This is a genomic window from Pseudomonas mucidolens (genome assembly GCF_900106045.1).
GTDB classification, from domain to species: Bacteria; Pseudomonadota; Gammaproteobacteria; order Pseudomonadales; family Pseudomonadaceae; genus Aquipseudomonas; species Aquipseudomonas mucidolens.
The window spans coordinates 3,664,945-3,720,347 of record NZ_LT629802.1 but is presented as its reverse complement, the minus strand read 5'-3'; the positions used below and the strand labels follow the sequence as shown (position 1 = coordinate 3,720,347).

Genomic DNA, 55,403 nt, shown 5'->3' with positions numbered 1-55,403 from the left:
GGTGTTCAACGTGCCCCTGGAGTTTTTTCGCCAGGATCCCCGTGAGCACACACATCGCATCGATTACCAGGGGCGCAGTTGGTACGTGCCCAGTTATCGATTTGGTGAATACAAGATCTGGGGCCTGACGGCGATCATGATCGTCGAGCTGATCAACCTGCTGTATGACGATGCCGACATCAGCCTGCACCGTCCGCCGAAAAGCTTCATCAATACCTGAGCCATCGCTTCGTATGGCGCGCCGTGAGGAACAAACCATGAAATACCGCCTGGGCGACGCCCGAGTCGAAACCCATCCCCACAGTTGGGTGGCCCCGAATGCCACGCTCGTGGGCCGGGTCAAATTGGAAGAGGGGGCCAACGTCTGGTTCAACGCGGTATTGCGCGGCGACAACGAGTTGATCCTGATCGGCAAGAACAGCAATGTTCAAGATGGCACGGTGATGCATACCGACATGGGCTACCCGCTGACCTTAGGCACGGGTGTGACCGTCGGCCATAACGCCATGCTCCACGGTTGCACCGTTGGCGACTACAGCTTGATCGGTATTAACGCGGTCATTCTCAACGGCGCGAAAATCGGCAAAAACTGCATCATCGGCGCCAACTCGCTGATCGGTGAAGGCAAGGAAATTCCCGATGGGTCTCTGGTGATGGGCTCGCCGGGCAAAGTGGTGCGCGAACTGACTGAGCAGCAGAAAAAAATGCTGGAAGCCAGTGCCGCGCACTATGTGCATAACTCCCAGCGCTATGCGCGAGATCTGCTTGAGCAGGAAGAATGAGTGTCGCGGAACGTCCGGTCGCCTCGCCCTGTGTGAGCATTTGTGCGCTGGATGAGGATGACGTGTGTACCGGCTGCCAGCGCACCGCTGCGGAAATTACCCGTTGGGGGCTGATGGACAATGCTGAGCGCCGCGTGGTGCTGGGCTTGTGCCATGAGCGGGCGGTGGCGAGTGGGATGGTGTGGATGTTACCCGCGAAATAATCGTTACCCCTGTAGAAGCGAGCTTGCTCACGAAAAACGCAAGGACACCGCGTATAGTCAGGTGTCCCGTGTAATCGTTGATGTTTTTCGCGAGCAAAGCTCGCTCCTACAGGTATAGGTTTCTTCGTTTTTATGCTTTTCCTGATTGCCTACATCAGCAGCGTCGTGCTGATCAACTTCGCCTTTTCCACCGCCCCTCACCTGGATGTCATCTGGTCCGCCTGGGGTGGCCTGGTGTTTATCCTGCGGGACATGGTGCAAACCCGCTTCGGCCATGGCGCGATTATCGCCATGTTGGCGGCGTTGGTACTGTCCTACATCACCTCCGATCCCTCCATCGCATTCGCCAGCGCCACGGCGTTCGCGGTGTCCGAGTGCATTGACTGGCTGGTGTTCAGCATCACCAAGCGCCCGTTGCACGACCGGTTGTGGCTCAGTTCGGCGCTGAGCATTCCCCTCGATACCTTCATTTTCTTCGGCATGATCGGCGTGCTTACACCCGTGGCGGTCGGTACCGCCCTGGCCTCGAAATTTGCCGGGGTGAGCGTGGTGTGGCTGGCGATGGCCTGGCGTTTGCGGCGCCAGCGTGTGGTCAACTGAGGCCAATTGCCGCGGTTCATGTAAAATGCCCGCCTTTCTCCCCTGATCCGCTGCCCTGAGGACCTGTGATGACCCGAATCGGAACTCCATTGTCGCCCACCGCGACCCGTGTATTGATGTGTGGCTGCGGTGAGCTGGGCAAGGAAGTGGTAATTGAACTGCAGCGCCTGGGCGTTGAAGTAATCGCCGTGGATCGTTACGCCAACGCGCCGGCGATGCAGGTTGCCCATCGCAGCCATGTGATCAACATGCTCGACGGCGCCGCCCTGCGTGCAGTGATCGAAGCTGAAAAACCAGACTTCATCGTTCCGGAAATCGAAGCCATCGCCACCGCCACCCTGGTGGAGCTGGAGTCCGAAGGTTTCACCGTGATTCCCACCGCCCGTGCGGCGCAGTTGACCATGAACCGCGAAGGCATCCGTCGCCTGGCCGCTGAAGAGCTGGACCTGCCGACCTCGCCGTATCACTTTGCAGACACCGTGGAAGACTACCGCAAGGCCGTCGAAGACCTGGGCTTTCCGTGTGTGGTCAAGCCGGTGATGAGTTCGTCGGGCAAGGGCCAGAGCCTGTTGCGCAGTGCCGATGACGTGCAGAAAGCCTGGGAATATGCCCAGGAAGGTGGCCGCGCCGGCAAGGGGCGGGTGATCATCGAAGGTTTTATCGACTTCGACTACGAAATCACCTTGCTGACTGTGCGTCACATCGGTGGCACCACATTCTGCGCGCCGGTGGGGCATCGCCAGGAGAAGGGCGACTATCAGGAATCCTGGCAGCCGCAGGCCATGAGTCCGGTTGCGCTGGCCGAATCCGAGCGTGTCGCCAAAGCTGTGACCGAAGCGCTGGGCGGCCGTGGTCTGTTTGGTGTCGAGCTGTTCATCAAAGGCGACCAGGTGTGGTTCAGCGAAGTTTCGCCGCGTCCGCACGACACGGGTCTGGTGACGTTGATTTCCCAGGACTTGTCGCAATTTGCCCTGCATGCGCGGGCTATTCTGGGCTTGCCGATCCCGTTGATCCGTCAGTTCGGGCCCTCGGCGTCGTCGGTGATCCTGGTGGAAGGGCAGTCGACCCAGACCGCGTTCGCCAATCTCGGTGCCGCGTTGAGCGAGCCGGATACCGCGTTGCGCCTGTTTGGCAAACCCGAAGTCAATGGCGAGCGCCGCATGGGCGTGGCGTTGGCGCGCGATGAATCGATTGACGCGGCGCGGGCCAAGGCGACTCGTGCCTCGCAGGCTGTCAGCGTAGAGTTGTAGCGCAACCTCCCCTTGTAGGAGCGAGCTTGCTCGCGAAAGTATTTCAGGCGCATGGCGGCGTCGGATGTACCTTTTTCGCGAGCAAGCTCGCTCCTACAGAGGATTCGACCTGTCACTCGACCTTGTTCAAGTCGTTATACCGCGTCTCTTTCAGGCACAGCACTGCAATCAAGCTCAACAGCGCTGCCGCCGATACATACCCGCCGACATAACTCAGGCCACCCATCGCCACCAGCTTGGTCGCGAAGAACGGTGCCGCCGATGCACCGACAATCCCGCCCAGGTTATACGCCGCTGACGCGCCGGTATATCGCACGCGGGTCGGGAACAACTCCGGCAGCAGCGCGCCCATTGGCGCGAAGGTCACGCCCATCAGGAACAGCTCTAGGCACAGGAACAGCGCTACCGCCCAGGTCGAGCCGTGGGTCAGCAACGGCTCCATGGTGAAGCCCGAGAGAATGGCCAATACCGCGCCAGTGATCAGCACCGGTTTGCGTCCATAACGGTCACTGGCCCAGGCCGCCAGCGGCGTTGCCGCTCCCATGAACAGCACCGCAAAGCACAGCAGGGCGAGGAAGGTTTCGCGGCTGTAGCCCAGTGTTGTCACGCCGTAGCTCAGGGAAAATGCGGTGGTGATATAGAACAGTGCATAACACACCACCATTGCCGCCGCGCCCAGCAATACTGGCATCCAGTATTGGCTGAACAGCTCCACCAACGGCACTTTTACCGGCTTCTCCTTGGCGACGGCGTTGGCGAATACTGGGGTCTCGTGCAGTTTCAGTCGTGCGTACAGGCCGACCATAACCAACGCGGCACTGAGCAGGAACGGAATGCGCCAGCCCCAGCTACGGAATTGCTCGTCGCTCAGGTTCATGGCCAGAATCAAGAACAGGCCGTTGGCGGCGAGAAAACCAATGGATGGTCCCAACTGCGGAAACATACCGAACCAGGCACGTTTGCCTTTCGGTGCGTTTTCGGTCGCCAGCAACGCCGCGCCGCCCCATTCCCCGCCCAACCCGAGACCTTGGCCAAAGCGCAGCACGCAAAGCAGGATCGGCGCCCAGGCGCCGATGGTGTCGTAACCGGGCAGCAAGCCGATCAGCGTGGTACAGACGCCCATCAGCAGCAAGGACGCCACGAGTGTCGATTTGCGCCCAATCCGGTCACCGAAGTGGCCGAACAGTGCCGAGCCCAATGGCCGGGCGATAAAGGCGATACCAAAGGTCAGGAAAGCCGCGAGCATCTGCGCGGTGCCGGAGGTTTGCGGAAAAAACACCGGGCCGATCACCAGTGCGGCGGCCGTGGCGTAGATATAGAAGTCGTAGAACTCGATGGCGGTACCGACAATGCTCGCGGTTGCAACACGGCGGGTCGAGTTGATCGGCGCGGCGGGCGCGGCCTCGTTATAGGTGGTGCTCATTGACGTACCCCTGATGGTCGTTGCGCGCTTGGCGCGAATTATTATTGGTCGAACACCCATGGATCAGGGCAGTGCGCGGGGCGGCTCGGGATCGGAGCGTACCGGTCAGACACGATAAAGCGCTGCCTGGACGCGCTCAGTGCGGGTAGCACGCGGTCGGGCGGGGCTTGGGTAAGCCTGCGGGATTATAGGAAGGGCGCCGAAGATCAAACAAGTGCCTCGAGCACGGATCTTTGGTCTAAACCACCATCGGCAGCGTGCCGGTATGCCAGATCAGCACCTTGCTCACCCGGTTGTCCTCGGTTTCAAGGATTTCCAGGCGGTAGCGACCAATTTTCACGCATACCGCGCAGTCCGGAATGGTCTCCAGTGCTTCGGTCGCCAGCCCATTCAGGGTCTTGGGGCCGTCGCTGGGCAGGTGCCAGCCCAGGCATTTGTTCAGTTCACGAATCGATACGGCGCCATCAATCACGTAGCGGCCATCCGGCTGCGCTTGGATGAGCGGATTGTCCAGGCTCTGCTCGTTTTCAAATTCGCCGACGATCTCTTCGAGAATGTCTTCCAGGGTGACGATGCCCAGCACTTCGCCGTACTCGTCCACCACCATGCCCAGGCGGCGTTGCTGTTTGTGGAAGTTCAGCAGTTGCAGTTGCAGCGGTGTGCTTTCCGGGACGAAGTACGGTTCATGGCAGGCCTCGAGCAGGGCTTCCTTGGTCAGGCTGGCATCCGGCAGCAGATGTTGGACCTGTCGGGTGTTAAGCACCGCCTCGACCTGATTGATGTCGCTGTGGAACACCGGCAGGCGCGTGCGCTGGTTGCTGCGCAGTTGTTCGAGGATGTTCTCGAGCGTGTCGTCAAGGTTGATGCCGTCCACTTCGCTGCGCGGCACCAGAATGTCGTTGACCGTGATGTTGTCCAGGGCATGGATGCCCGGCAAGCCTTGCATGTGGTTTTCGGCCGCGTCCAATGCCTGTTCGTCAGCGTGATCGGGCTGCGGCTCGTCACTCTGTTTGACGATCCCGGATCTGCGCGCAAACGGACGCAACAGCAACAGGCTGACGCTGTTGAGCAGCCAGGCCAGCGGGTAGAGGATCTTCAAGGGCACCGCCAGCAACGTATTGCCAAAGCCCAGCACCGCTTGTGGATATCGGGTGGCGAGGGTGCGAGGCAAATAGTCGGCCAGTATCAGCAAAGTGGCACTGGAAATCAGCCAGCCAAGCCATGGACCGTTTTCGGCCCAGGCATAGATCGCCAGCAAGGTGCAGAGAATCACCACCACCGCGCGGCACAGCGTGTTGCACAGAATCAGGCTGTTGCGGGGGAAGTTCAGCCGGGCTGCGGCTTTGTCGCCCTGGCGTGTTCCGGGGCGCAGGGCCAGCAGATGGTGTTGGGCGGCTTCGATGGCGGTAAACAGCGCCGACCATAAAACCAGCAGGGCCACTACCGCGAACATCGGCTCCAGGGGCAAATTGTGCATGATCGCAGCCCGTCAGATATGCAGGATGAATTCGCGGACCAGCTTGCTGCCGAAATACGCCAGCATCAGCAAGCAGAAACCGGCCAGGGTCCAGCGGATTGCTTTGTGTCCGCGCCAGCCCAGGCGGTTGCGGCCCCACAGCAGCACGCTGAACACTATCCAGGCCAGGCATGCCAGCAGCGTCTTGTGGACCAGGTGCTGGGCGAACAGGTTCTCGACGAACAACCAGCCGGAAATCAGCGACAGCGAGAGCAGGCTCCAACCGGCCCAGAGGAAGCCAAACAGCAGGCTTTCCATGGTTTGCAGCGGCGGGAAGTTCTTGATCAGCCCCGACGACGGGTGCTTGTGCTTGAGCTGGTGATCCTGCAGTAGCAACAGCAAAGCCTGGAACACCGCGATGGTGAACATGCCGTAGGCCAGGATCGACAACAGGATATGCGCCAGGATGCCTGGCTCTTCATCGATCACCTGTACCGTGCCGGTGGGGGCGAATTGCGCCAGCAGCACCGTCAGCATGCCTAGGGGAAAGAGCAGCAAAAGCAGGTTTTCCACCGGGATGCGCGTGCAGGCCAGCAGTGTCAGGGCAATCACCGCGGCGGCAATCAGGCTGGCGGCGCTGAAAAAGTCCAGGCCCAGGCCGACCGGCGTCATCAGATGGGTAACCAAGCTGACGGTGTGTGCGATCAGGGCGAAGACGCCAAGACCTGCCAGCAGGCGTTTGTCCGCTCTGGTGCGTTGGGCAAGGCGGATACCCTGATAGAGGGTCGCAGCGGCGTACAAGAGTGCGGCGGCGAGACTGGGTAGCAAACTGGGTGGCAAAGAGAGCATAAGTCCTGTTAGGCAAGCCCGAAAGCCGCTGAGTTTGGCATACACCTGCGTTCCACGAAAGACCACCGGGCCAGACAGCGGGTGTGCATGACGGCAGTCTTCGCTATAATCCGCGACCTGCCCACGCCGCAGGCTCGCCAAGCGCTGTTTTTAATAGCGATTTATCACAGCCTGGGCCGCCATTACCTCGGTCTACCATTGCATTTCGATGAATAGGGCCTGAAAGGATCGCGCATGTTTGAAAATCTGACTGACCGTCTCTCGCAGACGCTGCGCCATGTCACCGGCAAGGCCAAGCTGACCGAGGACAATATTAAAGACACCCTGCGCGAAGTGCGCATGGCGTTGCTGGAAGCCGACGTGGCCTTGCCTGTGGTCAAGGACTTCGTCAACTCGGTCAAGGAGCGTGCGGTCGGCACCGAAGTGTCCCGCAGCCTGACGCCGGGCCAGGCCTTTGTGAAGGTCGTCCAGGCCGAACTCGAAAGCTTGATGGGCGTGGCCAACGAAGATTTGAACCTCAGCGCCGTGCCGCCGGCGGTTGTGCTGATGGCCGGTTTGCAGGGCGCGGGTAAAACCACTACCGCCGGCAAACTCGCGCGCTTCCTTAAAGAGCGCAAGAAAAAATCGGTGATGGTGGTCTCGGCTGACGTTTACCGTCCGGCAGCCATCAAACAGTTGGAAATGCTTGCCGGCGAAATCGGCGTGACCTTCTTTCCGTCCGATCTGAGCCAGAAACCGGTCGACATCGCCAACGCTGCTATTAAAGAAGCGAAGCTGAAGTTCATCGACGTGGTCATCGTCGATACCGCCGGTCGCCTGCATATCGATGACGAGATGATGGGCGAGATCAAGGCGCTGCATGCCGCGATCAATCCGGTCGAGACGCTGTTCGTGGTCGACGCCATGACCGGCCAGGATGCGGCCAACACCGCCAAGGCGTTCGGTGATGCGCTGCCATTGACGGGTGTGATCCTGACCAAGGTCGACGGTGATGCCCGGGGTGGTGCCGCATTGTCGGTACGTGCGATCACTGGCAAGCCGATCAAGTTCATCGGCATGGGGGAGAAGAGCGAAGCGCTCGAGCCGTTCCATCCCGAGCGGATCGCCTCGCGTATCCTCGGCATGGGCGACGTGCTCAGCCTGATCGAGCAGGCCGAACAGACGCTCGACAAGGACAAGGCCGACAAACTGGCCAAGAAACTGAAGAAGGGCAAGGGCTTCGACCTCGAAGACTTCCGTGACCAGTTGCAACAAATGAAGAGCATGGGTGGTCTTGGTGGCTTGATGGACAAGCTGCCGAACATCGGTGGCGTGAACCTGGCGCAAATGGGCAATGCCCAGGGCGCGGCAGAGAAGCAGTTCAAGCAGATGGAAGCCATCATCAATTCCATGACTCCGGCCGAGCGCCGCGACCCTGAGCTGATCAGTGGTTCGCGCAAACGTCGGATCGCCATGGGTTCCGGCACCCAGGTGCAGGATATCGGTCGCTTGATCAAGCAGCACAAGCAGATGCAGAAGATGATGAAGAAGTTCTCCGCCAAGGGCGGTATGGCCAAAATGATGCGCGGCATGGGCGGAATGATGCCTGGTCGCGGCATGCCGAAGATGTAAAAAATTCGCGCCGGCAGTCATGCCGGCGCTGTCCACGGCAACGTGGACTCTCCAGCAAACCCGCCCACAGCGGGAGCTGACTCGCCGTTTTAACCGACGGCTCTATAGCAGATCTGAATGGCACACTGATAGGTGCCAGAAAAAGACATTTGCAAAAGTCCGGATATTCCTTAGAATATGCGGCCTTTCGGGCACCTACGCCCGCTGTGCATTTAGATTTGCAGCACCGACTACAGGAACGATGTTCACATGCTAACAATCCGTCTTGCCCTTGGCGGCTCCAAAAAGCGCCCGTTTTACCACTTGACCGTAACCGACAGCCGCAACCCGCGTGACGGTTCGCACAAGGAACAGGTTGGTTTCTTCAACCCTGTTGCCCGTGGTCAGGAAATCCGTCTGTCCGTGAACCAAGAGCGCGTAGCCTACTGGCTGAGCGTTGGTGCACAACCTTCTGAGCGCGTTGCTCAGTTGCTGAAGGACGCTGCTAAGGCTGCGGCCTGAGCAATATGAACGCGACGCCTGCTATTGCCGATGATTTGATCGTTATTGGCAAGATTTACTCTGTTCACGGCGTTCGCGGCGAAGTGAAGGTGTATTCCTTTACTGATCCAACTGAAAACCTGTTGCAGTACAAGACCTGGACGCTCAAGCGCGAAGGTAGTGTGAAACAGGTCGAGCTGGTCAGCGGACGCGGGAACGACAAGTTCCTGGTCGCAAAGCTCAAGGGTCTTGATGATCGTGAAGAAGCGCGTCTTCTGGCCGGTTATGAGATCTGCGTGCCGCGCAGCCTGTTCCCTGAATTGACCGACGGCGAGTACTACTGGTACCAGCTGGAAGGTCTGAAGGTTATTGATCAACTCGGGCAATTGCTCGGGAAAATCGATCATCTTCTGGAAACCGGCGCCAATGATGTAATGGTGGTCAAGCCTTGCGCTGGCAGCCTGGATGATCGCGAACGCTTGTTGCCCTATACCGAGCAATGTGTGTTGGCCGTCGACCTGGTCGCGGGCGAGATGAAGGTGGAATGGGACGCGGACTTCTAAGCGTGGCTAATTTGCGCGTAGAAGTGATCAGTTTGTTTCCCGAGATGTTTTCCGCCATCAGCGAGTACGGCATCACCAGTCGGGCGGTGAAACAAGGGCTCTTGCAGCTGACTTGTTGGAATCCGCGAGACTACACGACAGATCGACATCACACCGTGGACGATCGCCCATTCGGCGGTGGCCCGGGGATGGTGATGAAGATCAAGCCCCTGGAAGATGCATTGGTTCAGGCCAAGGCAGCAGCAGGGGAGAGGGCGAAGGTAATTTACCTGTCCCCTCAAGGCCGTCAACTGAATCAGTCGGCGGTACGCGAACTGGCGAATGAGGAAGCACTGATCCTGATTGCCGGTCGCTATGAAGGCATTGACGAGCGTTTTATTGAAGCTCATGTCGATGAAGAGTGGTCGATTGGGGACTATGTCCTGTCTGGCGGCGAGCTGCCGGCGATGGTCCTGATAGATGCGGTTACACGACTGCTGCCTGGAGCTTTAGGGCATGCGGACTCCGCGGAGGAAGATTCCTTCACGGATGGTTTGCTGGATTGCCCGCACTACACCCGACCGGAGGTGTATGCGGATCAGCGTGTTCCCGACGTATTGCTAAGTGGCAATCACGCACACATCCGGCGTTGGCGTTTACAGCAGTCCCTTGGTCGGACCTATGAACGACGCGCTGATCTTCTGGAAAGCCGCTCGCTTTCTGGAGAAGAGAAGAAGCTGCTCGAGGAATACATCCTCGCGCGGGACGATAGTTAACAACGTATCGATGGTAGGTCCGACGACTTACCTTAGGAGCACAGCATGACTAACAAAATCATCCTTGCACTCGAAGCAGAGCAGATGACCAAAGAGATCCCTACCTTTGCCCCGGGCGACACCATTGTCGTTCAGGTGAAAGTGAAGGAAGGCGACCGTTCGCGTCTGCAGGCTTTCGAAGGCGTGGTAATCGCCAAGCGTAACCGTGGTGTGAACAGTGCTTTCGCTGTTCGTAAAATCTCCAACGGTGTTGGCGTAGAGCGTACTTTCCAGACCTACAGCCCGCAAATCGACAGCATGGCCGTCAAGCGTCGCGGTGACGTACGTAAAGCCAAGCTGTACTACCTGCGTGACCTGTCCGGTAAAGCAGCGCGCATCAAGGAAAAACTGGCTTAAGTCCAGCGTTCCGATGCAGAAAAAAGCAGCCTACGGGCTGCTTTTTTGTTGCCTGTCATTTGCCCATTGCCCTGGTACTTGTTCATGACTAGCCGCCTCGAAGAGATCCAGCGTCGTACCGATCTCTCAGTCACCCGCGTCACCAAAGCTGTATTCCCGCCGACCACCAACCATCACAACACCTTGTTCGGCGGCACCGCCCTGGCGTGGATGGATGAAGTGTCGTTCATCGCCGCCACACGTTTCTGTCGTTTGCCGCTGGTCACGGTTTCTACCGACCGCATTGATTTCAATCATGCGATACCCGCAGGCTCCATCGTCGAGTTAATTGGGCGGGTGATCAAGGTGGGCAATACCAGCCTCAAGGTCGAAGTCGAAGTGTTTGTCGAGAGCATGAGTGCCGATGGCCGCGAGAAGGCGATCCAGGGTGTGTTCAGCTTTGTCGCGATTGATGCCGACAAGCGGCCGGTGCCGGTGCTGCCTGGGTTTGTGGATTGATCTGAAACCGAGTCGCGGCTATCGCGAGCAAGCCCCCCACATTGATCATCGTTGCCAGCGATACACGGTCACGATACAAAACCCGTGTGGGAACGGACTTGCTCGCGATAGGATCTACCAGACACCCCAGTCATCTGCCCGAGTCCCCATGCCCGCCATTGATCACCCACTGATAGACCGTTTCCTCGATGCCCTGTGGCTGGAGAAAGGCTTGTCGGATAACACCCGCCAGTCGTATCGCAGCGACCTGGCCCTGTTCAACGGTTGGCTTCAGGAAAAGCATCTGGAGCTGATCAACGCTGGGCGTGAATTGATCCTTGATCATTTGGCCTGGCGCCTCGAGCAGAATTATAAGCCGCGTTCTACGGCGCGTTTTCTCTCGGGTGTGCGTGGTTTTTATCGCTATTTGCTGAGGGAAAAGTTGATCGCCGTCGATCCCACTTTACAAGTGGATATGCCGCAACTGGGCAGGCCCTTGCCTAAGTCCCTGTCAGAGGCCGACGTCGAAGCCCTGTTGGCCGCGCCTGACCTGAGTGAAGCCATCGGTCAACGCGACCGTGCCATGCTTGAAGTGCTGTACGCCTGTGGACTGCGGGTGACCGAACTGATCAGCCTGACCCTGGAACAGGTCAATCTGCGCCAGGGCGTGTTACGGGTCATGGGCAAGGGCAGCAAGGAGCGGTTGGTGCCGATGGGCGAGGAAGCCATTGTCTGGGTTGAGCGTTATATGCGCGATGCCCGCGGCGAGTTGCTGGGCGGGCGCCCGAGCGATGTGCTGTTTCCCAGCCTGCGTGGCGAGCAGATGACCCGCCAGACCTTCTGGCACCGTATCAAGCATCAGGCCAAGGTTGCCGGGATCGGCAAGTCGCTGTCTCCGCACACTTTGCGGCATGCGTTCGCCACGCACCTGCTCAATCACGGCGCGGATTTGCGGGTGGTGCAAATGCTGCTGGGTCACAGTGATTTGTCCACTACCCAGATCTATACCCATGTGGCGCGCGCGCGTTTGCAAGAGATGCACGCCAGGCATCACCCGAGGGGCTGAAACGTGCCTATTTTTCCACCGGCGTCTGCCGTTGCGGCCAACTGTGGTAGGCTTTGCCGGTTTGCAAAGGGGACATTCCCGACCCGCGTTTCCGCACCGGCGTCCTGATCTTCGTCCCTGCATCTGCCTTCAGGAGTTTCCATGCGCTTGACCCAGATTTTTGCCGCCGCAGCCATTGCGTTGGCCTCAACCTTCGCCGTCGCCGATAATGCCGCCGAGCAGACGATTCGTAAGAGCCTGGAAAGCCTCCAGCTTGAAACACCGGTAGAAAGCATCAGCGCCAGCCCCATGGCCGGCCTGTATGAAGTCAAGCTCAAGGGCAGCCGCGTGCTCTACGCCAGCGCCGACGGCCAGTACATTGTCCAGGGTTACCTGTTCCAGTTGAAAGACGGTAAGCCGGTCAATCTCACCGAGAAAGCCGAGCGCCTGGGTGTGTCCAAGCTGATCAACGCGATTCCAGTCGCCGAAACCGTGGTGTATCCGGCCATTGGCGAGACCAAGACCCACATCACCGTCTTCACCGACACCACTTGCCCGTACTGCCACAAGCTGCACGCCGAAGTGCCTGAGCTGAACAAAATGGGTGTGGAAGTACGCTACGTGGCGTTTCCGCGTCAGGGCCTGGGTTCGCCGGGTGACAAACAGTTGCAAGCGGTCTGGTGCTCGGCTGACAAGAAGGCGGCCATGGACAAGATGGTCGATGGCAAGGACATCAAGGCGGCTGCGTGCACCAATCCGGTCTCCAAGCAGTTCGCCCTGGGCCAGTCCATTGGCGTGAACGGTACGCCGGCCATCGTTTTGGCGGACGGCCAGGTCATTCCGGGCTACCAGCCTGCCCCACAAGTCGCCAAACTGGCGCTGGGTGCCAAATAAGCAGTATCGTCAAACCTTGACGATCTTGATCCGCCAACCAGCCGGCGGGTCATCAATAGTGAGCCGCAGTTGTGCGGCTGTTTTCCACGGCCGACCTTGAGTCGGCCGTTTCATGGGGAGTTCTTCAGTGAAACCGGTCAAAGTAGGCATCTGTGGGTTAGGGACCGTCGGTGGCGGAACCTTCAACGTACTTCAGCGTAACGCCGAGGAAATTTCCCGCCGCGCAGGGCGTGGGATTGAAGTGGCTCAAATTGCCATGCGTACGCCAAAGCCTCAGTTCCAGACGACCGGTATTGCGATTACCAACGATGTCTTCGACGTTGCCACCAACCCAGAAATCGATATCGTCATCGAGCTGGTGGGCGGCTACACCGTTGCCCGCGAACTGGTGCTCAAGGCCATCGAAAACGGCAAGCACGTGGTCACGGCCAACAAGGCGCTGATCGCTGTACATGGCAATGAAATCTTCGCCAGGGCCCGCGAGAAAGGCGTGATCGTGGCGTTCGAGGCCGCTGTTGCCGGTGGCATTCCGGTGATCAAGGCGATCCGTGAAGGTCTGTCGGCCAACCGAATCAATTGGGTCGCCGGCATCATCAACGGCACCGGTAACTTCATCCTGACCGAAATGCGCGAGAAGGGCCGTACCTTCGAAGACGTGCTGGCCGAAGCCCAGGCGCTGGGATATGCGGAAGCCGATCCGACCTTTGACGTCGAAGGTATCGACGCCGCCCACAAGTTGACCATCCTGGCCTCCATCGCCTTTGGTATACCGCTGCAGTTCGACAAGGCTTACACCGAAGGCATCACCAAGCTGACCACTGCTGACGTGAACTACGCCGAAGCCCTGGGCTACCGCATCAAACACTTGGGCGTGGCTCGCAGCACCGCCAGCGGCATCGAGCTGCGCGTACACCCGACGCTGATCCCGGCCGACCGCTTGCTGGCCAACGTCAATGGCGTGATGAATGCCGTGATGGTCAATGGCGATGCGGCCGGTTCGACCCTGTTCTACGGCGCTGGCGCCGGCATGGAGCCCACCGCGTCGTCAGTTATCGCCGACCTGGTGGACGTGGTTCGTGCCATGACCAGCGACCCGGAGAACCGCGTGCCGCACCTGGCCTTCCAGCCGGATTCGCTGTCGGCGCATCCGATTCTGCCGATTGAAGCCTGTGAAAGCTCCTACTACCTGCGCATCCAGGCCAAGGATCACCCTGGCGTGTTGGCTCAAGTAGCCAGCATCCTGTCGGAGCGGGGTATCAATATCGAGTCGATCATGCAGAAGGAGGTCGAAGAACACGACGGCCTGGTACCGATGATCCTGCTGACCCACCGTGTGCTGGAACAGCACATGAACGATGCCATCCGGGCCCTCGAAGCGCTTCAGGGCGTGGTCGGGCCGGTCGTACGGATTCGCGTTGAACACCTGATCTAACTGATATGTTTCAGAGGCCCCGAGGGTTCGGCGGCTTCTGTTCAAGAATGATGTTGAGGAGCCAGTCATGCGTTATATCAGCACCCGCGGCCAGGCACCGGCCCTGAATTTCGAAGATGTCCTGCTGGCAGGCCTTGCCACGGACGGTGGCTTGTATGTGCCGGAAAACCTGCCACGTTTCACCCACGAGGAAATCGCCTCCTGGGCTGGCCTGCCATACCACGAGCTGGCCTTCCGGGTTATGCGTCCGTTCGTCACCGGCAGTATTCCGGATGCAGACTTCAAAAAGATTCTGGAAGAAACGTACGGCGTGTTTTCCCACAATGCCGTCGCGCCGTTGCGTCAACTGAACGGTAACGAGTGGGTGCTGGAGCTATTCCACGGCCCGACCCTGGCGTTCAAGGACTTCGCACTGCAATTGCTCGGTCGTTTGCTCGACTACGTGTTGGAGAAGCGCGGCGAGCGCGTGGTGATCATCGGTGCCACCTCGGGTGATACCGGTTCGGCGGCCATCGAAGGCTGCAAACACTGCGAAAACGTCGATATCTTCATCCTGCATCCGCATAACCGTGTGTCGGAAGTGCAGCGCCGGCAGATGACCACCCTCTTTGGCGAGAACATTCACAACATCGCCATCGAAGGCAACTTCGATGACTGTCAGGAAATGGTCAAGGCCAGCTTTGCCGACCAGAGCTTCCTCAAGGGCACACGCCTGGTGGCGGTGAACTCGATCAACTGGGCGCGGATCATGGCCCAGATCGTCTACTACTTCCACGCCTCCCTGCAGTTGGGCGGCCCGGCGCGTTCGGTGTCGTTCTCGGTGCCGACCGGCAACTTCGGCGATATCTTCGCCGGTTACCTGGCGCGCAACATGGGCCTGCCGATCAATCAGTTGATCGTCGCCACCAACCGCAACGACATCCTGCACCGTTTCATGAGCGGTAATCAGTACGTCAAGGAAACCCTGCACGCGACCTTGTCGCCGTCGATGGACATCATGGTCTCGTCGAATTTCGAACGCTTGCTGTTCGATATGCATGGGCGCAACGGGGCGGCCCTGGCCGATCTGATGGACAGTTTCAAGCAAGGTGGTGGTTTCAGCGTCGACCAAGAGCGCTGGACCGAAACCCGCAAGCTGTTCGATTCCCTGGCGGTGGATGACGCCGAGACCTGCGAAACCATCGCTGAAGTCTACGCCCAGACCGGCGAGCTGCTGGACCCGCACACCGCCATTGGCGTCAAGGCGGCGCGTGAGTGCCGCCGTAGCCTGGACATCCCGATGGTGATCCTTGGCACCGCGCACCCGGTCAAATTCCCTGAAGCCGTGGAAAAGGCCGGCGTCGGCAAGGCCCTGGAACTGCCGCCGCACCTGGCGGATCTGTTCGAGCGTGAGGAGCGTTGCACGGTCCTGGCCAATGACCTCGGCGCCGTCCAGGCGTTTGTCAGCCAGCACGGCAATCGCGGCAAGCCGCTCTGACTCCAAGGCCCTGTTCAGTCAAGAGCCCCCAGGCATACCCCATTCCTGTGGCGAGGGGGCTCGCCGGAACGCCGTATCGCCCCCGCTGGGCTGCGCAGCAGCCCTCAAACCAGGCACCCCGGTTTGACTGGAGGACCGAGATGGGCTTTTTGGGGCTGCTGCGCAGCCCAACGGGGGACAAGCCCCCTCGCCACAAACGAGCCCCCTCGCCACAAAGGTTGTACCGCCTTTTGTTTTGAAGAGGCCGATTTGCGCCCCCGCGCAAGGTTTCAGCGACCTCTCCCACGCCTGTTTTCTCTCTGTCATCTTCGCCGTGCATGCTCGTTTGACTCAGCACAGTGCTGCGTCATAAAGCGAACTTTCTGCTGTGCGCGAAGGTCACTTGAATGCCTGCACCTTGGCGACATTTTTGTTTTCCAATTAAGTGGTGATCGAGATGGAAAGTATCAGCCTATTGCTCAGTGAAGCGCTGAGTCCTTATCAGGTTACGCTGACCAGCTCTGGTGTGAGGGGTGAATGTCTGGTGACTGTGAAGAGCCCGGCGGGCGCAATTGTGGTCGAGCGGGAAGTCAATCGTGCGCAATTGATCGACAAGCGCGAGTGGGTCGACGTGGTGGATTGCCTGCACCGTGATCTTAAAATCGCTGAAGGACGCCTGGAACCTTCGGTCATTGCAGCGTTGCGCAACGCAGCCCAGACCCGCGCCAGCGTTCTCGCATGAAATTATTTTTATCGGGAAACTTCCTACAGCAAGGTCAGTCTGATTTTTTACAGCAGGATCAAGCATTGTGCTCCGGTGCTTGTAGCTTGTTGTACTGGTCTTTGTAGGCCACGTTTAACCCCGAGTTGTCTCCCCACTGCTCGGGGTTTCTTTTTGCCCGCGATTTGTCAGGGCGCGGCTGTTTCCTTGTAGCAGCGCGGATCGCGTTTTATATCGCGCCGTCGTTGCGCAGACGACTGATTGCCAGATCATCGTAGCCCAGTGAATTGAGCACGCTGGCGTTGTGTTCCCCCAGTTGCGGTCCGACCCACTCGCAACCGCCGGGGGTATCCGACAGCTTCGGTACGATGCCGGGCATCTTGAAGTCCTTGCCATCGGGCAATTGCGCCTTGAGGAACATTTCCCGGGCCAGGAATTGCGGATCGCCGAGCATGTCTTCGGCGCTGTAGATCCGGCTGGCTGGGACCTCGGCCTGGTTCAACTGCTGCATCACCTGCTCCAGCGGCAGTGAATTGACCCAGCGATCGATCACGCCATACAGCTCGTCACGACGGCTGTCGCGGCCATCGTTGCTGGCCAGGAGGGGATCGTTGGCCAAGTCCTCACGACCGATGAGCAGCATGAAACGCTTGAAGATCGCATCGCCATTGGCGCCGATTTGCACATGTTTGCCGTCGGCGCTGGTATGGATCGAGGACGGAGTAATCCCCGGCATGATGTTGCCGGTACGTTCACGGATAAACCCGAAGACGTCAAACTCGGGGATCATGCTTTCCATCATGGCAAAGATCGCTTCATAGAGCGCGACATCCACCACTTGCCCCAGGCCGCCATTGACCTCGCGGTGACGCAAAGCCATCAAGGCGCCAATCACCGCCCACAATGCGGCGATCGAGTCCCCGATGGAAATGCCGGTACGCACCGGCGGACGGTCTTCGAAACCGGTGATATAACGCAGGCCTCCCATGGATTCGCCGACCGCGCCGAAACCGGGTTGTGCCTTCATCGGCCCGGTCTGACCGAAGCCCGAGAGGCGCACCATCACCAGTTTGGGGTTCAGGGCGTGCAAGGTGTCCCAGTCCAGGCCAAGCTTCTCCAGCACGCCAGGGCGGAAGTTCTCGATCAGGATGTCGGCATCCGCCAGCAACTGTTTGAGGATCGCCAGGCCGTCGGGGTGTTTCAGGTTCAGGGTCAGCGATTTTTTGTTGCGTGCCTGGACGAACCACCAGAGGGACGTACCTTCATACAGCTTACGCCATTTACGCAGCGGGTCGCCGCCGTCCGGGGATTCGACCTTGATGACCTCGGCACCGAACTCCGCGCAGATACGTGAGGCAAACGGGCCGGCGATCAAGGTCCCCAGTTCGATGACTTTCAGGCCGGCAAGCGGTTTGACGTTAAGCGACATAAGGATCCTTACAAGCGACGGGCAAGTATGTACTGCTTTTTAACATAGGCAATCGATCCAGCGACAACCCTGATGCGGCGCAGGATTCGTTGAATGACCTCGGCATCGGTTAGACTGGCCGCCTTTTCCTGTCTCTAGAAGTCCGTTCATGGCCCAGCCGTCCACGACCTACAAGTTTGAACTCAACCTGACCGACCTCGATCGTTCTGTGTACGAAAGCGTCAAGCAAACCATCGCCCGTCACCCTTCGGAAACCGAAGAACGCATGACCGTGCGTCTGTTGGCCTATGCCCTTTGGTATAACGAGCAGTTGGCGTTTGGTCGTGGCCTGTCAGACGTAGACGAACCAGCCCTGTGGGAAAAAAGCCTGGATGATCGAGTATTGCACTGGATCGAAGTCGGTCAGCCGGATGCGGATCGCCTGACCTGGTGTTCGCGTCGCACTGAACGCACCAGCCTCCTGGCCTACGGCAGCCTGCGCGTATGGGAAGGTAAAGTGGTGCCGGTGGCCAATAACCTGAAAAACGTACACATTGCCGCCGTGCCCCAGGAAATCCTCGAAACCCTGGCCAAGGACATGCCCCGCGTGATCAAGTGGGATGTGATGATCAGTGAAGGTACGATCTTTGTGACCGACGATCGTGGCCAGCATGAGGTCCAGCTTCAGTGGCTGGTGGGCGAGCGCGGCTGAAACCAAACACATCCTTGTAGGAGCGAGCTTGCTCGCGAAGATCGTTAACGATAACGCCGGCAATCGGACACCCCGAGGCGTTCTCTGGTTTTTTCGCGAGCAAGCTCGCTCCTACAGGGGCAAATTTTTATCTGTCATTAGAGAAGTACCCGTCACCCCATGCGTATCGATCCTCGCCCGTTGCCCGCCGTCCTGCCCTTTCTGGGGGAACTGCCACCGCTGTTGACCCGCCTTTACGCCGCACGCGGTGTGCAGTCGCAAGCAGAGCTGGATAAAAGCCTGGCACGGCTGATCCCCTATCAGCAGCTCAAGGGGATCGAGGCTGCCGTGGATCTGCTGGTGACGGCCCTGGAGCAACGCCAGCGGATTCTGATCGTAGGCGACTTTGACGCCGACGGTGCCACGGCCAGCACCGTGGGGACGCTCGGCCTGCGCTTGCTCGGGGCGGCCCATGTCGATTACCTGGTGCCCAATCGCTTTGAATACGGCTACGGCCTGACCCCGGAAATTGTTGCGGTGGCTTTGCAGCGCGAGCCGCAGTTGCTGATCACTGTGGATAACGGTATCTCCAGTGTCGAAGGTGTGGCGGCGGCCAAGGCGGCCGGGCTCAAAGTGTTGGTCACCGACCACCACTTGCCCGGTGATGAATTGCCGGCGGCCGACGCCATCGTCAATCCGAACCAGCCCGGCTGCGGGTTTCCCAGTAAAGCGCTGGCCGGCGTCGGGGTGATTTTTTACGTGCTGATGGCGTTGCGCGCGCGCTTGCGCAGCCTTGGCTGGTATGACCAGGCGCCACAGCCGAACATCGGCGAATTGCTGGACTTGGTGGCGTTGGGCAGCGTGGCCGATGTGGTGCCGCTGGATGCCAACAACCGCATCCTGGTCCATCAGGGCCTGGAGCGTATTCGCGCCGGTCGCGCCCGACCGGGGATCAAGGCGATCCTCGAAGTGGCCAAGCGCGATCACGCCCGCATCACGTCCACCGACCTGGGGTTCATTCTCGGGCCACGCCTGAACGCCGCCGGCCGTCTGGACGACATGAGCCTGGGCATCGAATGCCTGCTCACCAGCGACTTCGCCATGGCGCGGGAAATGGCCGCGCAGTTGGATGGCATGAACCAGGACCGTAAATCCATCGAGCAAGGCATGCAGCGCGAAGCGCTGGCCCAGCTCAAGGATTTGCCGGTGGAATCGATGCCGTTCGGCTTGTGCCTGTTCGATCCCGAATGGCACCAAGGGGTGATCGGGATTCTGGCGTCACGCATGAAAGAGCGTTATTTCCGCCCGACCATCGCCTTTGCCGATGCCGGTGATGGCCTGCTGAAGGGCTCAGGGCGTTCGGTGCCGGGTTTTCATATCCGCGATGCCCTGGCCGTAGTGGCCAGCCAGCATCCCAACCTGATCGCCAAGTATGGTGGTCATGCCATGGCGGCGGGCCTGACCCTGCCTGAGGCTAACTTCCCGCTGTTTGCCGAAGCCTTCGATGCCGAGGTCCGTCGACAGTTGCGTGAAGAAGACCTGACCGGGCGCTTACTGTCCGATGGCACCCTCGCGGTGGAAGAGTTTCACCTGGACCTGGCCCGCGCCTTGCGTCACGCCGGGCCCTGGGGCCAGCACTTTCCCGAGCCCTTGTTTCACGGTGTGTTTCAACTGGTGGAACAGCGCGTCGTGGGCGAGCGTCACCTCAAAGTGGTGCTCAAGAGCGAATGCGGCTCGGTGAAGCTCGACGGTATTGCCTTTGGCATTGACCGCGAGGTCTGGCCGAACCCGACCATTCGCTGGGTGGAACTGGCCTACAAACTCGACGTGAATGAGTTCCGTGGCCAGGAAACCGTGCAACTGATGATCGCGCACATCGAACCACGCTGAACCCTGTGCAATTCTCGGTTGTCGACTAGTCTCTAAGCTCTGTGTGATTGGTCTTGTGAACGTGTCTTTTTCTGCCCGCGGGGGACGGGCTTATCATCTTCTTGTCACGCGTATCGATCAGACAGAACCCTGGAGCCTATGCCCACCGGATATGAGAAGAGGTGCCCCATGAGTCTGTTGCTCGAACCCTACACCCTGCGTCAATTGACCCTGCTCAACCGTATCGCCGTGTCGCCTATGTGTCAGTACTCCTCCGTGGATGGCCTGGCCAATGACTGGCACTTGGTCCACCTTGGCAGTCGAGCGGTGGGCGGCGCCGGGTTGGTTTTTACCGAAGCCACTGCGGTCACCGCCGATGGCCGTATCACCGCCGAGGACCTGGGGCTGTGGAACGATGAGCAGATCGAGCCCCTGCAACGCATCACCCGTTTTATCAACGCCCAGGGCGCCGTGGCAGGCATTCAACTGGCCCACGCCGGACGCAAGGCCAGCACCCATCGGCCATGGATCGGCAAGCACGGCAGCGTCAAACCCGAGGAGGGCGGCTGGGTTCCGGTCGGCCCCTCGCCGATTTCTTTCGATCCGCAGCACACGGCCCCCAGGCAGCTGGATGAAGGGCAAATCCAGACACTCATTGACGATTTCGTCGCTGCCGCTAAACGCGCCTTGACCGCCGGCTTCAAGGTGGTGGAAGTGCATGCGGCGCATGGCTATCTGTTGCATCAGTTTCTATCGCCCCTGAGTAACCAGCGCCAGGACCAGTACGGCGGTTCCTTTGAAAACCGTATCCGCCTGGTGCTGCAAGTCACCGAGGCCGTGCGTGATGTGTGGCCGCAAGACTTGCCGGTGTTTGTGCGGGTGTCGGCCACCGATTGGGTCGAAGACGGCTGGAACCCGGACGAAACCGTGGAACTGGCGCGGCGGCTGAAAGACCTGGGAGTCGATCTGATCGACGTGTCGTCCGGCGGCACCGCGGCCAACGCAGAAATTCCTACAGGCCCCGGGTATCAAACCCGCTTTGCCGAGCGCGTGCGCAAGGAATCGGGCATGGCCACCGGCACTGTTGGAATGATTACCGAACCGGCCCAAGCCGAGCACATTCTGCGCACCAACCAGGCTGATCTGATCTTCCTCGCCCGTGAACTGCTACGTGACCCGTATTGGCCGTTGCATGCCGACGATGACCTGGGTGGGCGCACGGCAGTCTGGCCGGCGCAGTATCAGCGAGCGACCCACCGTGATCAGCCAATTCACGAGTCGGACCTGCGCGACTGATGACACGCGCTAGGCATTCAAACCCACCGCAGGCCGGTGGGTTTTTTCTTGACGCGTGCAGCGACCATGGACAGACGTAGCGATGCCGCGACCCGGTTAATCCAGCGGTAAGAATTTTCTGCAGGTTTTTGGTTTAAGGTGATTTTTTAAGTGAATACTCTAAAAAATCTCACCAGTGCCGTGGATCGTTTCTACGCTTGAAGTAAGGCGGGTTTCTGGCCTAGGAAGTCAGCATCGCTGTTTGCCCGATCAGGCCTTGTGCTTTACCGCACAGGCGTATGGGCATCAGGAAATGTCGTTTATTGCGCGGAGAAACAGTCCATGGCCAAGCCCAGTGGTGTAGCAGGTGTTCTGGTGTTTTTGTTCAACCGCAAAGGGTGGTTGCAGGGTCATCGGTTGAGTTCGGATGAGGCGCAATTGCTGGAGAGTTACCGCGCCTTGAGCAAGAGCGATCAGGTGGCAATGCGTTATCTGGTTGGCGCAATGAAGAATGTGTCGCGGTTCTAGAGCGGTGGCGGCGCTCCCACGCTGCAGTGCGCGAGGGAGCGCTTTACCTCAGGTGTAGGTGCGTTTGTGCGGGGCTGGCGGGAAGTACTGATACAACCAGGTTTCACTCAAGGTGCGCTCGTTGCTGCGAATGAACAGGCGCATCTCCACCGGCTCCACGCTGTCGCTGGTTGGGTACCAGTCGAAGAGAATGCGGTAACCCTTGATATCATCGAGCACCAGCACGCTGAAGTCCTTTACTTCGCCATGGGAGCAGGTGATCACCGGTTCAATCCCCGAGCCTTCGGGCAAGTGATCAAGGCCACCGCCCTTGAAATCCACGGCGAAGCGGCGCGCCCACACCGCGGGATAATGTTCTCCCGGAGCCCAACCCTCGGTGAACCCTCCCATGCCGGAACGCGTGGCGTTGACCTGCGCCAGCGGCGTGTTGACCGGAGGCAGGGCGCTCCAGTAAAGCTTGTAGCCGAAGGTCAGGGCGTCGCCGGCCGCTACCGGCTTTTTCGGGGTCCAGAAAGCGACGATATTGTCCATGGTCTCGCCGGTGGTCGGAATTTCCAGCAGGTCGATAGAGCCTTCGCCCCATGCGGTAGTTGGTTCCACCCACAGACTCGGGCGCTTGCTGTACCAGTCGACGGTGTCCTGATAGCTGGCGAATTCATGATCGGTCTGCAGCAGGCCGAACCCTTTCGGATTGTTATCGGCGAAGGCATTGAATTGCAGGGTAGCCGGATTGTTCAGCGGGCGGCAGATCCACTCGCCGTTGCCACGCCACATCGACAGGCGATCCGAGTCGTGGATCTGCGGGTGGATGGTGTCGCACATGCGTCGCTCATGTGTCCCGCAACTGAACATGCTGGTCATCGGCGCGATACCCATTTGCTGAATGGCGCTACGGGCGTTGATGTGCGCGTCGATGGCCATTACCACCTGGGTAGCCTGGCAGTCGATGTCGAAGCGGTAAGCGCCGGTGGCACTCGGTGAGTCGAGCAGGGCGTAGACCACGAAACGCGTGCTGTCCCTGGTCGGCGTCTCGAACCAGAACTGAGTGAAGTCGGGGAATTCCTCGGGCTTGTTGGCGTAGGTATCGATGGCCAGGCCACGGGCAGAAAGGCCGTACTGACCGGTGTTATCCACGGCACGGAAATAGCTGGCGCCGAGGAAAGACACCACATCGTGGCGGTCGAGTTTCGGTGCCTTGAACAGCTTGAACCCGGCAAACCCCAGGTCGCCTTTGAGTTGCCGGGTATCGACCGTGGTTTTCTCATAGTTAAACAGCGAGGGGCGGAAGTGAACCTCTCGCGCCTGACGTGTCTTCGGGTCGACGCTGTGCATGCGCACTGGGGTCTTGAAGCCCATGCCGACGTGGAAAAACTGCACATCCAGTTGGCCGTTGAGGTTTTTCCACAGCGAATGATTGGCGTCATAACCAATGGCGTTGAAGTTCTGCGGAGTCATGGTCGCCAGTGTCGGCGGCAACACTTGCCGGGTGTCCTGGTACGGGTTGCCGGCCAATTGTCTGGCCTGGTGCTTGAGCCAGTCGAAGTCGAAGGCCTTGGCATCGCCATCGGCTGTACGAGTCGTGGCCCAGGCCTGGGTGGCCAACAGGCCGCTGGCCGAGAGCCCGGTGTAGGCAGCGATGGCCATGGACGCTTTGAGCAAATTCCTGCGGTGCATAATACAACCTGTTGTGAGCAATCCCGTGCCTTTCCTGGCACGTGTCGGATCGAAAAGAACGGTTCGGACATGCCTTCGGCCAAACGCAATGGACATTTAACAGATGCCAAATAGCTTAAGCCGTTCGGGGAAGAAGGAAAATTCATTGATGGCAGTGTGATGGCCTTGTATATGAAACAAGACGTGTCAGCCACACGACGGGTGATCGCGATTTTCCAGGGCGGTTGCGTTACATCTGGAAGCACTCTAGTGCAGGGCTTTTTGGCACTTAGTTTTACGCTGGAGGCCTATTGTCCTATCAACACACGTCTGTGGAGACTACGAATGAATACCCGTGGATTGCTCGATCAGTTGCTCAAGTCGGGCCAGGATATGATGCAAAACAAGGCCGGCGGCCAGCGTAAAGGCAATGAAAAAGGCGCGCTGGGTGGCTTGCTCGGTGGCAGCGGCGGGCTTGGCAGCCTGCTCGGTGGAGCCGGCGGTGGCGCTCTGGCGGCCGGAGCCATGGGCTTGTTGATGGGCAACAAGAAAGCTCGCAAGTTTGGCGGAAAAGCCCTGACCTACGGCGGGCTTGCGGCACTCGGGGTGATTGCCTACAAGGCTTACGGCAACTGGCAGGCGCAGCAGGCGGGCGCGCCCCGGGGCGAACCGCAAACCCTGGATCGCCTGCCGCCGGCTCAAGTCGAACAGCACAGCCAGGCGATTCTCAAGGCCCTGGTGGCTGCGGCCAAAGCCGACGGGCATGTCGACGAACGCGAAAAAGCGTTGATCGAAGGCGAGTTCACCAAGCTGGACAACGACCAGGAACTGCAACACTGGTTGCATGCCGAACTCAACAAACCACTGGATCCCACCGACGTGGCCCGTGCCGCCAGCACTCCGGAAATGGCCGCCGAGATGTACATCGCCAGCGTGATGCTGGTGGATGACGAGAACTTCATGGAGAAGTCTTACCTGGATGAACTGGCGCGCCAGCTCAAGTTGGCGCCGGACCTGAAGATCGAGCTGGAAAAACAGGTGCGCGAAGCCAGCGTCTGAATGTTGTACCGTTCTCTCGGACACCCCGCATGCGTCATGGCTGCGGGGTGTTTTTGTATCCCTTGAGACGTGCTCCACAAGCCATTGATAAATGATGTTACTGGCTCGGCTATACTCCTCGGCATTTGATCGGCCCTTGAGGAAATACTGTGAAGAACTGGACCTTGCGCCAACGCATTTTGGCGAGCTTTGCGGTCATTATCGCGATCATGCTGCTGATGGTTGTGGTCTCGTATTCACGGTTACTGAAGGTCGAAGTGAATGTGCATGCGGTCAAGGACGAAGCGATCCCCGGGATATTTTTCAGTTCGATGATCCGCGGTGCCTGGGTCGACAGCTACCAGAAAACCCAGGCGTTGGTCGGCTTTCGACAAGGTCAGGGCATTTCCGATGCCGACCGCGAAGACTACAAATCTTTCGAGGCGCGCCTTGATCAGCACGTTGCCAGCTACGTACAGACCATCAGCCAGGACCGCGATCAAACCCAGTTCAAGGCCTTTGAAAGCCTGCGCCAGGACTACAACAAGGTGCTCACCCAAGTCCTCGCGCTGCATGAAGCCGACAGAGACGCCGAGGCGCGTAAAGTCTTCAGCGAACAACTGACGCCGACCTGGTCCGCGGGACGCACCAAGCTCAACGGAATTATCAGCGAAGACAAACAGGTGGCGGATAAGGCCGCGACGGCTATCGACGATGCGGTTATAGCCGCAGAGATAAACATGGGCGTTTCGCTGATTCTGGCAGTCCTTGCTGCGGGCCTGTGTGGCCTGTTGCTGATGCGAGCGATCATGGCGCCGATGAAACGTATCGTCGATATCCTGGAGTCCATGCGTACGGGCGACCTGAGCAAGCGCCTGAATCTGGACCGCAAGGATGAGTTTGGCGCGGTCGAAACCGGCTTCAACGACATGATGAGCGAACTCACCGCGTTGGTTTCCCAGGCCCAGCGTTCGTCGGTCCAGGTCACTACCTCGGTGACCGAGATCGCGGCAACTTCCAAGCAGCAGCAGGCTACCGCCACCGAAACGGCGGCGACGACCACCGAAATCGGGGCCACTTCCCGCGAAATCGCTGCCACTTCCAAGGATCTGGTGCGCACCATGACCGAAGTTTCCACGGCTGCCGATCAGGCGTCGGTGGCCGCCGGTTCCGGTCAGCAAGGCCTGGCCCGCATGGAAGAAACCATGCACTCGGTGATGGGCGCTGCGGATCTGGTGAATGCCAAGCTGGCGATCCTCAATGAGAAAGCCGGCAACATCAACCAAGTGGTGGTGACCATCGTCAAGGTCGCTGACCAGACCAACCTGTTGTCACTCAACGCGGCGATCGAGGCGGAGAAAGCCGGGGAATACGGACGCGGGTTTGCCGTGGTCGCGACCGAAGTGCGCCGTCTCGCGGATCAGACCGCCGTGGCGACCTACGACATCGAACAGATGGTCCGTGAAATCCAGTCGGCGGTGTCGGCGGGCGTGATGGGCATGGACAAGTTCTCGGAAGAAGTGCGCCGTGGCATGTTCGAAGTGCAGCAAGTGGGCGAACAGCTGTCGCAGATCATCCATCAGGTCCAGGCCCTGGCGCCTCGGGTGCTGATGGTCAACGAAGGCATGCAGGCCCAGGCCACCGGCGCCGAGCAGATCAACCATGCGCTGGTGCAATTGGGGGATGCCAGCAGCCAGACCGTGGAATCCCTGCGCCAGGCCAGCTTTGCCATTGATGAATTGAGCCAGGTTGCGGTAGGTCTGCGCAGCGGCGTGTCGCGTTTCAAAGTCTGATGAGCGAGTTAGCGGCTAGACGTGGTGCCGTTACGACCGCGAAAAAGGCACTGTTCCTGATGTTCCGCATCGGCCACGAGCGCTATGCCCTCAAGGCCACGGAAGTGGCCGAGGTGCTGCCGCGCCTGCCTTTGAAACCGATCGCCCATGCTCCCGCCTGGGTGGCCGGGATCTTTGCGCATCGCGGTGTCATGGTGCCGGTCATCGATCTCAGTGCGCTGGCCTTTGGCGCGTTGGCCCAGGCTCGCACCAGCACGCGGTTGGTGCTGGTCAACTACCAGCCGGAACCTTCGCAAGAGTCCCGCTGGCTCGGGCTGGTTCTCGAGCAGGCGACTGACACCCTGCGCTGCGATCCCGCGGATTTCCAACCCTACGGACTGGACAATCGCCAGGCGCCTTATCTGGGGCCGGTGCGCGAAGATGAACAGGGCTTGATGCAGTGGATCGGTGTCGCCGATCTGCTGACGGCAGACGTGCGCGCCATGCTCTTTGCGCCCGGCCTGATAGCTGGGGAGGCGCAATGAGCAGTGACCAACGCTTCTTCGATTTCCTTAAACTACGCATCGGCCTTGACGTTGCATCGGTCGGCGCAGCCATCATCGAACGTGCCGTGCGCCAGCGCAGCCAGGCATTGCAAGGACTGAGCGCCGATCAATACTGGCAGCGCCTGCAAACCAGCGCTGACGAGCAGCAAGCATTGATCGAGGCGGTGATCGTTCCCGAGACCTGGTTTTTCCGCTATCCCGAGTCCTTTGCTACCCTGGCCCGGCTGGCGGTCGCGCGCCTGGCCGAGATCAAGCACCTGTGCGCCCTGCGTATCCTCAGCCTGCCGTGTTCGACGGGAGAGGAACCCTATTCCATCGCCATGGCTTTGCTCGATGCCGGTCTGGCTCCGCACCAGTTCAAGGTCCAGGGCATGGACGTCAGTCCGTTGTCGGTAGAGCGCGCGCGGCGCGGGGTGTATGGCAAGAACTCGTTTCGTGGTCAGGACATCGGGTACCGCGAGCGGCATTTCAGTGCTCAGGATGACGGCTACCGGATTGCCGACCGGGTACGTGAGCAAGTGTTCCTGCAAGTCGGCAATCTGCTGGATCCGCAATTGCTGGCCAATGAGCCGACCTATGACTTTGTGTTTTGCCGCAACCTGTTGATCTATTTCGACCAGGCGACCCAGAAACAGGTGTTCGAGGTGCTTAAAGGCCTGACCCATGTCGAGGGTGTGCTCTTTATCGGCCCGGCCGAAGGCAGCCTGCTGGGCCGCTTGGGCATGCGCTCGATTGGTGTAGCGCAATCCTTCGCCTTCAGTCGTCACGCCGAGGTCGCACCAGCGCCTGTACCCGAACCGCTCTTTGCACCGCTACCGACGCCGGTGTTGCGCCGGAGCGCAGCGCCTGTTGCCGAGAGACCCCGGCCTTTCAGTACCTCGATCGCGCCGGTGGTGCCGATCAGGCCCGCGCCCGTGCAGTCGGACGCGGGCGCCTTGCTCGGGCAGATCGCCATGTTGGCCAACGAAGGCAAAAGCCTTGAGGCGCGTGCCGCCTGCGAACATTACTTGCAGAGTCATCCGCCATCGGCACAGGTGTTCTATTGGCTGGGCCTGCTCAGTGACGTGGCCGGCAGCTCCCTGGAAGCCCAGGGTTATTATCGAAAAGCCTTGTACCTGGAGCCCCAGCATCAGCAGACCTTGCTGCACCTGGCTACGCTGCTGGAGTCCCAGGGTGATACCGCGGGGGCCCGTCGCTTGCAAGCACGTGCCGCCCGCAGCGAGCGAGCCGCTGACAGTGAGCGTGAACGATGAGTAGCTCTGACGCCATGGACACAGGCCTGACGCTGACCGATACCCAGGCGATCGACGACTGCTGGAACCGTATCGGCATCCACGGTGATAAATCCTGCCCGTTGCTGGTCGAGCATATTCACTGTCGCAACTGCTCGGTGTATTCCGCCGCCGCCACCCGTCTGCTGGATCGCTATGCCTTGCAGCAGGAAGATCGGCATGACATGACGCCGGTAGAGGCGCAGACAGATGTGGTCACCCGTTCGTTGTTGATGTTCCGCCTGGGCGAGGAATGGCTGGGCATTGCCACCCGTTGCCTGGTGGAAGTCGCACCGTTGCAGCCGATCCATTCCTTGCCCCACCAGCGTTCTCGCGCATTGCTTGGCGTCGCGAATGTACGGGGTGCGTTGGTGGCTTGCCTGTCCCTGGTGGAATTACTTGGATTGGACAGTACGGTCAGCGGTGCGAGTGGCGCACGGATCATGCCGCGAATGCTGATTATTGCGGCGCAGGACGGCCCGGTGGTGGTGCCGGTGGATGAAGTGGACGGCATCCACGCCATTGATGAACGCGACTTGAAGGCCGCTTCGGCCTCCGGCACCCAGGCCAGCGCCCGCTACACCCAGGGTGTATTGCAATTCAAAGGTCGCAGCCTGCGCTGGCTGGACGAGGTCCAACTGTTGTCCGCCGTGACTCGGAGCCTCACATGACCCCCGACCAGATGCGCGATGCCTCGCTGCTGGAACTGTTCAGCCTGGAAGCCGACACCCAGACCCAGGTGCTCAGCGCTGGTCTGCTGGCGCTGGAGCGCAATCCGACCCAGGCCGACCAGCTCGAAGCCTGTATGCGCGCCGCTCATTCCCTCAAGGGCGCGGCGCGGATTGTCGGCGTGGATGCTGGCGTCAGCGTCGCCCACGTCATGGAAGATTGTCTGGTCAGCGCCCAGGAACGCCGGCTCTACCTGCAGCCCGAACATATCGACGCACTGTTGCAAGGCACCGACTTGCTCATGCGTATTGCCACGCCGGGGAATACCGTCGGCCCCGCGGATATCGAATCCTACGTGGCCTTGATGGAGCAGTTGCTCGACCCGTCGCAACCTGCCGCGAAGGTGCCAGCAGTGACACCGATTCCGCAGCCAATCCCCACGCTGGAGGAACCGTTGGCGCTGTCGCCAGAGACCAGCGCATCGGTCAGCAGTGATGTGCCGCCACAGAACAAACGCATGATCGAAGGTGGCGAGCGGGTACTGCGGGTCACGGCCGAACGCCTGAACAGTCTGTTGGACCTGTCCAGCAAATCTTTGGTTGAAACCCAGCGTCTCAAGCCTTATCTGGCCAGCCTGCAACGCCTCAAGCGTGTGCAAAGCAACAGCGCCCGCGCCCTGGACAACCTGGACGGCCAGCTCAAGAGCCTCAACCTGAGCCTGGAAGCGCAGGAAGCGCTGGCCGACACCCGGCGCTTGCTGAGCGAGGCCCAGTTGTTACTGGCGGAAAAGACCGCCGAGCTTGACGAGTTCGGCTGGCACGCCGGACAACGCGCACAAGTACTCTATGACACCGCGCTGGCCTGTCGCATGCGCCCGTTTGCCGATGTGCTGACCGGGCAGGTGCGGATGGTCCGCGATCTTGGGCGCAGCCTGGGCAAGCAGGTGCGCCTGGAAATCGAAGGCGAAAAGACCCAGGTCGATCGCGACGTGTTGGAGAAGCTTGAAGCGCCACTGACCCATTTATTGCGCAATGCCGTCGACCACGGCATTGAAATGCCTGAACAGCGTCTACTGGCGGGTAAACCGGCCGAAGGCGTGATTCGCCTGCGCGCATCCCACCAGGCCGGTCTGCTGGTGCTGGAGTTGAGCGACGACGGCAATGGCGTCGATCTAGATCGGTTGCGCGGCGCGATTGTCGATCGCAATCTGTCGCCGCTGGAAACCGCCTTGCGCCTGAGCGAGGAAGAACTTCTGACGTTCCTGTTCCTGCCGGGCTTCAGCCTGCGCGATAAAGTCACGCAAGTCTCCGGGCGCGGTGTGGGACTGGACGCGGTGCAGCACATGGTCCGCCAGTTGCGCGGCGCAGTGGTGCTGGAGCAAACGGCGGGGCAGGGCAGTCGGTTCCATCTGGAAGTACCGCTGACCCTGTCGGTGGTGCGCAGCCTGGTGGTGGAAGTGGGCGAAGAGGCCTATGCCTTTCCCTTGGCGCACATCGAACGCATGTGTGCACTGGCGCCCGACGAAATCGTGCAGTTGGAAGGGCGTCAGCATTTCTGGCACGAGGGCCGTCACGTCGGTCTGGTGGCGGCCCACCAATTGCTGCAGCGCCCAGCCGGACAAGCCAGCGATGACACCCTCAAAGTGGTGGTCATCCGTGAGCGGGACGTGGTGTACGGCATTGCGGTAGAGCGCTTCATTGGCGAGCGCACACTGGTGGTGCTGCCGCTGGATGAGCGCTTGGGCAAGGTTCAGGACATCTCCGCCGGCGCGCTGCTGGATGATGGTTCGGTGGTGTTGATTGTAGATGCCGAGGACATGCTGCGCTCGGTGGACAAACTGCTCAATACCGGGCGCCTGGAACGTATCGCCCGACGTGCCCAGCAAACCGCCGAAGTGGCACGCAAGCGGATTCTGGTGGTGGATGACTCGCTTACCGTGCGCGAATTGCAGCGCAAGCTATTACTTAACCGTGGGTATGACGTAGCGGTCGCCGTCGATGGCATGGATGGTTGGAATGCCTTGCGTTCGGAAGACTTCGATCTGCTGATTACCGACATTGATATGCCTCGCATGGACGGTATTGAATTGGTCACACTGTTGCGTCGTGATACTCGCCTGCAGTCGCTGCCGGTGATGGTGGTGTCCTACAAGGATCGCGAGGAAGATCGGCGCCGGGGCCTGGATGCCGGTGCCGATTACTATCTGGCCAAGGCCAGTTTCCATGATGACGCCTTGCTGGATGCGGTGGTCGAGTTGATCGGAGGCGCCAGGGTATGAGGATTGCCATCGTCAATGACATGCCGCTGGCGGTCGAGGCCCTGCGTCGGGCGTTGAGTCTTGCGCCGGCCCATGAACTGGTCTGGGTTGCTACCAACGGTCTGGAGGCGGTGCAGCGCTGTGCTGAACTGACTCCGGACCTGATCCTGATGGACCTGATCATGCCGGTGATGGATGGCGTGGAGGCCGCTCGACAAATCATGGCCGAAACACCCTGCGCTATCGTCATCGTTACAGTGGATCGACAGCAGAACGTCAGCCGCGTGTTCGAAGCCATGGGGCATGGCGCGCTGGACGTGGTGGATACACCGGCGCTGGGCGTTGGCGATCCGAAAGATGCAGCGGCGCCATTGTTGCGCAAGATCCTCAACATTGGCTGGCTGATTGGCCAGCGCGGCAGCCAGGTGCGTTCGGAACCACCGCCCCAGCGGGCTACGGGCAAACGTCAGAGACTGCTCGCCATTGGTTCTTCGGCGGGCGGCCCGGCAGCGCTGGAAATCCTGCTCAAGGGTTTACCCCGGGACTTCCCGGTGGCCATTGTGCTGGTGCAACACGTAGACCAGGTATTCGCCGCCGGTATGGCCGAGTGGTTGAGCAGCGCCTCGGGCCTGCCAGTGCGCCTGGCCCGTCAGGGCGAGCCACCGCAAAGCGGCGTGGTGCTGCTGGCGGGCACCAATCATCATATCCGGCTGCTGAAGAACGGCACGCTGGCCTATACGGCGGAACCGGTGAACGAAATTTACCGGCCGTCCATCGACGTGTTTTTCGAAAGCGTCGCCCTCCATTGGAATGGCGATGCCGTTGGCGTCTTGCTGACCGGCATGGGACGTGATGGCGCCCAAGGACTCAAATTGATGCGTCAGCAGGGCTATCTGACCATCGCTCAGGATCAGGCGAGCTCTGCGGTGTATGGCATGCCCAAAGCGGCGGCGGCCATCGATGCCGCTGTTGAAATTCGCCCATTGGACAGAATTGCGCCACGATTGCTGGAGGTATTCGCATAATGACCGATACCGCTCGCTGTCCTGGCTTGCAGATAGTGATTCAGGTGACCGCAAATGAATGATTTACAGCTCGACGACTTCAAGACCGACGAAAACGCCGCCATGGTGTTGCTGGTCGACGACCAGGCGATGATCGGCGAAGCCGTGCGGCGAGGTCTGGCCCTGGAGGACAATATCGACTTTCACTTTTGCGCCGACCCGCACCAGGCGATTGCCCAGGCGGTCCGCATCAAGCCGACGGTGATTCTCCAGGACCTGGTGATGCCGGGCCTGGATGGCCTGACCCTGGTGCGCGAATACCGCAACCATCCAGCTACGCAGAATATTCCGATCATTGTCCTTTCCACCAAGGAAGACCCGTTGATCAAAAGTGCGGCCTTTGCCGCCGGCGCCAATGATTACCTGGTGAAACTGCCGGACAACATCGAACTGGTGGCGCGCATTCGCTACCACTCGCGTTCCTACATGACCCTGTTGCAGCGCGATGCGGCCTACCGCGCGCTGCGGGTCAGCCAGCAGCAGTTGCTGGATACCAATCTGGTGCTGCAACGCCTGATGCATTCCGACGGTCTGACCGGGCTGTCCAATCGCCGGCACTTTGATGAGTACCTCGAGCTGGAATGGCGCCGAGCCATGCGCGACCAGCTGCAGTTGTCATTGCTGATGATCGATGTGGATTTCTTCAAGACCTATAACGATACCTTCGGCCACCTCGACGGTGATGAAGCATTGCGCCAAGTGGCGCAGACCATTCGTACCGCCAGCAGCCGTCCATCGGACTTGCCGGCGCGCTACGGCGGGGAAGAGTTTGCCCTGGTGCTGCCCAATACCTCGCAGGGCGGAGCGCGTCTGGTGGCTGAAAAACTGCGCCTGGCCGTCGCGGCGCTGAAAATCCCGCATATCGCTCCGGCCAATGGTTCAAGCCTGACCGTCAGCATCGGCCTGGCGACCCTGACTCCCCAGCAGGGCACCGATTGCCGACAGTTGATCTCGGCGGCGGACAAGGGCTTGTACCTGGCCAAGCACAACGGGCGCAATCAGGTGGGCATTGAGTGATGGAAAACGCTGGTGATCGCGCATGAGAGAGGGCTGTTGAGGCGCGAACGTGACTTTAGCGCCTCGTAGCCGCCGTCGAGCCTTTTCGGCCCAGCGGGCTGCCGTTTTCAGCCGTTTACCGTTATACTCGCCGGCTTTCAAAAGTTCGCCAACGAGTGCTGCCCGCCATGGAAATCAACCCGATCCTTAACAGTATCAAGGACCTGTCCGAGCGCTCCGAAACTATTCGGGGGTATCTTTGACTACGATCAAAAGCATGAGCGTCTGACCGAAGTCAATCGCGAGCTTGAAGATCCGGCTGTCTGGAACAACCCAACCTACGCCCAGGAACTGGGGCGCGAGCGCTCCCTGCTGGCGCAGATCGTGGAAACCCTCGATGAGATGCACTCAGGCCTGGCCGATGCCAGGGACTTGCTGCTGATGTCCGCCGAGGAAGAAGGCCAGGCTGCCGTCGACGACGTGGCCCTCGAGGTCGAGCGCCTGCGTGAATCCCTGGAAAAGCTCGAATTCCGCCGCATGTTCCGCGGTGAGATGGATGCCAATAACGCCTACCTGGACATCCAGGCCGGTTCCGGTGGCACCGAAGCCCAGGACTGGGCCAACATCCTGCTGCGCATGTACCTGCGCTGGGCCGACAAACGCGGGTTCGACGCGACCATCATGGAACTGTCCGCCGGGGACGTCGCCGGGATCAAGGGCGCGACCGTGCATATCAAGGGTGAATACGCCTTTGGCTGGCTGCGTACCGAAATCGGCGTGCACCGTCTGGTGCGCAAGAGCCCATTCGACTCCGGCAACCGTCGCCATACCTCGTTCTCGGCGGTGTTCGTGTCGCCGGAAATCGATGACAACATTGAGATCGACATCAACCCGTCGGACCTGCGTATCGACACCTACCGCTCCTCGGGCGCCGGTGGCCAGCACGTAAACACCACCGACTCGGCCGTACGTATCACCCACGTACCGAGCAACACCGTGGTCAGTTGCCAGAACGAACGGTCCCAGCATGCGAACAAAGACACCGCGATGAAAATGTTGCGGGCGCGTTTGTATGAACAGGAAGTGCAGAAGCGCAACGCCGCTTCCCAGGCGCTGGAAGACACCAAGTCGGATATCGGCTGGGGTCATCAGATTCGTTCCTACGTGCTCGACGCGTCGCGAATCAAGGACCTGCGCACCAACATCGAACGCAGCGACTGCGACAAGGTGCTCGATGGCGACATCGACGAGTACCTGGTGGCCAGCCTCAAACAAGGCTTGTAAGACTGTAGGAGCGGGCGGGACATCCAGTTCTTGCCCGCGCCCCCCAGCCGAAGGCTGGGGGCAACGAACCCGTGATGGAATTTCAAAAGACATGAGCGACCAACAACTCGATCCGCAAGCCCTGCAACAGGAAGAAAACTCCCTGATCGCCCAGCGCAAGGAAAAGCTTGCTGCCGAGCGTGCCAAGGGCAATGCCTTCCCCAACGACTTCCGTCGTGACGCCTACTGTGAAGAGTTGCAGAAACAGTACGCCGACAAGACCAAGGAAGAGCTGGCAGAGGCTGCGATTGCGGTCAAGGTTGCAGGCCGCATCATGCTTAACCGTGGCTCGTTCATGGTGATCCAGGACATGTCCGGTCGTATCCAGGTCTACGTCAATCGCAAGACCTTGCCTGAAGAAACCCTGGCTGCGGTGAAAACCTGGGACCTGGGCGACATTATCGCCGCCGAGGGCACCCTGGCCCGTTCCGGCAAGGGCGACCTGTACGTCGAAATGACCAACGTGCGCCTGCTGACCAAATCCCTGCGTCCGCTGCCCGACAAACATCACGGCCTGTCCGACACCGAACAGCGTTACCGTCAGCGTTACGTTGACCTGATCGTCAACGAAGACGTGCGCCAGACCTTCCGCGTGCGCTCGCAAGTGATTGCACACATCCGCAGTTTCCTGATGAAACGCGACTTCCTGGAAGTAGAAACACCGATGCTGCAGACCATTCCCGGTGGTGCCGCAGCCAAACCGTTCGAAACCCATCACAATGCGCTGGACATGGAAATGTTCCTGCGTATCGCGCCTGAGCTGTATCTCAAGCGTCTGGTGGTTGGCGGTTTTGAAAAGGTCTTCGAGATCAACCGCAACTTCCGCAACGAAGGCGTGTCGACCCGTCACAACCCTGAATTCACCATGTTGGAGTTCTACCAGGCTTACGCCGACTATGAAGACAACATGGACCTGACCGAAGAGCTGTTCCGCGAATTGGCCCAGTTGGTCCTTGGCACTACCGACGTGCCGTACGGCGACAAGGTGTTCCACTTCGGCGAGCCGTTCGTTCGCCTGTCGGTGTTCGATTCGATCCTCAAGTACAACCCCGAGCTGACGGCCGAGGACCTCAACGACATCGACAAGACCCGCGCCATTGCCAAGAAAGCCGGCGCCAAGGTGCTGGGTTTCGAAGGTCTGGGCAAGCTGCAAGTGATGATTTTCGAAGAACTGGTGGAGCACAAGCTGGAACAGCCGCACTTCATTACTCAGTACCCGTTCGAAGTATCGCCGCTGGCCCGCCGTAACGACGAAAACCCGAACGTCACCGACCGTTTCGAACTGTTCATCGGCGGCCGCGAAATCGCCAACGCCTATTCCGAACTTAACGATGCGCAAGACCAGGCCGAGCGTTTCATGGCCCAGGTGGCTGACAAGGATGCGGGCGACGATGAAGCCATGCACTACGACGCCGACTTCGTCCGCGCCCTGGAATACGGCATGCCGCCGACGGCGGGTGAGGGTATCGGCATCGATCGCCTGGTGATGCTGCTGACCAATTCACCGTCGATCCGTGATGTCATCTTGTTCCCGCACATGCGGCCGCAAGCGTAACCGTAGCGAAAGCCGAAGCCGCCTTTTATAAGGCGGCTTTTTTATGGGGCGTACTTCAGCGTCAAGCGAACAGCGCCAGATTTTGATCATTTCAAGGGTGGGTGTCGTGAAGCGCGTAATGGCTCAAGAAGGTGCCGCCGGCATTGCCGCTGCCGTGGCTGAAAGCGTTCAATATCAGGGCCGCAAGGCCAGTCGCCAGGGCAGCGAACAGCGCCGGCAAGAGATTCTCGATGCGGCCATGCGCATTGTCGTGCGCGATGGGGTGCGGGCCGTGCGCCATCGCGCGGTAGCGGCCGAGGCTGGCGTGCCGCTCTCAGCCACCACCTACTACTTCAAGGATATCGATGATCTGCTCACCGATACCTTTGCCCAATACGTTGAGCGTAGCGCGGCTTTCATGGGCAAGTTGTGGGTGCGCAATGAAGGCCTGCTACGGGAAATGGTCGCCTACGGTGATGGCAGTGCCGAATCGCGCTCGCAACTGGCCGATGACATTGCGCGGCTGACCGCCGATTACGTGCTGCGCCAACTGCTTAATCGTCGCGAGTACTTGATGGCCGAGCAGGCGTTTCACCAGGAAGCCCTGTTGAATCCGCGCCTGGCCGAGCTGGTACGTTCCCACCAGCAGATTCTGTTGCAGGGCACCGCGCAGTTTTTCCAGGTATTGGGTTCCCGCGAACCGCAGCAAGATGCCAAAGTGTTGACGGCGATTATCAGTCGGATGGAATATCAGGGCTTGCTGTTCGAACCAGAGTCGCTGACCGGCGAAGAGATGCTTGAGATTCTCAAGCGTTATATGCATTTGGTGCTGGCGTCGGTGTAACCGCCGTTCCCGCAGGAGGTCACCCTTTAATGAAAGCCTGGCGTGTCGTCGTGATCGCGTTGTCGTTCCTGCTGCTCAGCGGCTGTCTGGTGACCTTCAAAGAGCCCTTGCCCACCCGCGAAGCGGCGCCTGATGCCCTGCTCGGCACGTGGGCCAGCAAGAATGCCTGGGGTGAGCCGCTCAACCTGCGGATCAGCGATGCTGGTGGGCAGCGCTACAAAGCCGTGAGCTACCCTGAAGCCAAACCGGGCCAACGTGATGAATACCTGTTCACCGTGTCTCGCCATGGGCGTCGCTGGTATTTGTCGGCGCCAGTGCCCAAGGATTTTGGCGGCCATTTCATATTGGCCGGCTTTGAATTCAGCGAAAAACACGAATTGGTGGTCTACAACCTTGATCTCGAGCAGATCAATCAGGCCGTTGCACAAAAGCTCCTGAGCGCCAGCACCGTGGAGACCGTCGAAGGCGATGGGGTGCTGGTGGACAGCCCCATGGATGCGGTTTTTGCTTATCTGGATGATCCGGCCAACGCCGATGTCTTTGTCGAAGCCGTGCGCTATCAGCGTGTGGGCAAATAACCTTTAGAGAGGAAGCACCGGGTGGACGATTACCAGCAGACGATACGCATATTGTCCGATCGAATCGTGCTGGCACAAACACCGATTCGCGTCCTCGACGCTGTGAAGTGGGATGACAACATTCGCCAGGGATTCCTCAAGGCCAAGGGCAAGGACATGCCAGCCGTGGACCGCGACTATTACCTGAACCGAGCGTTGTCGTTCGATTCAAGCGCGGTAAAGCTGGAGTTCCAGAACATCGAGCGCGATATCACCCGTCAGTTGGGCCAGTTCAACCCGGTCGGGCAGATCATGCGGCGCATGTGCAAGGAGTACCGCATGGTGGTGCGCATGCTGGAAGCACGGGGCGCCGAGGATTTCGGATTGATCTCCCAGGAACTCTACGGCGCCGCGTCCGACGCATTCCATGCCGGTGATCCGACCCTGTCCGACCTGGGACTGATGCTCTCCGATTACCTGAACAACATCGACGGCCGTGGCGATCTCAAGGACGAAGCCAAGACCTTGAGCGCCAAGGAAGCGGTCAGTCTGCTGCAAAGTCGTTTGAACAAGGTGTTCGGAGAGGCCGAGGAAACCATTCGCGTATTTGAGTCAGATGGCATTGTCGCCGACGCGGCGGCCGGGGCTGATTACATCAAGATCCGCGCCGATGCGATGTTCAACGAGCGCGACGTGCGCGCCCTCGAAGTCCATGAAGGACTGGTTCATGTGGGGACGACGCTGAATGGGCAGAACCAGCCGATCTGTACGTTCCTGTCCAAAGGGCCGCCGTCGTCCACGGTGACCCAGGAAGGCCTGGCGATTCTGATGGAGATCATTACGTTTGCCTCTTACCCCAGTCGCCTGCGCAAACTGACCAACCGTACCCGTGCGATCCACATGGTGGAGGAGGGCGCCGACTTCTTGCAGGTATTTGAGTTCTTCCGTGAACAAGGTTTTGAAATGGCCGAAAGCTATGGCAACGCCAGCCGGGTGTTTCGCGGTTCGACGCCGACCGGACTGCCGTTTACCAAGGATTTGTCCTACCTCAAGGGCTTTATCATGGTCTACAACTACATCCAGCTGGCCGTGCGCAAGGGCAAGCTGGAGCAAGTGCCGCTGCTGTTTTGCGGCAAAACGACCCTGGAAGACATGCGTACCTTGCGCCAGTTGGTCGACGAAGGCCTGGTGGTGCCGCCCAAATACTTGCCGGAGCAGTTCCGCGACATGAACGCATTGGCAGCGTGGATGTGTTTCTCCAACTTCCTCAATCACTTGAGCCTGGACCGGATCGAGGCGGATTACTCGAACATCCTTTGACCCGTGCCGCCCTCGCCACAGGGAAACTCGTCAGTTTCTAAAAGTTGTATAGATACCTATGCTCCAAGGGGCGAGTGGTCTGTTCAGGTTTATTCATGAGGTTTCAACGGATGAGAATCCTCGGCATTCTTTGCCTGCTACTGACCTTGGGCGGCTGCAGTTCGCTGCTGTTCTATCCCGAGCCCGGTCTGCCATTCACCCCTGAAAAGGCTGGTTTGCACTACCGCGACGTGACTCTCACCACCGCCGACGGGATCACGCTGCATGCCTGGTGGCTGCCGGCCAAGACCGGCGTGCCGCTCAAGGGCACTGTGCTGCACCTGCACGGCAACGGTGGCAACCTGTCCTGGCATTTGGGCGGAAGTTGGTGGCTGCCGGAACAGGGTTATCAAGTATTGTTGCTGGACTATCGCGGTTATGGCTTATCCGAGGGCAAGCCGTCGCTGCCGGCGATTTACCAGGACCTGGACGCCGCCTTCCGCTGGATCGACCAGGCGCCCGAAACCCAGGGCCAGCCGCTGGTCGTGCTTGGCCAGAGCCTGGGGGGCGCGTTGGCGGTGCATTATCTGGCGGAGCATCCCGAGCGCCAGCAACGTCTCAAGGCGCTGGTGCTGGACGGCGTTCCGGCCAGTTATCGTGATGTGGGGCAATTCGCCTTGAGCACGTCCTGGTTAACATGGCCGTTCCAGGTGCCGTTGTCCTGGCTGGTGCCGGATGCCGACAGTGCGAACAAGGCGATCGGACGAGTCAACGGTGTGCCGAAACTGCTGTTCCACAGCCTGGATGATCCGATCGTGCCCCTTTCCAACGGCATCCGACTGTATCAAGCTGCGCCCCCGCCGAGGGTGCTGCAACTGACCCGAGGTGGTCACGTGCAGACCTTCGCCGACAAGACTTGGCAAACGGTGATGCTGCGCTATCTTGACGACCCGCAGCATTTCAATGGCCTTCGTCGCTTGGGTGAAATTCCCAATTACCCGGCCGTAAAAAAATCCACGACAGCACCCGCAGAGAGCCCGCAATGAGCGAAGAACGCAACATGATCCCCCTGATTCTCACTGGCATCGGCACCATCCTCGGCACCGTGGGTTGCCTGTGGTATTACGGCTACCTGCACTTCGCCAAGCCAGAGGATGCACTGCTGCTCAGCGACTTCACCATGCTCAAGACTGTTCCGGGCGAGGACTATAAAATCTCCCTGACCCCGGCCGCCCAAGTGGCACAGTGCGTCGACGGTGTGCTGGTGATGTTCGATACCGAGCAGAAAGGCCTGAGCGGCGTGCTGGTGAACAACAAGAAGCAAGCGGTTCGGTGCATGGGACAGGAAACCCCGCAGTTGCAGGAATAGACCGACTGTCCCGGCGTGAATCCCCCATGTCCAGGCTTGGTGCCGATGTTTCCTATCGACATGCATACCTTTTCCAGTGGCCGACGTTGGTTGTGCCTGCAGGTAAATACGCAGAGTGGAACCATCACCTGTAGGGCGCCACATAAGCCTTGTCAGCATGGCTGACCGAGATCTTATGAACCGTTAATGCAGGGGAATCACTATGAGTATGGGCGTGAGTGGCATCGGCAACCTGCTGGGTGGCATGGGCAACATTCTGGGCCAGGGGCAACAGGCCGGTTTGCAGCAGCAAGGCCCCAACAATGGGGAAATGCTCAAGAAGCTGCTTGAAATGTTGATGGGCGGTGACGGCGCCCAACGTACGGCTGGCGCAGGCGAGTCGGACATGCAGAAACTGCGGCAAATGATGACCGGACAACAAGGTCTGCAGGCAATGATGCCCGGTCACGACAGTGGTCGTAGCCTGAACTTCGGTTGATATACAACAAAGCCTCCGGCAAAAGGTAGGAGCGAGCTTGCTCGCGAAAAACGTCAACGATAACGCGTGTTTCCTGGATAAACGCGGCGCCGATGAGTTTTTCGCGAGCAAGCTCGCTCCTACAAAAAAGCTATAACTGAACGGCATTGCCGGCAAGGGGAGGCTTTTGGGTAAGCGGCCCCGCCTGGAGAAGGCGGGGCTTTTTCATGCAGCGTCAGTCGATTACTGGACCGAGGAGCGTGGCTTGACCGGCTGGTTGTCGTTGGAGATGGTTACTTCGACGCGGCGGTTCATGGCACGGCCCGATACGCTGGCGTTATCGGCAACCGGATAGGCTTTGCCGTAGCCGGCGGTCACGATGCGGCCTGGGTTAACACCCATCTTGATCAGTGCAACCTGCACCGAGGTCGCACGGCGCTCGGACAGCGTCTGGTTGTAGGCATCGCTGCCGGTGCTGTCGGTGTAACCTTCGACGATCACCTTGCGGTCCGGGTTTTCCTGAAGGAATTGCGCCAGTTTGTTGATGTTGCCCAGGCCGCTGGATTTCAGGTCGGCCTTGTTGGTGGCGAACAGTACGTCACCGAAGGTCACCAGCGTACCGCGCTCGGTCTGCTTGGCGTTCAGGCTGTTTTGCAGTTGCTTGATCTGCGCATCACGGGCTTCCAGCAGGGCGCGAGCGCGCTGGTCACCGGCATTTTTCAGCTTGGCTTCGGACTCGCGCAGGGCGATGGTGTCCTTGGCGACTTCAACGCGCTGGTTGGTCAGGTAAGCCAACTGGTCGACTTTCTTCTCGTCTTCCTTGTCACGGTAGGCCTTTTCGGCTTTATCCAGCCACTCGCCTGCATCCTTGGTTTCCAGGGCGGCGATTTTGGTCGCCTGTGGGTTGGCTTGCAGGGCCGTGTAGTTGGTCCGTGCATTTTCCAGGTTCGCGTTCGGCGGGGTGGAGCAAGCCGCCAGTGCAACGCTCATCGCCAGCAGGGCAGGGATCATCAATTGTTTACGCATAGTGGTATCGTCCTTTCAATTCGATTTCGGGTGCAATGCAATCAGAGGTCGCGCTTACTTCTGCTGGATAGCAGCAGGGCGCATGCCTTCCTGACGCAGCTCCTGAACAGCTTTCTGGGAATCCTTCACCGCCAGTTCAGCCTTGGCAGCCTGGGCTTTACGCTCAGCCACACGAGCGTCCCACTCGGCTTGTTCGGCCAGGCGACGGGCATCTTCGTAATTCTTCTCATGCATGGCCAGTTCGGCTTGCTTGAGCTTGTCCTGGGCCGCTTTCATTTCCACTGCGGCGTATTCGGTACCGCCGGCGCTCACGGCGCTGTTCACAGCCGATTGAGTCACGGCGTACTGTTCGGTCGGCGGATTGCCGGCGCAGCCAGCCAGAACGAAGCTGGTGCCGATAGCCAGCGCGGCCAATTTGAGCCCGCGCAGGTGGTTAAACGAGGATTTGGCAGTGCTGGTTTTCATCGTCTTCAACTCCATTGGATAATTCCTGAAAAAACATCAGATCCATCATCGGTGGTCAACGTTTGCGGTTCTGGCGGCAATGCTCAGAAAGCTTTTTCAAACGGCTGTTCCACTGATGGCGTACTGGCTGTGACCTGAGGCTTTTTTGAATAGTTCAGCAAAGATGGCGATTTGCCTGAAAATAAATCCTGAAGAAATCTGACCGAATGGTTAGCGTATCAGCGCTGGTATTTTTGTAGGACGAACCCGTATCCCGGGCCTTGAACAGGCCCGGAAACCGGGAGGCAAGGGGCTTCAGCGGATGTTTATCAGTGTTTCTGCTCATCGGGAACAGAGGCCAGGTCATGCAGGTAACGGCGCGAAAGCGACAGGAACCTTGGGGTAGGGCCTACATCCTCATACAAGGGATCACCCTCTTCATCAGTGGCCACCACGTGCTTGCCCTTGATGTAAGGAAAGCTCGCTTCCAGTTCTTCGAGGGCCGCACCAATCAGTTCACCGAGCAGTTCCTCGGGGTGGCGCTTGGGGTACATCTCGCTGAGCGCCGCCAATCTTGCGGCGGCCTCCATGTCCAAATGGATGGCATATTCGGTTTTGGTCAAGCGACCCTTGGCGTTTTCTTCCCAATGTTGGGCCAGTTCTCGGATTTTCATGGCAACCTCAGTAAAGCCCACGATTGGCGGGCGGTGATGAGTGACCTGTGGCAAGGGGCATGTCCCCGTTGGCCGCGCCGGGAATTGTTTTGCAGTCCCGGTACTGTTGAGACTAGCTGCAAGCCTCAAGGTTTAAAGTCGATTGCACGGGTCCTTGTCAGACGCGGGCGGCGACGGCACTCTTATGGATCGAGGCGCCCCCGGATTTCTGGCTGGAGATTGGCTGATGAGCGATATCGATGCACGCTTGCGTGAAGATGTTCACCTGTTGGGTGAATTGTTGGGCAACACGATTCGAGAGCAGTATGGCGACGATTTTCTTGAGAAGATCGAGCAGATTCGCAAAGGCGCCAAAGCCGATCGGCGTGGCGCGGCTTCGGATCAGGCAGCCGGCGAAAAACTCAGTGCCAGCCTCAATCAATTGCAAGAGGACGAGCTGCTGCCGGTGGCACGAGCTTTCAACCAGTTCCTCAATTTGGCCAACATTGCCGAGCAATATCAACTGATCCACCGCCGCGACGAGTCCCGGCCGGAGCCGTTCGAGGCGCGGGTGCTGCCGCAATTGTTGGCGCGATTGCAGCGTGAAGGTCACAGCGGTGAATCCCTGGCCCGGCAACTGGCGCGCCTGGATATCGAATTGGTCCTCACCGCTCACCCGACTGAAGTTGCGCGGCGTACGCTGATCCAGAAATATGATGCGATTGCCGCGCAGTTGGCCCTGCAGGATCACCGCGACTTGACCGGCGCCGAGCGCGAGCAGATTCGCCAGCGTCTGCAACGATTGATCGCCGAAGCCTGGCACACCGAAGAAATCCGACGTACCCGACCGACGCCGGTGGACGAAGCCAAGTGGGGCTTTGCGGTGATCGAGCACTCGTTGTGGCACGCGATCCCGAATTACCTGCGCAAGGCCGATCAGGCCTTGCACGCCGCCACCGGCCTGCGCTTGCCACTGGAAGCGGCGCCGATCCGCTTTGCTTCGTGGATGGGTGGCGACCGCGACGGCAACCCCAATGTCACCGCCCCGGTGACCCGCGAAGTGTTGCTGTTGGCGCGCTGGATGGCCGCCGACCTGTATTTGCGTGATATCGACCACCTGGCGTCCGAACTGTCGATGCAACGCGCCAGCCCTGAGTTGCTGGCCAAGGTCGGTGACAGCGTCGAACCTTACCGGGCGTTGCTCAAGCAACTGCGCGAACGCCTGCGTGCTATGCGCAACTGGGCGCACGCGTCCTTGACCGCCAGCACCCCGGCATCCGCCGAAGTACTGCAAAACAATCGCGACCTGCTGGAGCCGCTGGAGCTGTGCTACCAATCCCTGCACGCGTGCGGGATGGGGGTGATTGCCGACGGTCCCTTGCTCGACTGCCTGCGCCGCGCGGTGACGTTTGGCCTGTTTCTGGTGCGTCTGGATGTGCGTCAGGATTCCAGTCGGCATTCGGCGGCCATGACCGAAATTACCGACTACCTGGGTCTGGGTCGTTATGAAGACTGGGACGAGGACGCGCGCATCACCTTCCTGATGCGTGAGCTGGCCAATCGTCGCCCGTTGCTGCCAGGTTACTTCAAGCCCTCGACCGACACCGCGGAAGTGCTGAACACCTGCAAGGAAATTGCCGCGGCGCCAGCGGCATCCCTCGGTTCCTACGTCATTTCCATGGCCGGCGCAGCGTCCGATGTGTTGGCGGTGCAACTGTTGCTCAAGGAGTCCGGCGTGCAGCGGCCGATGCGCGTGGTGCCGTTGTTCGAGACCTTGGCCGACCTCGACAATGCCGGTCCGGTGATCGAGCGTCTGTTGTTGCTGCCGGGCTATCGCTCGCGGTTACAGGGACCGCAGGAAGTGATGATCGGCTATTCGGATTCGGCCAAGGATGCGGGCACCACGGCGGCCGCCTGGGCGCAATACCGCGCCCAGGAACGGCTGGTGGAGATCTGTCGCGAGCAACAAGTGGAACTGCTGTTGTTTCATGGTCGTGGGGGCACTGTCGGGCGCGGCGGCGGCCCGGCCCACGCGGCGATTCTGTCGCAACCTCCGGGGTCGGTGGCCGGGCGTTTCCGCACCACCGAACAAGGTGAAATGATCCGCTTCAAGTTCGGCTTGCCGGGCATTGCCGAACAAAACCTCAATCTATATCTGGCGGCGGTACTGGAGGCAACCTTGCTGCCGCCGCCACCTCCACAGCCGGCATGGCGCAACTTGATGGATGAGCTGGCGGCGGATGGTGTCAGTGCTTACCGTGCGGTGGTGCGGGAAAATCCGCAGTTCGTCGAGTACTTCCGCCAGTCCACGCCAGAACAGGAACTGGGCCGTCTGCCCTTGGGCAGTCGCCCGGCCAAGCGGCGTGCCGGTGGAATCGAGAGCTTGCGCGCGATTCCATGGATCTTCGGTTGGACCCAGACCCGCTTGATGCTGCCTGCGTGGTTGGGCTGGGAAGCGGCCCTGAGCAAAGCTCTGGAGCGCGGCGAAGGTGAGGTCCTGGCACAGATGCGCGAGCAATGGCCGTTCTTCCGTACTCGTATCGATATGCTGGAAATGGTCCTGGCCAAGGCGGATGCCGATTTGGCCCGGCTGTATGATGAGCGTCTGGTGCAGGATGATCTGCGGCCATTGGGCGCGCACTTACGCGACCTATTGTCGCAGGCCTGCGATGTAGTGCTTGGCTTGACCGGCCAGTCGCAGTTGCTCGCCCACAGTCCCGACACTCTGGAGTTCATCCGTCTGCGTAACACCTACCTCGACCCGTTGCACCTGTTGCAGGCTGAACTCTTGGCCCGTTCCCGCAAACGGGAGGCGGCACAGGACAGCCCTCTGGAACAGGCGCTGCTGGTGTCCGTGGCCGGAATCGCCGCGGGGTTGCGTAACACTGGCTGACATTTTTGGCGTGTTCTCAAGGGCTTGCAGATAAAACCGCCGGCTGACCCGAATCGAGGGCGCCGGCGCTTTTGTGTCGGGGTTGCACCAAGGGGTACCTCGACTAAAAGGCTTGCCCGGCGCGGGTTCTTCCGACTTTCGGCGGCTTGTATGGTTAGGGTCTGCTGTGTATCTTGATCAGCCTTTGGCCGTTTGGGCGGCCTGGACCCGTATTTTTACGAGCATATTTTACGAGATTGGCCCCATGCGGCGAATCCGAGCGTCATCTCTATAAAAAATTGAGGAGCACATCGATGCGCGTCATTCTGCTGGGAGCTCCCGGGGCCGGTAAAGGTACTCAGGCAAAGTTCATCACTGAAAAGTTCGGCATTCCACAAATCTCCACCGGCGACATGCTGCGTGCGGCTGTCAAGGCTGGCACCGAGTTGGGCCTGGTCGCCAAGAGCGTGATGGACAGCGGCGGCCTGGTCTCCGACGACCTGATCATCAACCTGGTCAAGGAACGCATCAGCCAGGCCGATTGCGCCAACGGTTTCCTCTTCGACGGTTTCCCACGCACCATTCCCCAGGCTGAAGCCCTGGTGAAGGCTGGCGTAGAGTTGGACCATGTGCTCGAAATTGCCGTTGAAGACGAAGAAATCGTCCAGCGCATTGCCGGTCGCCGTGTTCACGAAGCCTCGGGCCGCGTCTACCACATCGTCTATAACCCGCCGAAAGTCGAAGGCAAGGACGACGCGACCGGCGACAGCCTGGTACAGCGCAAGGACGACACTGAGGAAACCGTGCGTCATCGCCTGTCGGTCTACCATTCCCAGACCAAGCCGCTGGTGGATTTCTACCAGAAACTGTCGGCTGCCCAAGGCAAGCCGAAGTACAGCCACATCGCTGGCGTCGGTTCGGTCGAAGCCATCACCGCCAAGGTGTTGGAAGCGTTGAACTGATCAAACGATTGGCTTGACGTTCAACGGCCCGCTTGCGGGCCGTTGTTGTTTATACTGGCGCACTTTTTCAATTTGGACGCACACACCGATGAGCACCTTGCTGGCCCTGGACACCGCGACTGAAGCTTGCTCCGTTGCCTTGCTGCACGATGGCAAGGTAACGAGCCACTACGAGGTGATCCCGCGCCTGCACGCGCAAAAGTTGCTGCCGATGATCAAGCAGTTGTTGATCGATGCGGGCACGACGTTATCGGCGGTGGACGCGATCGCCTTTGGCCGTGGGCCTGGCGCGTTCACCGGTGTGCGAATTGCCATCGGTGTGGTGCAAGGGCTGGCCTTTGCGTTGGAGCGGCCGGTATTGCCTGTGTCCAACCTGGCGGTGCTGGCCCAGCGGGCGTTGCGTGAACACGGTGTACAACAGGTCGCGGCCGCCATTGATGCGCGGATGGATGAAGTCTATTGGGGCTGCTACCGGGAAACTGCCGGGGAAATGCGTCTGGTGGGTGTGGAAGCGGTCCAGCCGCCGGAAATGGCGGCCTTGCCGGACGACGCCCATGGCGACTGGTTTGGCGCGGGTACCGGCTGGGGTTATGCCGAGCGGATCGCCGTGCACCTCAGTGGCCAGGATGCCGCCATGTTGCCCCACGCTGAAGACCTGCTGAACCTGGCGCGTTTTGCCTGGGAGCGGGGCGAAGCAATTCCCGCCGATCAGGCGCAACCGGTGTACCTGCGCGACAAAGTGGCGGCGACCAAAGCTGAGCGCCAGGCTCAAAAGTAACCGCCTGATCGTCGCCAATCACCACCAATCATCAGAAATTTTGCCCGCGTTTAAACCTTTTTGCATTTATGTGTTCTAGTTATCACCAGAGCATTTGCGCGCCATGGAAAGCGCCGCTAAATTGCCATCACTGATACAGAGTCTGCATGTATGCGCATAGACGGCTTTTCATCCCAGTCCTACCCACTCAAGCGTAAGCCGCGCAAGGCGAACGTGACGGTAGACGAGTCCGTCGAAGACTCTCCCGACTTTATTGAAGTCCACGCTGAAACGTCTCCCGGTCCTGCCGTGTCCGCCCGCGCCCAAGGCGCCGGCGCCGGCGGTAGCCGTGTCAGTGGCGTGCCAGCGCGCCAGCAAGATATGGTGTTCCCGCGCTCGGTGAGCAAAAGCGTTGCCACGGCCCTGGCCAGCTACCTGACCACTGCCGGCTTTGTCGAATGGGATATGGAAGTGCTGGGCCTCGATATCCATATCTGATGCTGTTGCCGTACTACCTCGGTTGTCCATCCTGGAGTGAAAACGCCTGGCGCGAGTATCTGTATCCACAGGATGCCCGCGCCAATCAGTTTCTCGGGCTCTATTGCCAAGTCTTCAACGCCGTCGAAGGCAATACCACGTTCTATGCGCGGCCCTCGGTGGCCACCGTGCAACGCTGGGCCGAGATCATGCCCGCGCATTTTCGGTTTACCGCCAAGTTTCCCGGTGATATCAGCCACAGCGCCGACTTGCGCGAGCAGCTACCGGCAGCGGAAAGTTTTCTCGGTTTGATGAGCCCGCTTGGAGCACGGATTTCGCCGCTGTGGTTGCAATTGCCGGCCACTTTTACCCCGCAGCGCCTGGGGGAACTGGCGGGCTTTATCGATGGCGTGGAGTGGCCGCTGGCGGTGGAAGTGCGCCACCGGGGGTTTTTCGACAAAGGCGACGCCGAGCGCATGCTCAATCGCCTGCTGCGTGACCGTGGCGTGGAACGCATCTGCCTTGACCCTCGCGCGTTGTTCAGTTGCACTTCGACATCGCCCGCGGTGCTCCACGCACAATCCAAAAAGCCCCAGGTGCCGCCCCGTCCGGCGGCGTTGACGCAATTTCCCCAGGTGCGTTTTATTGGTCATCCCGAGCTGGAAGCCAATGAGCCATTCCTGACACCCTGGATCGAAAAAGTCGCCGGCTGGATCGAAGAAGGGCGCACCCCTTACGTGTTTTTGCACACCTCCGACAATCGCCTGGCGGCACAGTTGGCCATGCGCTTTCATGAACGACTGATGGTGCGCTTGCCCGGATTACCGACCCTGGCGCAACTGAATCGCGGACCCGCCGTGGAGCAACTGGGGTTACTCTAAAAGGCCTTCTCTTTTCCTCGCCAGGAGTCAGTCATGGATGCTCAAACCCTTCGCGCCGAAACCTTCAAAGCTCTGCACGAGCGTGACCGTGCATTCGTGATGCCCAATCCGTGGGACGCCGGTTCCGCCAAAATGCTCGCCAGTCTCGGCTTCGAAGCGCTGGCCACCACCAGTGCCGGCTTTGCGTTCAGCCTCGGGCGTCCCGATGCCGAGGGTGCGCTGTCTTTGGCAGACACCCTTGGCAATGCCGGGATGATTGCCCAGGCTACCGCGCTGCCCGTCGCTGCTGATCTGGAGAACGGATTCTGCGATACCCCCGAAGGCTGCGCACAGACGATTTTACGCGCGGCGGCGACCGGGATTGTCGGAGGTTCCATCGAAGATGCCACGGGCATTGCGGTCGACCCGATCTATCCGTTCGATCTTTCCGTGGAGCGGATTGAAGCCGCCGTCGCCGCTGCGCGCAGCTTACCGTTTCCGTTCATGTTGACCGCCCGCGCTGAGAATCTCCTGCACGGGCGCCTGGATTTTCCCGATACGCTTCGTCGTTTGCAGGCCTACGCCGAGGCGGGGGCCGATGTGCTGTATGCGCCCGGTTTGCGCAGTGCCGAAGAGGTCGTGGCGGTGGTGCGCGCAGTGGCGCCCAAACCGGTGAATGTGTTGATGTCGGGAGGGCTCAAACTCTCGGTGACGCAGTTGAACGAGATGGGTGTCAAACGTATCAGCGTCGGTTCAGCCATGGCCTTGGCGGCGTATGGCGAGTTCTTCCGGGCGGCCCAGGAAATTCATCAGACAGGCACCTTTTCCTTTACCGAACGTTCGATGCCGTTCAGTCAGGCCAATCAATTGTGCAAGGGCTGAGGCATGCGCTTGCTCAAATTTATCGGACTGTTGCTGGTGCTGGGCGGCGGCTTGTTGCTGGGGGTGTGGCGCGGTTGGGTGCCGCTGGAGGCGCAGTGGAATCCATGGGCGCCGCTTGACGTACGGGCGCCTCCCGGTCTGTTGACGCGCTTCAAACTGGGACGGTTGCAGCGTGATCCAGCGCTCTGTGATCAGGTGCTGAAAACCTCGGGGCTGCGGGTCAGCCATCAAGCCGACAGCCCCGCTGATGCGGCCTGTCCGTTGCGTAATACGCTACGGGTCCAGGGCGCGGAGGTGGGCTTGAGCAGCAGTTTCCTCGCCAGTTGCCCGCTGGCGGTAGCGTTCGCCTTGTTCGAACGCCACAGCTTGCAACCGACGGCCCGGGCCGTGTTTGGCCAGGCGGTGACGCGAGTCGATCACCTGGGCAGTTTTGCTTGTCGCAATATGTACAACCGCGCCGAAGGACGTCTTAGCCAGCATGCTTCCGCCAACGCCCTGGATATCGCCGGCTTCCGCCTGGCGGATGGCCGCAGCATAAACGTACTCAAGGATTGGTCGGGAGACGGCGCCAAAGCACGCTTCCTGCGTCAGTTGCGCGACAGTGCCTGCGATGATTTCAATGTGGTGTTGAGCCCGGACTATAACGCCGCCCATCGCAACCACTTCCATCTGGACATGGGGCCGTGGTGGGTATGCCGCTGACGCCAATGCCGCTCAAAGGCTTTTTTGTAGGCGCGAGGGTGAATTGGATCAGGCCGCCAGACGCAGGTTGTTGATGATCAGCGGACGTGCCCAGCCGCAATCGAAGTCCAGGGCTTTTTGCTGGGCCTGCAACTCTTCAGTCGGGTACGGCTCGGCCGGAGGCGGCAGCAATGTCAGTTCGAACTCGGCGATCGGCAGCGAGAGCGGCTTGGGTTGCGGCGCCGGACCTGGCGCGGGCAGAGGCTGGCCGGCATTCAGTACGCTAGGCCGTACCCAGGTGCTTTCAAAACGCTGTTGATGCTGTTGCGCGACGATTTCGTCGTCCGGAAACGGCGTAGCGGCCGGGGGCAGCAATTCCAGTTCAAATTCGGCGATCGGCAGGAACAGTGGTTCAGGCGGAGCGATTACAGTGTCCTGCACATCGCAATGCCGCTGGGTAACGATCTGGCTCAGCAGATCGCTGCCGACGTTCGGCTCCACCGAGGCATCCATCGGTTGCGCGTCTTGGGCCACCGCTGTACCTGGCGCCTGGCCAAGCTGCTCGGCCAATGCCCGGGCGAAGAAGTCCTGCCACACATGACTGACGCCGGCCAGCGCTTGGGTATTACGCAGGCCGTAGTGGTTGTGGGTCGGCAGTACACCGGTGAATAACGAATGAATGTCTGACATTTTTCTCGGTCGACGCTCAGCTCTGGCAAAATACCTGATCATTTTTTTATCGGCCGCTGTTTGCCGATCCTTAATATTTTTGAGCGTAGCGACAAATGAGCGAACAACCCGCGGCCAGCCGCATTCGGGTCGAGGCCTTGGCCGAGAGTTTTGCAGGACGTGCCCAACACTGGGCCGAGCAGCTAGGCTTGCCTTTGCAACTGGCCGATGCGGATTTTTCCCTGCAGGTGGGTGAACATGGCCTGCAACTGCAACAACTGGGGCCTGACGCCCCTGGCCCGGTTCGGGTGGATTTTGTCGAGGGCGGTGCGGCGCATCGCAGGCTGTATGGCGGTGGCAGTGGGCAGATGATTGCCAAGGCGGTAGGCGTGGCCCAAGGCGTGCGGCCACGGGTGCTGGATGCCACGGCGGGACTGGGCAAAGATGCGTTCGTGCTGGCCAGCCTGGGCTGCGAGATGAGCCTGATCGAGCGTCAGCCGTTGATTGCTGCCTTGCTGGAAGATGGCCTGGCGCGTGGGGCCGATGACTTTGAGGTGGCACCGATTGTGGCGCGCATGACCTTGCTCAAAGGCAACTCCATCGAGGTGATGCGCAACTGGCAGGGCGAAGCGCCCCAAGTGATCTATCTCGACCCGATGTTTCCTCATCGTGAGAAAACCGCGCTGGTGAAGAAGGAGATGCGTTTGTTCCGACCGCTGGTGGGCGATGATCCGGATGCTCCCGCCTTGCTGGCGGCGGCGCTGGAATTGGCCAGTCACCGGGTGGTGGTCAAGCGTCCGCGCAAGGCACCCTGTATTGAAGGGCCGAAGCCGAGCCACGCGCTGGACGGTAAATCCAGCCGCTATGACATTTATCCTAAAAAGGCACTCAAGAGTTGAGCTACAAGCTACAAGCGAACCCTTCTTGTCGCTTGTAGCTAATGGCTTGCAACTGCCTCAACCCTATACGCCCGCATAAACAGTCCCACCACTTCCCGCACATGCTCTTCGGCGGCGGCATCGCTCAGCCGTTCGCCGCAGCCATACAGCAAGCAGAAATTGGCCGTGCCCTTGAGCAGACAAAAAAAGTGCTCGGCCGCGATCCGCGGTTTTTCGATGTGCAATGCGCCGCTTTGGTCGATCTTGCTCAGCAAGCGCTCCATACCCTGCAACATACGCATGGGACCGGCCTCGAAGAACGTCTGCGACAACTTCGAGTCCTGACTGCCCGACGTCATCATCAGACGGTGCAGGTTCACCGACTCATCGCTGTTGATCAGTTGATGAAAACCGCGGGCGATGTTCAGCAGCACTTGCTCGACCGATACGCCTTCAGGTAGCTCGAAATACATCACCGGCAATTGTTCTTCGCATTTGGCCACCACGGCTGCGGTGAACAGGGTTTCCTTGTCGGTGAAGTGGCTGTAGACGGTCAGTTTTGACACGCCGGCCTCAAGGGCCACGGCATCCATGCTGGTGCTTGCATACCCGTTGCTCAAGAACAGGGTTTGCGCCGCGTCGAGGATTGCCTGGCGTTTTGCCATGTCCTTGGGGCGCCCGGGGCTATTGGTGTTTACAGGATTGTCGGACATTTTAAGTTTAATACTGGACTGGTGAGTTTGGTATTAATAACATACTGCTCAGTATAATTATTTCTAGCTTCATTAGCGAAAGGTCCTTCAGCATGCGCAGCACTTTCCTGCACCTCGCTTTGCCTGCCTGCCTGCTTTTCCTGCTGACTGCGTGTGGCCAGGAAGAAACGGCCCGCGCCACGGTGCGCCCGGCCATGGTGGTGCATCCAGAGCCTTCGGCGCAGGCGATGGAGAGTTATCCCGGTGAGGTGCACGCCCGCTATGAGCCGGACCTGGCCTTTCGCATTGGCGGCAAGGTCATCCGGCGGCTGGTGGAGGAGGGCGAGCGGGTCAAGGCTAACCAGCCGCTGGCGGAGCTCGATCCTCAGGATGTGCGCCTGCAACTGGAAGCGACCCGGGCCCAGGTCGCGGCTGCCGAGGCCAACTTGAGCCTGGTGCGTGCCGAACGTGATCGCTACAAGACCCTGATGGACCGTCAGATGGTCAGTCGCTCCCAGTACGATAATTCCGAAAACCTGTACCGTTCAGGCCTGGCGCGGCTCAAACAGATCAAGGCCGAATTTGATGTGGCGAGTAACCAGGCCGGTTATGCGGTGTTACGTGCGCCGCGGGATGGGGTGGTGGCCAAGCGTGCCGTGGAAGTCGGCCAAGTGGTTGCTGCCGGGCAGACTGTCTTCACCCTGGCCACCGATGGTGAGCGCGAGGTGCTGATCAGCCTTCCCGAGCAGACGTTCGGTCGTTTCGAGATCGGCCAGCCCGTTTCCGTCGAACTGTGGAGCCAGCCGGATAAACGCTTCGAGGGGCGGATTCGCGAACTGTCCCCGGCGGCTGATCCCAAGTCACGCACCTTCGCCGCACGTGTCGCCTTCAGTGCCGGCGAAGTCCCGGCAGAACTGGGGCAGAGCGCCCGTGTATTCATTCAGACCGAAGGCGTTATGGCGCTGTCGGTGCCGCTTTCCGCGCTCAGTGCGCAGAACGGCGAATCCTACGTCTGGTTGGTCAAGCCCGATAACACCCTTAAGCGCATACCTGTGCGAATCGGTGCCTTTGCGGAAAAAAGCGTCCCGGTACTGGAGGGTCTGAATCCTTCCGACTGGGTGGTGGCCGCGGGTGTTCATGTGCTCCATGAGGGCCAGCAGGTGCGCCCGGTAGATCGTTCCAATCGGGTAGTCAATTTGGCGGCCAACAAGGAGTAGTCCCCGATGGGTTTCAATCTTTCCGAATGGGCGTTGCGTAATCGCCAGATCGTACTGTTCCTGATGCTGTTGCTGGCGGTTGTCGGTACCTTGTCCTACACCAAGCTGGGACAAAGCGAAGATCCTCCGTTTACGTTCAAGGCCATGGTGATCAAGACCAACTGGCCAGGCGCCACGGCCCAGGAAGTCTCGCGCCAGGTGACCGAGCGCATTGAAAAGAAACTGATGGAAACCGGCGAGTACGATCGCATCGTGTCTTTCTCTCGCCCCGGTGAATCCCAGGTCACCTTCATGGCGCGGGATTCGATGCATTCCGCACAGATCCCAGAGTTGTGGTACCAGGTCCGCAAGAAAATCAGCGACATTCGCCAGACCTTGCCGCCGGATATCCAGGGGCCGTTTTTCAACGATGAATTCGGCACCACCTTCGGCAATATCTACGCGCTGACCGGCGAGGGTTTCGACTACGCCGTGCTCAAGGACTACGCCGACCGCATCCAGATTCAACTGCAACGGGTGCCGGACGTGGGCAAGGTCGAGCTGCTGGGCGTGCAGGACGAGAAAATCTGGATCGAACTGTCCAACGTCAAGCTCGCCACCCTTGGCTTGCCGCTGGCGGCCGTGCAGCAGGCGCTTCAGGAGCAGAACGCGGTTTCCACCGCCGGTTTTTTTGAAACCCCGAGCGAGCGTGTGCAACTGCGGGTATCGGGTAATTTCAAGACGGTGGAAGAGATCCGCAATTTCCCGATCCGGGTGGCTGAGCGCACCTTTCGCATTGGTGATGTAGCCGAGGTTCATCGCGGGTTCAACGACCCACCGGCGCCGCGCATGCGCTTCATGGGCGACGACGCGATCGGTCTGGCCGTGGCGATGCGCGATGGCGGTGACATTCTGGTATTGGGCAAGGCCCTAGAAAGCGAATTCGCTCGCTTGCAGAACAATCTTCCGGCGGGCATGGAACTGCGCAAGGTGTCCGATCAACCGGCGGCGGTGAAGACCAGTGTCGGTGAGTTCGTTCAGGTGCTGGCCGAGGCGCTGGCGATTGTCTTGCTGGTGAGCTTTTTCTCCCTCGGCGTGCGTACGGGCATGGTGGTGGCGCTGGCGATTCCGCTGGTGCTGGCGATGACCTTTGCCTCCATGTACTACCTGGGCATTGGTCTGCACAAAATCTCCCTGGGCGCGTTGGTGCTGGCCCTGGGCTTGTTGGTGGACGACGCGATCATCGCCGTGGAAATGATGGCGATCAAAATGGAGCAGGGTTACGACCGGCTCAAAGCCGCGAGTTTCGCCTGGACCAGCACCGCGTTTCCGATGCTCACCGGCACGCTGATCACGGCGGCCGGTTTTTTGCCGATTGCCACCGCGCAATCGAGCACTGGCGAATACACCCGCTCGATCTTTCAGGTGGTGACCATTGCGTTGCTGGCCTCCTGGGTCGCCGCCGTGGTGTTTGTGCCGTACCTGGGAGAAAAACTGCTGCCGGACCTGGCGAAGCTGCAT

The 55,403-nt window shown here is 59.8% G+C and carries 57 protein-coding genes (2 of these 57 only partly in view); 47 read left to right on the top strand and 10 right to left on the bottom strand.

Going from position 1 to position 55,403, the window contains the following annotated elements; all coding sequences use genetic code 11:
* The 5 genes from BLU75_RS17195 to purT form a co-directional block, all read left to right on the top strand.
* On the top strand, positions 1–220 hold the final stretch of the coding sequence (locus BLU75_RS17195; protein WP_084377319.1) for a CoA pyrophosphatase. Its footprint begins 383 nt before the window's first position; the window shows 220 of its 603 coding nt (coding positions 384–603); its start codon lies off the left edge, out of view; the stop codon is at positions 218–220.
* A gap of 37 nt (positions 221–257) precedes the next feature.
* Positions 258–782, top strand: coding sequence for a gamma carbonic anhydrase family protein (locus tag BLU75_RS17190; protein ID WP_084377317.1), 525 nt, complete (start codon positions 258–260; stop codon positions 780–782).
* Positions 779–985 (top strand): DUF1289 domain-containing protein, encoded by a 207-nt coding sequence (locus BLU75_RS17185; RefSeq protein ID WP_084377315.1) that lies wholly within the window; start codon positions 779–781, stop codon positions 983–985. The genes BLU75_RS17190 and BLU75_RS17185 overlap by 4 nt, the downstream gene beginning before the upstream one ends.
* A gap of 132 nt (positions 986–1,117) precedes the next feature.
* Positions 1,118–1,585, top strand: coding sequence for a preQ0 transporter (locus BLU75_RS17180; protein ID WP_084377313.1), 468 nt, complete (start codon positions 1,118–1,120; stop codon positions 1,583–1,585).
* Between the two features lie 68 nt (positions 1,586–1,653).
* Positions 1,654–2,835, top strand: a complete 1,182-nt coding sequence (gene purT, locus BLU75_RS17175; RefSeq protein WP_084377311.1) for a formate-dependent phosphoribosylglycinamide formyltransferase — start codon at positions 1,654–1,656, stop codon at positions 2,833–2,835.
* Positions 2,836–2,947: 112 nt separating this feature from the next.
* Here purT and BLU75_RS17170 read toward each other — a convergent pair whose 3' ends face one another.
* From BLU75_RS17170 to BLU75_RS17160, 3 genes are all read right to left on the bottom strand, one after another.
* Complete coding sequence (locus tag BLU75_RS17170; protein ID WP_084377309.1) at positions 2,948–4,258, bottom strand: MFS transporter; 1,311 nt, start codon at positions 4,256–4,258, stop codon at positions 2,948–2,950.
* A 238-nt stretch (positions 4,259–4,496) separates the two neighbouring features.
* A complete protein-coding gene (locus BLU75_RS17165) occupies positions 4,497–5,735 on the bottom strand; it encodes a transporter associated domain-containing protein (protein ID WP_084377307.1) in 1,239 nt (412 codons plus the stop codon).
* A gap of 12 nt (positions 5,736–5,747) precedes the next feature.
* Complete coding sequence (locus BLU75_RS17160) at positions 5,748–6,563, bottom strand: cytochrome C assembly family protein (RefSeq protein ID WP_084377305.1); 816 nt, start codon at positions 6,561–6,563, stop codon at positions 5,748–5,750.
* Positions 6,564–6,650: 87 nt separating this feature from the next.
* On the opposite strand from BLU75_RS17160, the gene BLU75_RS28120 reads away from it, so the two are divergent.
* The 12 genes from BLU75_RS28120 to BLU75_RS17105 all read left to right on the top strand — a co-directional run bounded on the left by BLU75_RS28120 (position 6,651) and on the right by BLU75_RS17105 (position 16,414).
* Entirely contained in the window at positions 6,651–6,779 is a 129-nt protein-coding gene (locus BLU75_RS28120; RefSeq protein ID WP_269470856.1) for a hypothetical protein, read from the top strand.
* Positions 6,780–6,797: 18 nt separating this feature from the next.
* Positions 6,798–8,174: a signal recognition particle protein gene (gene ffh / locus BLU75_RS17155; protein ID WP_084377303.1), complete on the top strand. Its 1,377-nt coding sequence runs from the start codon at positions 6,798–6,800 to the stop codon at positions 8,172–8,174.
* Positions 8,175–8,423: 249 nt separating this feature from the next.
* Complete coding sequence (rpsP, locus tag BLU75_RS17150) at positions 8,424–8,675, top strand: 30S ribosomal protein S16 (RefSeq protein ID WP_084377301.1); 252 nt, start codon at positions 8,424–8,426, stop codon at positions 8,673–8,675.
* A gap of 5 nt (positions 8,676–8,680) precedes the next feature.
* A complete protein-coding gene (gene rimM, locus BLU75_RS17145; RefSeq protein ID WP_084377299.1) occupies positions 8,681–9,217 on the top strand; it encodes a ribosome maturation factor RimM in 537 nt (178 codons plus the stop codon).
* A complete protein-coding gene (gene trmD, locus BLU75_RS17140; protein ID WP_172832080.1) occupies positions 9,199–9,972 on the top strand; it encodes a tRNA (guanosine(37)-N1)-methyltransferase TrmD in 774 nt (257 codons plus the stop codon). The genes rimM and trmD overlap by 19 nt, the downstream gene beginning before the upstream one ends.
* 45 nt (positions 9,973–10,017) lie before the next feature.
* A complete protein-coding gene (rplS, locus tag BLU75_RS17135) occupies positions 10,018–10,368 on the top strand; it encodes a 50S ribosomal protein L19 (RefSeq protein WP_084377297.1) in 351 nt (116 codons plus the stop codon).
* 84 nt (positions 10,369–10,452) lie between these two features.
* Positions 10,453–10,866, top strand: a complete 414-nt coding sequence (locus BLU75_RS17130) for an acyl-CoA thioesterase (RefSeq protein ID WP_084377295.1) — start codon at positions 10,453–10,455, stop codon at positions 10,864–10,866.
* 148 nt (positions 10,867–11,014) lie between these two features.
* Positions 11,015–11,911, top strand: coding sequence for a site-specific tyrosine recombinase XerD (xerD, locus tag BLU75_RS17125; RefSeq protein WP_084377293.1), 897 nt, complete (start codon positions 11,015–11,017; stop codon positions 11,909–11,911).
* Positions 11,912–12,052: 141 nt separating this feature from the next.
* Positions 12,053–12,784 carry a thioredoxin fold domain-containing protein gene (locus BLU75_RS17120; RefSeq protein ID WP_084377291.1) on the top strand — a complete coding sequence of 244 codons (732 nt, stop codon included), beginning with the start codon at positions 12,053–12,055 and terminating at the stop codon, positions 12,782–12,784.
* Positions 12,785–12,911: 127 nt separating this feature from the next.
* The gene (locus tag BLU75_RS17115; RefSeq protein ID WP_084377289.1) at positions 12,912–14,216 is read left to right on the top strand and encodes a homoserine dehydrogenase; all 1,305 of its coding nucleotides are present in this window, start codon (positions 12,912–12,914) and stop codon (positions 14,214–14,216) included.
* A 67-nt stretch (positions 14,217–14,283) separates the two neighbouring features.
* Entirely contained in the window at positions 14,284–15,693 is a 1,410-nt protein-coding gene (gene thrC / locus BLU75_RS17110) for a threonine synthase (protein WP_084377287.1), read from the top strand.
* Positions 15,694–16,129: 436 nt separating this feature from the next.
* The gene (locus tag BLU75_RS17105; RefSeq protein WP_172832079.1) at positions 16,130–16,414 is read left to right on the top strand and encodes a DUF3509 domain-containing protein; all 285 of its coding nucleotides are present in this window, start codon (positions 16,130–16,132) and stop codon (positions 16,412–16,414) included.
* Between the two features lie 208 nt (positions 16,415–16,622).
* Here the strand turns inward: BLU75_RS17105 and BLU75_RS17100 are convergent, their stop codons facing one another.
* The gene (locus BLU75_RS17100) at positions 16,623–17,822 is read right to left on the bottom strand and encodes a CaiB/BaiF CoA transferase family protein (RefSeq protein ID WP_084377283.1); all 1,200 of its coding nucleotides are present in this window, start codon (positions 17,820–17,822) and stop codon (positions 16,623–16,625) included.
* A gap of 148 nt (positions 17,823–17,970) precedes the next feature.
* Here BLU75_RS17100 and BLU75_RS17095 point away from each other — a divergent pair, with 148 nt between their 5' ends.
* From BLU75_RS17095 to BLU75_RS17080, 4 genes are all read left to right on the top strand, one after another.
* Positions 17,971–18,513 carry a YaeQ family protein gene (locus BLU75_RS17095; RefSeq protein ID WP_084377281.1) on the top strand — a complete coding sequence of 181 codons (543 nt, stop codon included), beginning with the start codon at positions 17,971–17,973 and terminating at the stop codon, positions 18,511–18,513.
* Positions 18,514–18,672: 159 nt separating this feature from the next.
* Positions 18,673–20,382, top strand: coding sequence for a single-stranded-DNA-specific exonuclease RecJ (gene recJ, locus BLU75_RS17090; protein ID WP_084377279.1), 1,710 nt, complete (start codon positions 18,673–18,675; stop codon positions 20,380–20,382).
* Positions 20,383–20,550: 168 nt separating this feature from the next.
* Positions 20,551–21,657: an NADH:flavin oxidoreductase/NADH oxidase gene (locus BLU75_RS17085; RefSeq protein WP_084377277.1), complete on the top strand. Its 1,107-nt coding sequence runs from the start codon at positions 20,551–20,553 to the stop codon at positions 21,655–21,657.
* 321 nt (positions 21,658–21,978) lie between these two features.
* Positions 21,979–22,164 (top strand): hypothetical protein, encoded by a 186-nt coding sequence (locus BLU75_RS17080; protein ID WP_084377275.1) that lies wholly within the window; start codon positions 21,979–21,981, stop codon positions 22,162–22,164.
* A 48-nt stretch (positions 22,165–22,212) separates the two neighbouring features.
* Here BLU75_RS17080 and BLU75_RS17075 read toward each other — a convergent pair whose 3' ends face one another.
* Positions 22,213–23,838, bottom strand: coding sequence for a glucan biosynthesis protein D (locus BLU75_RS17075; RefSeq protein WP_084377274.1), 1,626 nt, complete (start codon positions 23,836–23,838; stop codon positions 22,213–22,215).
* 324 nt (positions 23,839–24,162) lie between these two features.
* Between BLU75_RS17075 and BLU75_RS17070 the strand changes: the two genes are divergently transcribed.
* The 16 genes from BLU75_RS17070 (at position 24,163) to BLU75_RS16995 (ending at position 40,854) form a co-directional block, all read left to right on the top strand.
* Positions 24,163–24,876, top strand: a complete 714-nt coding sequence (locus tag BLU75_RS17070) for a tellurite resistance TerB family protein (RefSeq protein ID WP_084377272.1) — start codon at positions 24,163–24,165, stop codon at positions 24,874–24,876.
* A gap of 149 nt (positions 24,877–25,025) precedes the next feature.
* Entirely contained in the window at positions 25,026–26,648 is a 1,623-nt protein-coding gene (locus BLU75_RS17065; RefSeq protein ID WP_084377270.1) for a methyl-accepting chemotaxis protein, read from the top strand.
* Complete coding sequence (locus tag BLU75_RS17060; protein WP_084377268.1) at positions 26,648–27,172, top strand: chemotaxis protein CheW; 525 nt, start codon at positions 26,648–26,650, stop codon at positions 27,170–27,172. The genes BLU75_RS17065 and BLU75_RS17060 overlap by 1 nt, the downstream gene beginning before the upstream one ends.
* Positions 27,169–28,446: a CheR family methyltransferase gene (locus tag BLU75_RS17055; protein WP_084377266.1), complete on the top strand. Its 1,278-nt coding sequence runs from the start codon at positions 27,169–27,171 to the stop codon at positions 28,444–28,446. Before BLU75_RS17060 ends, BLU75_RS17055 begins: the two co-directional genes overlap by 4 nt.
* Positions 28,443–29,135: a chemotaxis protein CheW gene (locus BLU75_RS17050; protein ID WP_084377264.1), complete on the top strand. Its 693-nt coding sequence runs from the start codon at positions 28,443–28,445 to the stop codon at positions 29,133–29,135. The genes BLU75_RS17055 and BLU75_RS17050 overlap by 4 nt, the downstream gene beginning before the upstream one ends.
* Entirely contained in the window at positions 29,132–31,411 is a 2,280-nt protein-coding gene (locus BLU75_RS17045; RefSeq protein ID WP_084377262.1) for a hybrid sensor histidine kinase/response regulator, read from the top strand. Before BLU75_RS17050 ends, BLU75_RS17045 begins: the two co-directional genes overlap by 4 nt.
* Complete coding sequence (gene cheB / locus BLU75_RS17040) at positions 31,408–32,415, top strand: chemotaxis response regulator protein-glutamate methylesterase (protein ID WP_084377260.1); 1,008 nt, start codon at positions 31,408–31,410, stop codon at positions 32,413–32,415. The genes BLU75_RS17045 and cheB overlap by 4 nt, the downstream gene beginning before the upstream one ends.
* A gap of 54 nt (positions 32,416–32,469) precedes the next feature.
* Entirely contained in the window at positions 32,470–33,471 is a 1,002-nt protein-coding gene (locus tag BLU75_RS17035; protein ID WP_084377258.1) for a diguanylate cyclase domain-containing protein, read from the top strand.
* A 167-nt stretch (positions 33,472–33,638) separates the two neighbouring features.
* Positions 33,639–34,734, top strand: a protein-coding gene (gene prfB / locus BLU75_RS17030; RefSeq protein ID WP_111769971.1) for a peptide chain release factor 2 whose coding sequence is annotated in 2 segments (ribosomal slippage) — positions 33,639–33,710 and positions 33,712–34,734 — 1,095 coding nt in all. Because the reading frame shifts where the segments join, the coding sequence is not laid out codon by codon here.
* A 91-nt stretch (positions 34,735–34,825) separates the two neighbouring features.
* The gene (gene lysS / locus BLU75_RS17025; RefSeq protein WP_084377256.1) at positions 34,826–36,328 is read left to right on the top strand and encodes a lysine--tRNA ligase; all 1,503 of its coding nucleotides are present in this window, start codon (positions 34,826–34,828) and stop codon (positions 36,326–36,328) included.
* A 106-nt stretch (positions 36,329–36,434) separates the two neighbouring features.
* Positions 36,435–37,151, top strand: a complete 717-nt coding sequence (locus BLU75_RS17020; RefSeq protein ID WP_084377345.1) for a TetR/AcrR family transcriptional regulator — start codon at positions 36,435–36,437, stop codon at positions 37,149–37,151.
* A gap of 29 nt (positions 37,152–37,180) precedes the next feature.
* Positions 37,181–37,729 carry a hypothetical protein gene (locus BLU75_RS17015; RefSeq protein WP_084377254.1) on the top strand — a complete coding sequence of 183 codons (549 nt, stop codon included), beginning with the start codon at positions 37,181–37,183 and terminating at the stop codon, positions 37,727–37,729.
* Positions 37,730–37,750: 21 nt separating this feature from the next.
* Positions 37,751–39,028, top strand: a complete 1,278-nt coding sequence (locus tag BLU75_RS17010; RefSeq protein WP_084377252.1) for a flavohemoglobin expression-modulating QEGLA motif protein — start codon at positions 37,751–37,753, stop codon at positions 39,026–39,028.
* Positions 39,029–39,138: 110 nt separating this feature from the next.
* Positions 39,139–40,053 (top strand): alpha/beta hydrolase, encoded by a 915-nt coding sequence (locus BLU75_RS17005; RefSeq protein ID WP_084377250.1) that lies wholly within the window; start codon positions 39,139–39,141, stop codon positions 40,051–40,053.
* Positions 40,050–40,376 (top strand): hypothetical protein, encoded by a 327-nt coding sequence (locus tag BLU75_RS17000; RefSeq protein WP_084377248.1) that lies wholly within the window; start codon positions 40,050–40,052, stop codon positions 40,374–40,376. The genes BLU75_RS17005 and BLU75_RS17000 overlap by 4 nt, the downstream gene beginning before the upstream one ends.
* A 202-nt stretch (positions 40,377–40,578) precedes the next feature.
* Positions 40,579–40,854: a hypothetical protein gene (locus BLU75_RS16995; protein WP_084377246.1), complete on the top strand. Its 276-nt coding sequence runs from the start codon at positions 40,579–40,581 to the stop codon at positions 40,852–40,854.
* 222 nt (positions 40,855–41,076) lie between these two features.
* Here the strand turns inward: BLU75_RS16995 and BLU75_RS16990 are convergent, their stop codons facing one another.
* From BLU75_RS16990 to BLU75_RS16980, 3 genes are all read right to left on the bottom strand, one after another.
* Positions 41,077–41,859 (bottom strand): OmpA family protein, encoded by a 783-nt coding sequence (locus tag BLU75_RS16990; RefSeq protein WP_084377244.1) that lies wholly within the window; start codon positions 41,857–41,859, stop codon positions 41,077–41,079.
* A gap of 54 nt (positions 41,860–41,913) precedes the next feature.
* On the bottom strand, positions 41,914–42,339 hold the full coding sequence (locus tag BLU75_RS16985; protein ID WP_084377242.1) for a DUF4398 domain-containing protein: 426 nt from the start codon (positions 42,337–42,339) through the stop codon (positions 41,914–41,916).
* A gap of 293 nt (positions 42,340–42,632) precedes the next feature.
* Positions 42,633–42,977: a pilin assembly protein gene (locus BLU75_RS16980; protein ID WP_084377240.1), complete on the bottom strand. Its 345-nt coding sequence runs from the start codon at positions 42,975–42,977 to the stop codon at positions 42,633–42,635.
* A gap of 226 nt (positions 42,978–43,203) precedes the next feature.
* On the opposite strand from BLU75_RS16980, the gene ppc reads away from it, so the two are divergent.
* The 7 genes from ppc (at position 43,204) to BLU75_RS16945 (ending at position 50,468) form a co-directional block, all read left to right on the top strand.
* A complete protein-coding gene (gene ppc, locus BLU75_RS16975) occupies positions 43,204–45,849 on the top strand; it encodes a phosphoenolpyruvate carboxylase (RefSeq protein WP_084377238.1) in 2,646 nt (881 codons plus the stop codon).
* Between the two features lie 293 nt (positions 45,850–46,142).
* Entirely contained in the window at positions 46,143–46,790 is a 648-nt protein-coding gene (gene adk / locus BLU75_RS16970; RefSeq protein WP_084377236.1) for an adenylate kinase, read from the top strand.
* A gap of 88 nt (positions 46,791–46,878) precedes the next feature.
* On the top strand, positions 46,879–47,568 hold the full coding sequence (gene tsaB, locus BLU75_RS16965; RefSeq protein WP_084377234.1) for a tRNA (adenosine(37)-N6)-threonylcarbamoyltransferase complex dimerization subunit type 1 TsaB: 690 nt from the start codon (positions 46,879–46,881) through the stop codon (positions 47,566–47,568).
* Between the two features lie 150 nt (positions 47,569–47,718).
* The gene (locus BLU75_RS16960; protein ID WP_084377232.1) at positions 47,719–48,045 is read left to right on the top strand and encodes a hypothetical protein; all 327 of its coding nucleotides are present in this window, start codon (positions 47,719–47,721) and stop codon (positions 48,043–48,045) included.
* Complete coding sequence (locus BLU75_RS16955; protein ID WP_084377231.1) at positions 48,045–48,905, top strand: DUF72 domain-containing protein; 861 nt, start codon at positions 48,045–48,047, stop codon at positions 48,903–48,905. The genes BLU75_RS16960 and BLU75_RS16955 overlap by 1 nt, the downstream gene beginning before the upstream one ends.
* Positions 48,906–48,938: 33 nt before the next feature.
* Entirely contained in the window at positions 48,939–49,766 is an 828-nt protein-coding gene (locus BLU75_RS16950; protein WP_084377229.1) for an isocitrate lyase/PEP mutase family protein, read from the top strand.
* 3 nt (positions 49,767–49,769) lie between these two features.
* Positions 49,770–50,468, top strand: a complete 699-nt coding sequence (locus BLU75_RS16945; protein WP_084377227.1) for an extensin-like domain-containing protein — start codon at positions 49,770–49,772, stop codon at positions 50,466–50,468.
* 48 nt (positions 50,469–50,516) lie between these two features.
* Here the strand turns inward: BLU75_RS16945 and BLU75_RS16940 are convergent, their stop codons facing one another.
* Entirely contained in the window at positions 50,517–51,137 is a 621-nt protein-coding gene (locus tag BLU75_RS16940; RefSeq protein WP_084377225.1) for an energy transducer TonB, read from the bottom strand.
* 95 nt (positions 51,138–51,232) lie between these two features.
* Here BLU75_RS16940 and BLU75_RS16935 point away from each other — a divergent pair, with 95 nt between their 5' ends.
* Positions 51,233–52,015, top strand: coding sequence for a class I SAM-dependent methyltransferase (locus BLU75_RS16935; protein WP_084377223.1), 783 nt, complete (start codon positions 51,233–51,235; stop codon positions 52,013–52,015).
* Between the two features lie 38 nt (positions 52,016–52,053).
* Here the strand turns inward: BLU75_RS16935 and BLU75_RS16930 are convergent, their stop codons facing one another.
* Positions 52,054–52,707, bottom strand: coding sequence for a TetR/AcrR family transcriptional regulator (locus BLU75_RS16930; RefSeq protein WP_084377221.1), 654 nt, complete (start codon positions 52,705–52,707; stop codon positions 52,054–52,056).
* 92 nt (positions 52,708–52,799) lie between these two features.
* Here BLU75_RS16930 and BLU75_RS16925 point away from each other — a divergent pair, with 92 nt between their 5' ends.
* Both BLU75_RS16925 and BLU75_RS16920 read left to right on the top strand, forming a co-directional pair.
* Positions 52,800–53,903 carry an efflux RND transporter periplasmic adaptor subunit gene (locus BLU75_RS16925; RefSeq protein WP_084377219.1) on the top strand — a complete coding sequence of 368 codons (1,104 nt, stop codon included), beginning with the start codon at positions 52,800–52,802 and terminating at the stop codon, positions 53,901–53,903.
* A gap of 6 nt (positions 53,904–53,909) precedes the next feature.
* A protein-coding gene (locus BLU75_RS16920) for an efflux RND transporter permease subunit (protein ID WP_084377217.1) crosses the window boundary here: on the top strand, positions 53,910–55,403 show its beginning. It continues 1,572 nt past the right edge of the window; only the first 1,494 of its 3,066 coding nucleotides appear in the window; it begins with the start codon at positions 53,910–53,912; its stop codon lies off the right edge, out of view.

What these genes read in the sequence shown, in the direction of transcription:
- purT (WP_084377311.1), top strand. Translation starts at nt 1,654, where the DNA reads ATGACCCGAATCGGAACTCCATTGTCGCCCACCGCGACCCGTGTATTG.
- BLU75_RS28120 (WP_269470856.1), top strand. Translation starts at nt 6,651, where the DNA reads ATGACGGCAGTCTTCGCTATAATCCGCGACCTGCCCACGCCGCAGGCT.
- BLU75_RS17160 (WP_084377305.1), bottom strand. Translation starts at nt 6,563, where the DNA reads ATGCTCTCTTTGCCACCCAGTTTGCTACCCAGTCTCGCCGCCGCACTC.
- BLU75_RS16995 (WP_084377246.1), top strand. Translation starts at nt 40,579, where the DNA reads ATGAGTATGGGCGTGAGTGGCATCGGCAACCTGCTGGGTGGCATGGGC.
- BLU75_RS17075 (WP_084377274.1), bottom strand. Translation starts at nt 23,838, where the DNA reads ATGCACCGCAGGAATTTGCTCAAAGCGTCCATGGCCATCGCTGCCTAC.
- BLU75_RS16950 (WP_084377229.1), top strand. Translation starts at nt 48,939, where the DNA reads ATGGATGCTCAAACCCTTCGCGCCGAAACCTTCAAAGCTCTGCACGAG.
- BLU75_RS16940 (WP_084377225.1), bottom strand. Translation starts at nt 51,137, where the DNA reads ATGTCAGACATTCATTCGTTATTCACCGGTGTACTGCCGACCCACAAC.
- BLU75_RS17070 (WP_084377272.1), top strand. Translation starts at nt 24,163, where the DNA reads ATGAATACCCGTGGATTGCTCGATCAGTTGCTCAAGTCGGGCCAGGAT.
- BLU75_RS17185 (WP_084377315.1), top strand. Translation starts at nt 779, where the DNA reads ATGAGTGTCGCGGAACGTCCGGTCGCCTCGCCCTGTGTGAGCATTTGT.
- rimM (WP_084377299.1), top strand. Translation starts at nt 8,681, where the DNA reads ATGAACGCGACGCCTGCTATTGCCGATGATTTGATCGTTATTGGCAAG.
- BLU75_RS17095 (WP_084377281.1), top strand. Translation starts at nt 17,971, where the DNA reads ATGGCCCAGCCGTCCACGACCTACAAGTTTGAACTCAACCTGACCGAC.
- BLU75_RS16930 (WP_084377221.1), bottom strand. Translation starts at nt 52,707, where the DNA reads ATGTCCGACAATCCTGTAAACACCAATAGCCCCGGGCGCCCCAAGGAC.
- xerD (WP_084377293.1), top strand. Translation starts at nt 11,015, where the DNA reads ATGCCCGCCATTGATCACCCACTGATAGACCGTTTCCTCGATGCCCTG.
- BLU75_RS17055 (WP_084377266.1), top strand. Translation starts at nt 27,169, where the DNA reads ATGAGCAGTGACCAACGCTTCTTCGATTTCCTTAAACTACGCATCGGC.
- BLU75_RS17100 (WP_084377283.1), bottom strand. Translation starts at nt 17,822, where the DNA reads ATGTCGCTTAACGTCAAACCGCTTGCCGGCCTGAAAGTCATCGAACTG.
- BLU75_RS17165 (WP_084377307.1), bottom strand. Translation starts at nt 5,735, where the DNA reads ATGCACAATTTGCCCCTGGAGCCGATGTTCGCGGTAGTGGCCCTGCTG.
- BLU75_RS17060 (WP_084377268.1), top strand. Translation starts at nt 26,648, where the DNA reads ATGAGCGAGTTAGCGGCTAGACGTGGTGCCGTTACGACCGCGAAAAAG.
- BLU75_RS17000 (WP_084377248.1), top strand. Translation starts at nt 40,050, where the DNA reads ATGAGCGAAGAACGCAACATGATCCCCCTGATTCTCACTGGCATCGGC.
- BLU75_RS16980 (WP_084377240.1), bottom strand. Translation starts at nt 42,977, where the DNA reads ATGAAAATCCGAGAACTGGCCCAACATTGGGAAGAAAACGCCAAGGGT.
- ppc (WP_084377238.1), top strand. Translation starts at nt 43,204, where the DNA reads ATGAGCGATATCGATGCACGCTTGCGTGAAGATGTTCACCTGTTGGGT.
- BLU75_RS17005 (WP_084377250.1), top strand. Translation starts at nt 39,139, where the DNA reads ATGAGAATCCTCGGCATTCTTTGCCTGCTACTGACCTTGGGCGGCTGC.
- BLU75_RS16955 (WP_084377231.1), top strand. Translation starts at nt 48,045, where the DNA reads ATGCTGTTGCCGTACTACCTCGGTTGTCCATCCTGGAGTGAAAACGCC.
- BLU75_RS17130 (WP_084377295.1), top strand. Translation starts at nt 10,453, where the DNA reads ATGACTAGCCGCCTCGAAGAGATCCAGCGTCGTACCGATCTCTCAGTC.
- BLU75_RS16985 (WP_084377242.1), bottom strand. Translation starts at nt 42,339, where the DNA reads ATGGAGTTGAAGACGATGAAAACCAGCACTGCCAAATCCTCGTTTAAC.
- BLU75_RS17035 (WP_084377258.1), top strand. Translation starts at nt 32,470, where the DNA reads ATGAATGATTTACAGCTCGACGACTTCAAGACCGACGAAAACGCCGCC.
- BLU75_RS17190 (WP_084377317.1), top strand. Translation starts at nt 258, where the DNA reads ATGAAATACCGCCTGGGCGACGCCCGAGTCGAAACCCATCCCCACAGT.
- BLU75_RS17045 (WP_084377262.1), top strand. Translation starts at nt 29,132, where the DNA reads ATGACCCCCGACCAGATGCGCGATGCCTCGCTGCTGGAACTGTTCAGC.
- recJ (WP_084377279.1), top strand. Translation starts at nt 18,673, where the DNA reads ATGCGTATCGATCCTCGCCCGTTGCCCGCCGTCCTGCCCTTTCTGGGG.
- tsaB (WP_084377234.1), top strand. Translation starts at nt 46,879, where the DNA reads ATGAGCACCTTGCTGGCCCTGGACACCGCGACTGAAGCTTGCTCCGTT.
- rplS (WP_084377297.1), top strand. Translation starts at nt 10,018, where the DNA reads ATGACTAACAAAATCATCCTTGCACTCGAAGCAGAGCAGATGACCAAA.
- BLU75_RS17015 (WP_084377254.1), top strand. Translation starts at nt 37,181, where the DNA reads ATGAAAGCCTGGCGTGTCGTCGTGATCGCGTTGTCGTTCCTGCTGCTC.
- BLU75_RS17085 (WP_084377277.1), top strand. Translation starts at nt 20,551, where the DNA reads ATGAGTCTGTTGCTCGAACCCTACACCCTGCGTCAATTGACCCTGCTC.
- BLU75_RS17105 (WP_172832079.1), top strand. Translation starts at nt 16,130, where the DNA reads ATGGAAAGTATCAGCCTATTGCTCAGTGAAGCGCTGAGTCCTTATCAG.
- cheB (WP_084377260.1), top strand. Translation starts at nt 31,408, where the DNA reads ATGAGGATTGCCATCGTCAATGACATGCCGCTGGCGGTCGAGGCCCTG.
- rpsP (WP_084377301.1), top strand. Translation starts at nt 8,424, where the DNA reads ATGCTAACAATCCGTCTTGCCCTTGGCGGCTCCAAAAAGCGCCCGTTT.
- BLU75_RS16990 (WP_084377244.1), bottom strand. Translation starts at nt 41,859, where the DNA reads ATGCGTAAACAATTGATGATCCCTGCCCTGCTGGCGATGAGCGTTGCA.
- adk (WP_084377236.1), top strand. Translation starts at nt 46,143, where the DNA reads ATGCGCGTCATTCTGCTGGGAGCTCCCGGGGCCGGTAAAGGTACTCAG.
- BLU75_RS17170 (WP_084377309.1), bottom strand. Translation starts at nt 4,258, where the DNA reads ATGAGCACCACCTATAACGAGGCCGCGCCCGCCGCGCCGATCAACTCG.
- BLU75_RS17120 (WP_084377291.1), top strand. Translation starts at nt 12,053, where the DNA reads ATGCGCTTGACCCAGATTTTTGCCGCCGCAGCCATTGCGTTGGCCTCA.
- BLU75_RS16960 (WP_084377232.1), top strand. Translation starts at nt 47,719, where the DNA reads ATGCGCATAGACGGCTTTTCATCCCAGTCCTACCCACTCAAGCGTAAG.
- BLU75_RS16935 (WP_084377223.1), top strand. Translation starts at nt 51,233, where the DNA reads ATGAGCGAACAACCCGCGGCCAGCCGCATTCGGGTCGAGGCCTTGGCC.
- ffh (WP_084377303.1), top strand. Translation starts at nt 6,798, where the DNA reads ATGTTTGAAAATCTGACTGACCGTCTCTCGCAGACGCTGCGCCATGTC.
- trmD (WP_172832080.1), top strand. Translation starts at nt 9,199, where the DNA reads ATGGGACGCGGACTTCTAAGCGTGGCTAATTTGCGCGTAGAAGTGATC.
- BLU75_RS17180 (WP_084377313.1), top strand. Translation starts at nt 1,118, where the DNA reads ATGCTTTTCCTGATTGCCTACATCAGCAGCGTCGTGCTGATCAACTTC.
- BLU75_RS17050 (WP_084377264.1), top strand. Translation starts at nt 28,443, where the DNA reads ATGAGTAGCTCTGACGCCATGGACACAGGCCTGACGCTGACCGATACC.
- thrC (WP_084377287.1), top strand. Translation starts at nt 14,284, where the DNA reads ATGCGTTATATCAGCACCCGCGGCCAGGCACCGGCCCTGAATTTCGAA.
- lysS (WP_084377256.1), top strand. Translation starts at nt 34,826, where the DNA reads ATGAGCGACCAACAACTCGATCCGCAAGCCCTGCAACAGGAAGAAAAC.
- BLU75_RS16925 (WP_084377219.1), top strand. Translation starts at nt 52,800, where the DNA reads ATGCGCAGCACTTTCCTGCACCTCGCTTTGCCTGCCTGCCTGCTTTTC.
- BLU75_RS17080 (WP_084377275.1), top strand. Translation starts at nt 21,979, where the DNA reads ATGGCCAAGCCCAGTGGTGTAGCAGGTGTTCTGGTGTTTTTGTTCAAC.
- BLU75_RS16945 (WP_084377227.1), top strand. Translation starts at nt 49,770, where the DNA reads ATGCGCTTGCTCAAATTTATCGGACTGTTGCTGGTGCTGGGCGGCGGC.